This window comes from Rhodococcus sp. JG-3 (genome assembly GCF_000482405.1).
In the GTDB taxonomy this organism is placed as follows: Bacteria; Actinomycetota; Actinomycetes; order Mycobacteriales; family Mycobacteriaceae; genus Rhodococcoides; species Rhodococcoides fascians.
In genome coordinates this window covers 4,217,996-4,275,666 of the sequence record NZ_KI519398.1, presented here as the reverse complement: position 1 = coordinate 4,275,666, position 57,671 = coordinate 4,217,996, and the positions used below count along the sequence as shown (strand labels likewise).

Genomic DNA, 57,671 nt, shown 5'->3' with positions numbered 1-57,671 from the left:
CGCATTGCGGACGAGCCTGTGCCCTTACTCGAAATTCCACAGCGAGGCCATGTTGACTGCCCTAACGAGCTGACACAGTCCATGTCTCAACTCCTTGACAGGCCCTAGGTTGGTCGCGGAACCCGCCGCGGTAGTCGTCCGAAGACGCCCAACGGCCCGAGTTCATTCAGTTGAATGAACTCGGGTCTGACGGTCAGTTAGGTTCCGGAATCTCGGTATCGCCTCTTGCGGCAAGAGGCGCTGATCAGAGCTGAACTCGATGTACGAAAGGTCGGCGACGTCTCACATGAAACGATTCAACTGGTGCTTGCGGTGCATGGCTTCATGCGACATTGCGTAGCCATGATTTCGAGTTTGCCGGCGAGGGCGAGGGCATGTGTCAAGGTTCGGCCGTAGAACAGGCGGGCGGTGACGTTACTGGAGAACAGGCAACGGTAGACCAAAAAGCTCAGGCCAGGATGGTGCGCGGCAATGTGTCCGGATTGAGATCGTTTGATTCCATGAACTGCACCAGGTTTTGAGTCATGTCTCGCTCCGCGATCATAGCCGCCACCGACGGTGCTTTGGGGTCGCTGAGCGTTTCAACTATATTGATTTGTGAGGACAGCTCTGCAACCGATGCCGATGCCTTGAACCATAGATCTTCATCGAAGTCATGGGCGAGGACTTTCTGCGCGTAGGCAACAGCTACGGCGAGTAATAGTTCCGCGGAGCTCAGCCGAGTCGCTCCTCGGCGTCCGGAGACCGTTGCCGCCGTTGTGATGGCAGTACCCGTTCCAGCGATGCCTCCGATCGTGGCAAGGCCGCCCGCCATGCCGCCGGGCCCCAGCGCTGCCAGGCCGCCTGTCATAGCCGCCGCTCCCGCCGCTCCAGCCGGCGCGAGCGCAATGAGCCCGATCGGTGCGATCGCAATGACCGCCACCCCAGCACCTGCGATTGCCCATCGCTGCCAACTTGTCCCCGGTTTGCTTAGTTTGGTCATCTTGTTGTTAAAGCCTCGAATTGTCCACTCGAGGGCATCGCCGAAATCGCGCGTAAGCCCGATCTTCTCGGCAAATTTCGGTATGGCCTTAAAGCTAGTGTCCGCAATGTCAATTTCAAATGGCGCAGAGAGGTCGCTGAGCGCCAGGATGGTGAGCTGTTCGATGATGCTGGCGATGTCCCAATGGTCGGGTACTTTCGGTGTCTTTCCTTCTGCCAGCAAATGCAGTTCTCTTGGAAGTGGGATGCCCTCTTTATCTGCTTCCAATACTTGGGCAACCAGGTCGCGCCGATTGATCCGCACTGCCTCGGTAAATCTAGCCTTGGTATTCGCGTCAGTTATGGTCTCCGATACGGCGTACCGAAAGTTCAATTCCAATATCAGGGCGGCCGTATCGTCGGTCAGTGCTGTCGTCACCTTCGTGGTGCGTCTTGGTGCCGAGTTGGATTGGTGGTACGCGTTGCCTACCGCTCTGGCCACGGAAGGTTGTTTAAGGTACGCAGCCGAGCTATGACCAACCTTGCCGATGTTCACTCGAACATCCTGGACATCGGCGAACACAGTTGCCAGTCCGCGTGCGCGAGTGACCGGGTCTCGTTTACTGAAGAAATTCAGCCAGGAGTTGGTCCGTGCGTAGGGGAAGTTGCCGATCAGTTCCTGTCGCGACACCGCGAAGAGCCCGGTTTGTGCGGGGCTTCCAATTGTGACGACGCGGCGGACCGAAACGTCAGCGGGAAGCCGCGACAAGAGATCGACCGTTACGACGCTTCCCAGGCTGTGGCCAATTATGACTACCTCTCCTATTAGAGGTATCTCCGCAAGAACCCGCCTCAGAACGGCTCCGCGAAGGCCTTTCTTGTGCACGTAGGCCTGGATCTGTTTGATTTCATTTGCGTACCATTTTTCAGGCATGGCACCCAGGACCGCGCCCAACTTTGCATCCATCGCGTCCAAGTCGGGCAGGGGAAATCCGAGAGCTTGAGCCGTGGGGTCGGCACCTACCATCCGTGCGGCCTCGATCTGCCTGTCGATGAACTGAGCCCGTTCTACCGATAGATCAGACATCCTGGTGTTTACAGTTGGCTTCGGGACGCTTTCCGAGGCGTCCGGACTCGAGAGGAGGTCGCTGTAATGAGGTGCGATCACGTCCTTCGGGTCGATCACCGGCAGGTTCTCGTCAGACAAGCTTTCGTTGAGCGCGTCGAGCCACGCCCGGCTCGTGTCGCCGTCGCCGACACCGTGCAAGTAGATCAACTTCATTGATGGACTACCCTTCGAGCGGAGCGGATTGAGTCTGGTTCGAGCAAGAGGTTAATACCGGCTGTTCGGCTTGTGCCGGGCAGCCCAGGGGTCTACGCCGGACGTAAGGTGGAAACGTAGTTGGCATGCTCAGTGGCGATGTGGACTACTGCTCCGGCCGGGTTAACCGGGCGCATGTCGCGTCACACTGGCGGTAGGTCGACCCGGTAGACCATGCTCTCCGCGACGTCGAGCACGTCTTCGGGGTAGTAGATCGACACTGTCGGACTGCTCAGAGCTTTCGTCACCACCGCGAGCTCCCAGCCCGAGTCTTCTCTTGCAGAACGCAGTTCGTTCCGCGTCAGTAGAATTGACGGCTTGCCACCGGCAACACCCTTGACTTCCACCCTGTATAACGTGCCGTCCGGTGCCACACATGAAAGATCCCATCCCAGCTTCTGGGAACCTACATCGGTTACCTCGCAATGGAATTGATCGCGATAGTAATCAGTTACGGCATCGACTGCGGCATTCTCAATAAGCTTGTTCGTGACTGGATCGCCGAAGCCCGCTCCGCGCTCACTCACGGTGATCGGCGTTCCAGCCGGTCTACCGAGTGCGGGCCACGGCGGCAACAGATCTTCGATAGCCGCGAGCTCAGACTGGCTGACCCAGGACGGATTGCTACCGTACGGCTGCCGAAGCACCTCGAGGTCAGTGAGTGTCTCGATCTTCTTCAACTCTGCGCTCGTCACGGGAGCATCGAGCAAGTCCAGGTCGGTGCCCACGTACCATTGAGAGTCGATCCGCTTTTCGTCGTCTTCCCAATAACCTTCGTATGGCCGTGCGATGAATCTGCGACGACCAGTCGTCCACCCATAACCCCAGATTCCCCGTGGCATTGCACCGTCTTCGGCACCGCTCACCCAGAAAAGTGCTCGCTGTCCGTGCTGAATAAGCTCGGATCGGTAGTTGTTCGCGACGGACCAATCTTCGATATGGGTGTGACCGTCAGCTAGGAAGGACTCTAGATCCCACGTTTTCGGATTGCACTTGAAGACCCATGCACCCAGATTAGAGTCAGTTATGGAATTGTTCTGCGCTGTAGAAACTTCCGATAGCCCGATGACATCCCAACGTCCACGCCAGTCGATCACTTGGGCATCGGTGATCCTATGATGAGTGTCGGTATCGGCGTCGCGCGATGGGTCCCGTGAGAGCCACACGTCGACGTCGTCAGCGATTGTTTGTCGCATCCAGTCGTGTTCGACGATGCTGATGTTCGACGCGTCGAGTCGCACGTCAACGAACGCCCATGCGTCGATGCGTCTGTGTGGTGGGCGAACCAGTCGTGACTTCTTGGTGTCTTGCCAGTCTCCCGACTTCTTCGTCTTGAGTCTGACTCGGTGTACGTGGGCATCGCGATCCCGCACCTCGACGACAGCTTCCAGGCCCGGCATCCGTTGTGCGGTTCCGCCGCGCCGACGTACTTCTGCCTCGAACAAGGCGAACCCGTCCTTTGTCGTAGTCACTACTTGCCTCCGGCTGTCAGATTGTCTTGTCCACGAATCGGTTTGGCCCAGTTGAGCTGCCCGAATGTCATCGCGTCGCCAGTCATCGAGATATCAGACCTGCTGCTGATGGCTGGCGACGTACTCGTCTCGAAGATCCTTCAATTTCCGGCCGTCCGGAAGAAGCCAGAAATACCACCCATTTGTGGCACCTTTCCTCAGGTGATGGCCTGCACCCGACGGCGTGGTGAACCGTTGGCCGTCCAAAGACAGGCTGGAATCTTCGTTGACTATGGCGCGAAGGTCTTTCCAGGTCCCCGAGCGTGCGTGAAGTTCAGTGCCTGGCTCGAGGAGCCCAGCTGAAACAAGTTGCATGAGAGTGACTGATGCTGCTTGCTCTGCGGACTTGTCCTTGACCTCCCCGATATGGCCTTCAGGAACCGGCCACGTCGCGAGCAAGGATTGGATGAGTGCGGTGGTTCGTTCGTCGATCTCCTTCTCTGACCAGCCGTCGGCGGCGATATTCTTCCGTCGATTCATTAAAAAGGTGTCGTGGGTGTCCAAACTCGCGCGTTTGCCGTTTTCGCCCAACCACGGACCGTTGGACACTTTCCCGTTGAGAGCTTGCGTCAGCAGTGTGAGGTTGCCGAGACGATGAATGTGTTCTCTCCGTTGATCTTGCTCCGCAGGGCTCTCCACTGGCCAGTGGGTTTCCCATTTCTGGGGCATCAAGTGTTCGATGGGATAGGCAGCTCGCGGTACGCGGGAGTTACTCATCGGCTTCGCACTTGTGAAGCCGCGTAAGTGATCTTCGACCGCTTCGAGGAACACACGGAGCCGGCCTCGTTTGAACCGACGGTAGACAGCTTGCGTCTTGACGTCCTCGAGCACCTGCTTGTCGCCCGGCCAGTACGTACCAGCCGCGTTCAGGCGGGTGAGGTAGAGCTGGACCGCGTTGATCAGATTCTCGGGCGGGGTCTGGCGGTTGCTCTTGATGAGGTCTGCGACCACACGCCCGAGATCGCTGGTCCCCAACCGAGTGAGCACTCGCCGCATCACCCAGCTTTCGCAAGCGTTGACAACTCCGTCGATTGTCGTCTGGTCGTAATTCGAGTCCGGCTCGTGGAGCCAGATGAGTACCGGTTTGAGTAGTTCGAGTTCGCTCGCATGCAGTCGGTAGACGTTGAGTTCCACTGCGGTCAATGGTGCATGAGGCTCAGCGGCGCGCTCGGTCCAACTCCTGTACTGATCGGCCTGCATCTTGATGATCGGCAGAAGCGTTGTCATCGACTGTGTCGCTTCGTGTTCGGCAAAGTGTTTGAACCGCGTGAACGTATGGCGGGGGCTGATCTCCTCACCCACGCGTGCCACCAGCCACTGGTTGAGGAACAGCGAGCTCCGAGAGACGAGGTACCGACCGACGCTGACCTCGCGCTCCCAGAATGTGGAGTCGAACGGCCAGTCGTCCTTGTAAGACTTCGCAGTGTCAGTGCCCTCCGAATCGAGTCTCTGAAATACGAAGTTCTTGATCAGATCGGCCGCGGTCAGCGGTGTGCCACGAGCGTTGAGCGTCTCGAAGATCTCCTGCGAGTTCTCGTCGGCTTGAAGGTCGATGACAACTAGCTGCAGCCCTCTGGTCAACACTCCTGTCAGTGACTCCGCACGGGAATGTGCGGCTGGCTCGGTCACCGGTCCGAGCCACTCCTCCACGGCGGCGCTGAAGTATTGATGCCCTTGCGAAAGCAGACTCTGTGCGTGCGTGAGTCCCGCGTAGTCGATTGGCGGGTCGGCCTGCATGACCTCGTCGAAGGCCATCCGGTCCCGGTTGGTATGTCGGAGCTTGAGGCGATCTTCTTCCTGGTCGACGTAGTGGGCGGGGTTGTGGGTCAACTCCTCCAATCGTCTGGCCAGATTGTCTTCGGCTCGTGCCTCGAGTACCGACGCAGTTGCGTCCATGACGAGCTGCAGTGTGGTGAGGCGCTGTTGGCCGTCGATGATCAGGCGCGGCTGAAATGTGCCCGTCTGATTTTCCTGCGCTTGCAGAACAACAGCGCCGAAGAAGTGGGTGGCGGTACTCGACGGGTCTTTCAAGCGGAGCTCGGACAGCCTGCGAATGTCGTCCCACAGGGGTGCCCACTGGTTTTCGAGACTCCACACGTAGGGCCGTTGGAACAACGGAATGACCAGGTGCTGAGGGAGATTGAATATATCCAGGGGGGAACGAACTTCGGTCTTCACACGACTCCTCGGTTGCCTGCTCGATGAGTCACACGGTACATACCACCCACGACATCCACGCTGAGTTGCGCGGGACCAGGGCGTGATCTCCGACCTGACCCGCGAGGCCTCAGCCCTGCACTCAGCCGCCAAGCTCATGCCACCCAACCGACCGCCCGTCACGTTTGTCCGACTCTGGCGATAGATTGTCGGGACAACATTGGAGTGAGGAGTGCGGTGACCGTTCACAGCGATGAGGTCGGCGGGCGAGTCCGTCGATTGCTCGAGTTCTTGCGCGAGACGGTCTCGGCTCAGTCCAAACCAGTTCGCGCCTACGGGCCGACGACTCGGCTCGAGTGGCTGTATCGACGGGACCGCGATGTCCAGGTCGATCACAACGCAACAGCGGGCGACGTGGCCGTCAGGGTTATCCGAGTTAGTGTCGATCCGCCCCCGCAACTACCCGAACAGCTCGTCGATTCGGTGCAAGGTCCGATCGACCGTGCCGCCGAACCACCGACTCTCGCACGCGGAGCCGACGTAACCGAGTCCGAGCTGTTTCGATCGTGGCTCACTGAATGGCAGGTGTGGGCAGCCGACGACGCGAAAAAACGTCCGCTGGCCGAGCTGTACTTGTCGGTCGACCGAATGCGAGAAGAGTCGCATACACAGCCTGAGACGGTCGAAGTCGTTCTGGCGTCAGGACTCCTATCGGCCACAGTGTCCGGAGTGTCCATCGATTCCCATCTGGTGACTCAACCGGTGGAGGTCATTCGGGACGAGGACACCGGGGATCTGCTGGTCAAGTTGACGGCTGGAAGTAGCCCTCGGCTCGAAGACCGACAACTGTTGCTCGGGCTGAAAGGACTACACACGGCGTCAGCAGCATCCCTTGCGCAGAAACTCGGAGATGTCGCGGGCTCACCGATCGCTGTTTCTGCATCCACGATTCTGAAGGAGTGGTCGAATTCGGCCGTCTCCAGCATCACGTACGTCGCCGATCGACATGTTCCACCTGCCGCGCGTCGCGGGACGGTCCGTGAGTCGCCTGCATTGCTGCTTCGTCGTCGAACCGGCTTTGCGCTCGTCTCCTACTACGACGCCATGATTGCTGCGTTGAACGACGGTGCTGATGTTCCGTTAGGACTCCAACAGCTCGTCGAAAGTATCGAGTCGACAGACCGGCTTGACTGGTTGGCGCGTCCCAGCTCAGAGCCGACGCCCGAGATCCTGTTTCCACTTGCCGCTAACCGTGCGCAGTCCAGCATCATGGAAAAGCTCTCACACGACACGGGCGTGGTTGTCGAGGGCCCGCCTGGTACAGGTAAAACCCACACCATCGCAAACCTGATGTCCGCGTTGCTTGCTCAGGGCCAGCGAGTTCTCGTTACCAGTGAGAAGTCGCAGGCATTGCGAGTGCTACGAGACAAGTTGCCGGCGGAACTACAAGATCTGTGTGTGTCGATCACCGACCTTGCGAAGGGTGGGTCGGAAGAACTCGACCACAGCGTCTCGGTGATCGCCGGACGTCTTGCGGATTTCGAGATCGCTCAGGCGGACCGGAAAATCGAGAGAATCGCCGGGGATCGTTACCGAGCGATCAACAAGAAGTACACCCTGGAAGAAGTGCTGACGTCGACGAGGTCCGAAGAGTCCGAGGTCCAGAATTTCGGCTCGCACTACGACGGAACGATGTCGGGAGTGGCCTTGCAGCTTGCTGCGTCAGCCGCAGAGCTGTCCTGGGTGCCGGGTCCGCTCTACGCAGAGTCGCCACCCCTCACCTCAGCGCAATTTGCTGAGCTTGCGGGTCTGCTGGTCGAGAGCGAGCTTCATTCGGCGGACCGCCGCGAACAGTCTTTTCCGGACCTGTCCACAGTGCTACCGAGCAAGACCGTAGTCACTCGACTGTGCGACGGTGCAAGCAGTAGGGCTTCGGTATCTGCACTCGCTGATGTCCCGACGGCGGAACTGCGCCGACTGGCAGCACTGTCCCGTCAGGTTCTTGCGCGCTGCACGCAGCTGGATGGGGACCTCCGCGCCGTGCTGGACGGTGTGTTGTCCGGTTCGCTCGGTTACCTGTGGACGAGGGCAATTGGGGCGTCAGTCCTGCTCGACGACGCGAAATCTGCCGACGCATTGGTCGGTATTGCGAATGTGGTCGTCGACAGGGCCGATCTCGTAGCTCTGGAGACGTACGACGCGGCCGCGCGTCTCTACACAGAAGGACGGTTCGACACCCTCCGATGGTTGCGGACGCCGAAGGAGCAGACCGCGGTCGACGAACTGGCCGTAACGGCCACAGTCGATGGCGTTCCGGCGCAAGGAGGCCACGCGTACCGCCTTGTTGCAGAACATATTCGTGCGCTTCGTTCGGTAGACGAGGCCGCATCGTTGTTGGCGGACATCGGTATTCGCGTTCCGCACCGAGAGAGTCGCGCGGCGCGTATCAACGAGGTGGACGCTGCCGTGCGCAACGTGGCACTGGTGCAGGACATCGTCGAGCGGATTGCAACAATCTCGGATGAGCTCGAACACCGGGTGGCACTACGAACGCTCGACGCCGTGGAAGGGCTGCTGTCGGATATCGAGAAGGCGATGGCGGGCGCGAATGCACGCGACGCGCTGGAGCGGCTTGTGGTGATCGCCGATAGCTTCGAAGCTGCCACCGGTGGGGCGAACAGCGCAGAAGCGCTCGCACTCTCGGACGCGCTCCGCACCGCCGACCGCGAGGCATTCGACGCTGCGGTCCGTGGATACGCACGCGCGAGTGTCGAACAGCAGCAACAGTTGTTGATGGACGCACTGCTGGAGGATCTCGATGCAGCAGCACCGACACTTGGTCACCTGGTCACCAGCGACCGCGTCACCGACTGGGTGATTGTTTCCCGCGATTTCGAGGACGCATGGGCGTGGAGGTGGGCGAACCAGCATGTCGAGCAGGGGCTCGTCCGTCCCGAGGCATCGAATCTGGACGATCTCTACGACGACGTAGATGGGGAGATTTCGCAGCTCACAGCGACACTGGCGGCCGAGAAAGCATGGCGAGAGTGTCTGCAGCGCATGACGTCACGGGAGATGCAAGCGCTCCACACCTACCAGGAGAGCATCAGCAACATCGGTGTTGGCAGTACCAAAATTGCGCAACGTTACCGAGCCTCAGCACGGGCAGCCATGCAGGAAGCGCAGAGTGCTGTTCCGGCGTGGATCATGCCGATCGGGCAAGTTCTGTCGTCGATTCCCCCGCAGCAGAACGTCTTCGACGTCGTGATTGTCGACGAAGCGAGTCAGGCGGACATCAGCAGTCTGTTTCTGATGTGGCTCGCACCGCGGGTGATCGTGGTGGGCGACGACAAGCAGTGCGCACCGGATCGAATACAGCAGGTCTCCGACGACACTGTCTTCGAGCGTCTGGACTCTCACCTCGGCGATCTACCGATGCACATCCGGAACAATTTCAGCCCTCGCTCGAGCCTGTTCTCGCTTCTCCGGAGCCGGTACAACCAGCGTGTACGGCTACGTGAGCATTTCCGGTCCATGCCGGAGATCATCGAATGGTCGTCAAAGCAGTTCTATCGAGACACTCCGCTGATTCCGGTGCGACAGTTCGGAGCGGAACGCCTGCAACCGCTCGTGTCTACGTACGTCGACGGTGCAGAAACGGCGGGGTCGAGCGCGACCTTGATCAACGAGGTCGAAGCGCTTCGCCTTGTCGAAAGACTGTGCGAGTGCATCTCCGATCCTGACTACGACGGGATGACTTTCGGAGTCGTCGTTTTGCAGAGCCGTGCGCAGGTCGAGTTGATTCGCTCACTGATCACAGAGGCGGTTCCTGCCGAACAACGGGACAGTTTGCGTCTTCGAGTGGGAACACCTCCCGATTTTCAGGGAGATGAGCGAGACGTCATGTTCGTGTCGATGGTCGTCGGCGCGGGATCGTCGAGCAATGCGTTGACCAACGAGATGTGGCAGCGGCGTTTCAATGTCGCTGCAAGTCGCGCGCGCGATCAGTTGTGGTTGTTCCATTCTGTTCGAGCAGAGTATCTCTCGCCGTCGGATCTGCGAACGTCGTTGATCTCTTACGTTCAAGCTGCCCCGACCGTTCCGGTTCCGGAGATGCCACAGGTTGTCGACGAGGAAGCCCTCCACAGTGATTTCGTATCGATGACGGCTCAAAGGGTATTCGTCGCCCTGCGCGATCGCGGATACCACGTCAATTCTGCGATCGAGATCAACGAACTCGTCCTGGATCTGGTGGTCACCGGTGTCGCATCGAAGGTCGCGATCGAATGCGATGACGACCGTACGCGTTCGAGAGACGTTGTTGTCGAACGCCTTCGCCGAGAAATGGATTTGAAGCGGGGTGGGTGGACGTTCGCAAGAGTGCGTGCGTCCCAGGTCGTCGTCGACGTGGACACGGCACTCGCCCCGATCATCGAGATTCTGGACGCGGTCGGAATTCTTCCCGGCGAAGTAGAGATTGAAGACGCTAACCGGGATGCGAATTGGAAACCGGTTGTACTAAGTGCGAATTCCAGCGAGGACGCCCTTCCTGACGAGGAGCCGGTGACTCCTGCTCCTGTTGTGGATACCGTGGTCGCGCCGTTGCCCACCATAATCGAGGAAAAATACCCAGTCCGATCGACTTCCGTTCAGGTCGTCGAGCTCGAGCCGGGAGAGACACGACCGCCGAAGTTCGATGGGTCGCGAGAGATTCGGGTCGACTCTCGATACTCGACCCCGCGACGGTCCACCCCGGTCAAGCGCGTGCCGGTGACGACGCGTCCTTCGCCGTCAGTCATGCCGAAGCGGGCACCGTCGAAAAAGACCGTCGTTTCGACAGAACCTGTCGCCGCGGCTACAGCGGGGGTCGGTATCGAAACGCTCCCTGCCGCGGTGCAAGCGGCATTGGCATCGCTACCCGCGGCTTCCCTTTCGACGGGGCGCGTCATCGCAGTGGCTGCAGCGCGTCGAGACGCGCCGCTTACGTTGCGGCGTTGCTCGTTGATCACAGGCATGAACCCGATCGCTGCTCAGCAACTGCTCGCAGACTTGGAGCTCACAAAGAAGCTCGTGCGCAGACAGCGGCCCAACGGCGTTGCCGAGTGGGTACGACCCGAGGACTCGTCATCATGACGGAACTGAGGGCTTGGCAGAAGGAAGCATTCGAGGCCTGGCGAGGGGCTGGCAATCGCGCCATCGTCGAAGCAGTCACAGGCACTGGTAAAACACGTGTCGGTGTGGCTGCGATCGTGTCGGCGCGGAGCCTGAACCAACAGGTCCTCGTTGTGGTTCCGACCATCGACCTCCTCGAACAGTGGCACACGGAGGTCAAACAGCAACTTCCCTCGGTATCGGTTGGCAGGCGGGGGAACGGGCATCGGGACGACTTCCGGCACAGCAGCGTTCTGATCACCACCATTCAATCGGCCATCATGAAGGGTGCCCCTCAGCCGCGTCCCGGTGCGTTGATGATCGCGGACGAAGTCCACCGCTATGGCACCGATGGGTTCGCGCGGGTCTTCACCGATAGGTTCGATCATCGCCTCGGATTGACGGCCACGCTGGAGCGCCAGGACGAAGGTGTGGACACGCACATCCTCCCGTACTTCCGCACGAAGATCGCAGGCTGCGACTTCGCCCGTGGTCGACGAGACAACGTCCTTGCTCCCGTCCGCGTGATGACGGTTGCCATCGAGTTCACCCCAGAAGAACGTACCAAGTTCGAGGAACACGATGCGATCGCACGAGATGCGCGCAAGAACCTGATCGCCAAATACGATTGTGTTGCATCGCCTTTCGGTGAGTTCATGAAGACCGTGACGAAGCTCGCCGAACAACGAGATCTTGCAGAAGGACGACTCGCCAGCCGGTACTTGTCGGCATTCAGCAAGCGACGGTCGTTGCTGGCAGACTGCCAGGGCAAGATCGATGCGCTCGGGACGTTGGCACCGGCATTGGCGAAGTCGGATCGGTCGATCGTGTTCTCCGAGACCAAAGCGTCGGCCGAAGCAGGCTCGGCCGTTCTGCGTGAGCGTGGCGTGCAGTCCAGTGCTTACTCCAGCGGACTGGATCGACTGGCCAGAACCCGCGTGCTACAACAGTTCCGCAGCGGCGCGCTGACCAACCTTGTCGCGCCCAGGGTATTGGACGAGGGAATCGACGTTCCTGCCGTCGATGTCGGCGTCATCATCGCGAGTAGCAGTTCGCGCAGGCAGATGATTCAGCGTATGGGTCGGGTGCTGCGGCTCAAGCCCGGAGACCGGGCAGCGGCATTCGTGATCATGTACGTACCGGGGACGATGGAAGACCCGTCGCTCGGCGCGCACGAGGCGTTCTTGGAGCAGCTTCTCGAGATCGCTGAAGAGCAGGTCGATGTCCCCATCGCACAAGCACCGACGCTACTAACGGACTGGTTGACGCGACCCGTCGAACCCAAACCGGAACCGGTATGTGTCCCCTCCAAGCCGCCGACGTTTATCGAGCCTATTGCCGCTGGTGAACTGTCCCGGCCACAAGGTGGTAACCCTGCTGCTGTCTCGGCTGCTGCTGTGTCGAGTCCGTCTGCAGTGCAACTGGATTCAGTATTAGATTTGATTGGCACGCCCAGCAATCTCGATGTGATGTTGCGGTATGCCGCGACCTTAACCGCGAAGGAGGCTCGGATTCTCGTCGATGTCTTCGGTTTGGGCGGGCGACAGCCTCGATCGGCGATGACGGTCGCGAAATCAGAAGCCGTTCCCGTAGAGATCGTGGTCAAACTACGAGAAAGAGGGATCGACGCTGTGCGGGTCTTGGCCCCCTGAAGTCATACGGCGTGACGAGTTTTCACAGCCCCAGCAAAGAGAATGTCTTGTGACTTAAGAGCCCCGCCGGTAGTCGATTTCTTCGACCTCGGGCGCGCGTGATTTGAAAGTGCCAATTTTCGCCGGTAATGGCAAGAAATTGGTGGTGGTCATGCTGTTTCTTGATCCGATATTCTCTGCGTGATAGACCGCGCCGCTACGAGCCGCTTTACATCCCTCGCCCTGGCACGCGAATAAATCGCACGTTGATATTACGCGTCAGACCCTGATCAACTGGCGCGCCCAGTAGAAACATTGTGGGACCGATGGAATCGCGGCGGTCCGACTACCGGGGACCTGCCAATTTCACCAAAATCGCAATATCGGGCTGCTAAAGCCGACAGGTCGACCCGAGAATGATCGAGGCTAGCTTACGGCTCAATTCTGCTTCACGCCGAATTAACCTTTTCGATCCTCCGATTTATTTCCTCCGCCAGCCAGATCATCGAGCTACAGTCCGCTCCCTGTAGCGTTTGGGGGAGTCTCTCCAGGGCAGCTTCTTTCCACTCCTTCGAGAATTTGTAATGCCTGTTGTCGGTCCCACACTTGATCGTTTGATCGTGGGCGTCATCGCCGAGGGCTTTGCCTGCTAAAAGAGCGGCCGCGGTCGGTAGAAGATCTTCAATCTCGACGTCATGGTTTCGCTTACACCGGTCAGGCCATGCATTCAGCGACAGAATCTGGACGGTCTTCTTCCACCCGAAGTCTTCGAGTCGATCGGCAGCCTTCTTGCCCATTTCGTCAAAGTCGACAATTGCGATTACTGGAACATCTGTAGCAGACTCGGCGAGCACCGCCTGAAAGACAACTTTTTTTGAACCGTTTGCTGGCAAGAAGTGCAGGCCGTCAATAAGGTCTGACTTCCCGGCCGCTTCAAGTGCATAGCGGAGAAACCTGTCGTCCGTGTAACCTTCAGTGATTACTACCCCGCGAGAACCCTCCGGGATTTTTGTAGCTCGATCCAAAACACGCGCTAGCCCAGCATCGGTATAGAGCGAACCGAGGAGCTCAGCTCGGTCATCGTCCCCGTTTGCTGATCGTGCAAGGCGGGTGTGTCCCTCCTGGTTCTTCGTGAGCTCAAAAATTCGGTCTTTCTTGTCGCGGGAAATGATGTGTGGCGAATGGGTTGTGACAAGCAAAGTGACTTCTGAGCGATGCGCCAGCTGCTGCAGCTGGGCTCCCAATAGTTCTTGAGCACCCGGGTGAAGGAATGCTTCTGGTTCCTCCACTGCCAAGACAAGCGACCGTCTGCTTTGATCGGCCAGGTACTGCAGCATCGATACTAGTACCGCGCCTCTTAGTCCAGTGCCTTTGCCCGTGAGCTCGGTGGTGGCTCCGTCACCGAGCTCCACGCCAACTTCCGAGAGTGTCTGCCCGAGGGTTGGAACGGAAGGTACAAGGTTGACTAAGTTGACTTCGGGGAACATCCCGCCGACGTTCGTTTGCACTTGTTCACGCAGGGGTTTCAACAACTTCCGCTCTAGCCCGTCTAGATAGGTTTGCCGCAGTTTATCAATCTCCACCATTTCAGCCGATAGATGATCGTTGATAACAAGCTGCAAAATCTCTCGGAATTTCCCGCTGAGTACTGATCGTAGATCTTGGCCGCTGTGAACGACGCCGAACCTCAGCACTCTCAGGAATTGAGCCTCCAGCTTCGTATGTTCCTCGCTATCGACCGGCATTGACACGGCGCCGAGGCCCTTCGCTTGGTACGACACCTGCCGAGCGCCTGCAGCACCGAAGGCAACCACGCGGCAAACACAGTCATTCTCGGCGTGAGTGCGGCCCTGTTGACTCGTTGTCTTTCCCTGTTTGGCGCGCAATGCAGTTTCGTACTCCAAAGCGCGAGCAATTAGAGTTTTCTCTGGGCTGGATCCATTGGTTTTTTGAAATACCATGACGATTCTAGACTTGGCCCATCCGCCCACGCCCTGAGACGAAGCCGGTCGATCTCGCTCGGGGTCGAAGACCGCGTCCGGGTCCATCGCCATCTCGATCGCCGTCAGAAGGTTCGATTTTCCGCAGTTGTTCGGGCCTACAACGAAATTCGTTCCGTCTGTGAGATCAAATTCGTGGTCACCCACGAGGCTGCGGAAGTTACTGATCTTGACATGAGTCAGGCGCACAAAAAACCTTTCACTGAGCGTGGCTTCGTTCGGCACCACCAGTCCGGACTTGACTTAGTATCGCTGAGCGGCTGGCCGTTTCGTAAACCTCGTGTGGTAGAAACAATGGTGACATTGGAGCTTAGCAAGCTGCCAACGACTACGGAGAGAAAGATGTGATCCGGCTAATTGAGGCCGCGCCGCATAGGCGTATCTGCGTGTACTTCAATTCACCACCTGCAGTTGACCGTTGCTGCGCAGCTGATCAACGTGCTCCCTGATCTTTACCGGGGCGGAACCACCGCGAACGAGAAGCCCGCACTCAAGGTTCTTGCCGAGTGCAGCGCCAGTCATATTCGCGCTTCCGACTAGCGCTGCGGAATCGTCTACGACGAGCAACTTCGCGTGTAGCGACGCGCCCGCGGGCCTCACGTTTGCAGGCCAATACAACCGTGTAGCTGACAACCCAGGGAAGGGATGACTGCCCCCTGAAAAGTTGGCGTTGTCGATAGAGCGCTCCACAACCAAGGTAATCGCGACACCCCGACTGGCTGCCTGGTGAAGCGCCGACGTAACACTCGGTTCATTGTGGACTGCGTAGCCGACTATGAGGACATTCTTTGCTGCATTGGCGACTAAATCAATCACCACTGCGGACGTGAGACGGTTCGACACAGCTTGAGTGGGTCCAGTCCAAACCGGGGTAACACTGCTTCGCCTGGAATCGTGCTCGACACTTCCAAGGAGAACGCCGGCCGCAAGTGATCGAGTAGCGCTGTCCCGCGGTAGCGTATGCAGTTCGTCGCAAGCTTCACGAATGCGCTGTCCCGCTGTTGCCCGGAGTGTGTTCAATCCGTGAGGTATCAGGAGCGCGGAAGCGATCCGTCGGATGTCTGCGGGAGGCAGACGTCGGCTCAAGCTGACCGAAAGTGATACAACCTCTGACACTTCTGTCATCGCAAGAACGCGAGATTGTCGCCAGTTAGGTCGACGACTACCGCTCGGTCCAGCCATCGATTGCCTGTCTCGCAGCTTGTCTCGGACGCGAACAGACACGCGTGGCATGCTGCTGCATGCAGAGTGTCGGATGGATCTTCTGGAACATGTTCCGCGCAAATTGGATCCGAGGAGCATCTCTGGGCATCCACTAAGGCATTGTCCAACAACCGCTTCAGGTGCTGCGGTTGACCTAACGCAACCAGCCCGCCAAGAGTGCCTTCGCTGTCGCTGGCGGCGGTCGACAACAGGATCCCGGTGGCCGGCTCAGCCGTCGTTCCGACGTAGATCCGTTCCCGGATGCTTGACGAGCCGTATCCGCATTCGAGAGCGACCTGACGAATCAACAAATGGCTGAGCGTGTGCAGTAGCAAGAATCGCGGTATAGGTAAGGTGGTGTCGACGGGGCGATCTCGATTCCCAGACCAACGTGCGAACGCATCCTGCATTGCTACGATCCTGGGATGCTCGGACACTTCCCGCTCCCATTGGCGTACTTGAGGTTCGGGTAGTTCGAGGAATATTCCCTCACCACGCTGCTCGAATGCGGGCACCCACTTCGGGCTGTTGGTCCGACTGAGGCTTAACCGATTTCTAGGATCCAATTCACGGCGGTCCGGTGCAGTGAGCCGGGTGAATCCGACGAGGGCTTGGACCTCTCTGAGGCGACTTACCAAAACGACTTGCTGAAGTAGATGGTTGTACCCATCGGGACCACTTATGGGTATCGCTCGAAAATCGTCGTCTTGTTGCTGGGTTGTGGGGTGTGAAAGCAAGTCCCATTCGGCACGGAGCAAGTCGGTCTGAGGAGGAGCGTCAACAGGCCCTCCGGACGCTTTGAGGGCTTCGATTGCCGACCACACTTCCGAAGTCTTCGAGTCTCGAAGCGCGCGCAGTGAATCCAATTGTCCGACCAGGAGTCCGACCACAGCCTCGTTCGGCTGCGGACCCAGAATTTCCCAGTTCGCACTGACGATGTCGGCGACTGTTTGGCTCTGCGGTAGATGTAACGCACTTGCTGTGATGCTGAACCATAGATTGGATGCGCCGAGCACCATAAGTCGGAGATTTCGGCCACACGGCTCGAATTCTTGTAGATGTGGATGACGGCCTCTGCAAGTTGGAAGCGCTTCCCACCCGTCCCGGCCGCTGGCTTGCGAGACGTTGCGCGATGACGAGCATTCGACACAGGTGATCGTGACTCGCGGGCCCAGGGTGCTGGAACTGTCTCGGAGCACCAACTTTGGCCCACCGCACGGCTCGGACCTGCCGCTATGTACGAAATCCACGTATGGGAAGTCGTCGAGATGCCCCCCATCGCAAGCGACAAGGAAGCGTGCTGGTAGACACGCCCGCTTGTTTCGTGCGGCCTTTTGCGTCTGCTTTTGGCATGTGGTGTGTACGAACTTTGCGAGGTCGGGTCTCCGGCCGTAACGGTGGACCAAGTCGAACTGGCCAGGCGGGTCCAGCGGTCCGAGCCGGTGACACGCTGGGCAACGAAGCCAGCGCGGGAAAGGTGAGACCGGAACGCCGGTCCGTGTCCACGGGTCGTCGCTGTCCTGAGGATCCCACGGCGCGGTGTGGAGCGCGTTGACCTGCGGGCCCAGGGTGGCGCGGATCTTCTCCAGCAATCGCGGTTCGACGATGGTCTCAGCTCGTTCGAGAGGCCAGCTCTCTGTTCCTTTGACGATCACACTCATGCCCGGAAGGTCGACGATCGCCCCGCTGCCTCCGGTAGTCACCAGATGGCTGGGTCTGGCTCCGCCAATGCGACTCGGCTGACCTTTGGGTCCCGTGACCTTCGAAGATAGAGCAGCTGTGGTCATTGCGAATCCTTCATTGTTCGGTCGTAGGTCCACGCGGGGGCGTCGTCCAGACTGTTGTCACGCCCATCGAGCTGAAGCAGAACCTCGGGTTCCACTTCACGCAAGCTCATTGGCGCCGTCCAGGTGTCCCAAGCAGACTCGTCAGGTTTGTGGAGCAGCCCGGTGACATCCGCTGCTTGCTGATAACCGAGGGTGCCAGTCGGGAGATGTGTTCGTTGGTGGTGCCACTTGTCGAGCCGGCTCTGCACCAGGTCGCTTACCAGCGCCGCTTGTGCCGAGTCGTGGGTGACGCGCTCTGCGCGCGCGGTGAACATGTCGACCACTCGTTTTGCCATGGGCCCCGTGACGGGGACAGAGGCCGCGGCTGTGTTTGCAAGCCATGCTGTACCCGAATGGCGCAGTGCAGCAGTTAAAACAGCGGTCAGGCCCCGGTCCAAAGCCCGATCGCTGTAAGGAGTTGTGGTCAGGCCTTCAACGCGCATACCGAACGTCGCATGGTCGTATCCGAAGGTCTCGTAGTGAGCCAGGTCGCGAGGGCGGCTCCACTGGTAGAGCGTCACCACTAGGCCCGGTCGACCCGTGTTGCGGCCGACGCGAGAGGTTGCCTGAATGTACTCAGCGGTGCTTTTGGGTTGCCCCGTGACCAGCATGAGTCCCAATCGCTGGACGTCTACACCGACCTGCAGCATCGATGTAGCGAGCAGGACGTCGATTGCCGGGACCCCTCTGTTTCGAATTGCCTCGCTGAGTTGCTCTTTCTCCGCGCCAGGTCCGCCGCGGAGGACATCCATCGCGGCGTTCGTGTCGAAACGAGTACTGAATGGTCGCTCTAGGTCGGCTAGAGTGGTCGCAATACGACTGCTCGGCATGCGGCTGGTCAATTCGGTAACCAGCGGGCGCCTGCGACGCGTTCCAACGGACTGGGAAGTCAATCTGTCCGCAATGTCGTCCTCCACCAAACGGCGCATGCCCGCCAACTCTCGCGTCGACGTGAAGTAGTCAACAAGAGTCATGTACGGGTCGGCTGCGTCGCCGTACTTGTCGAACAATCGTTGACTGTGTTCCAAGAGCGCCGCTGCCACCCGAATTTCTATGGCTTTGAATCGTTCACCGGTCGCGCAGATCCCGCGGTAGCGCCGACTTGGGGTAGCAGGACTTGGCGACACAACAGTAGAGAAGAAGGTCTCACCTGCGTCGAGTACCTGTGGCGGAAATATCGACAGGTCGCGCGCGAAGACTTGTTCAACTTGGTCGCGGGCCCGTCGCACGGTTGCGGTCGATGCCACCAGCACCGGCCTAATTGGCTTCCCATTCTCAGTTCTGGTGCACAGCGCATCGATGACAGTCTCGTATAGTCCGACCATCGAACCTAGAGCGTCGGCTATCAGGTGCAACTCATCCTGAATGATGAGGTCCGGTGGGCGCAGCGCCATCACTGGCTGCGCGGTGGTCGACGGCAGCGGTCCGGCTTTCGGATGTCGTCCTGTGCATTTGTCGTTGTCGGGGCTGATGTAACCGTGTCGTGGGCAGCGTTGATTCACCGTGCCGAAAAGTGATGCGGTTGATGCACGCCAGGGGAGCTGTGCGAACTTGTCTACGGTGCCAATCACCAGACTGGGAGTCAGTCGGTAGATCTCTTCGTCGGTGACAAGGACCGGCAAGCCCTCGTCCGGTGAGTTGCGTGGGCTGTAGGCGCAATCACCCTCTGGATCACTGCAGAAAAGCAACACTCGCCTGCGCTTCTCGTGCGCGAGTAGGTCGCGGCCCGCAGACAGGCGAGATCCACACCAGGGACACGAGGCAAGTTGAAGGGGGCCACCCACCGCGTCGTCCTGGCCCTTCGTGTCTTCGATTGCGCGACGAGCCTCGCTGAAGGAGTTCGGTGTAACCGCGCTACCCACCCATAGCCCGATCCGGAACGGGGTCGATCCCCACCGTGAGTCCCCGGCGGAAACACGTTCGCGGCGTAGTATCTCGCAGGCGCAGATGAGGGCCGTGGCACGCTGAAACTGTTGTGCAGTAAGCAATCTCAGTGTGTAGCGCATCAGGACGGATACCCCGTCGGTGCCGTCCCTCGCGTCCAAGCCCTTGCCGACTACACCTTGGAGCCGGCGGAGCCCCAGCGTGTATGCGGTCAGTCCGAGGTAGGCCTCGGTCTTGCCGCCGCCAGTGGGAAAGAACAGTAGTTGCGCCTCACCGACCTCGTCTCGATGTGCATCGGGGTGGGAAGGATCGGTGAGGCCAGGCAAGCACAGCAGCACGAACGCCAATTGGAAGGGCCGCCAGCTTCGTTGGCGAGTTACATCGAAACGACGGAGTAACTCGCTCACAGTTGCAGTGGGGTCGGCGGTGCGTTCGCGGACCATCTCGCTGCGCACGCGCTGGAGGGCCATTGCCTGATTGGCGAAACGGAACGCCTCCCTGGCGTGGGGATCATCCCGCAGCAAGGTTATGGCCCTATCGAGACGGTCAGCCATGGTGTCTGCGGTGTCCAGTGCAATAGCCCCCGCCGGTCGGTAGCGGCGAATTTCGCTGTCGTCGAGTCTCTCTCGCTGGTCGGCCAGCCAACGACGGTAACCAGTGGCAAGCGGGCGGAGGGCTCTCTCGAGGTCGTCGCGTGCCAATTCAGGACTGCCGAGACGGGCCATGTCGGTGACCAGGCCGGGCATACTCGCAGGATCCCCTGGGACGGTTAGGGCGACGTCGGCAGCCGGAAAGCTCGTTGTGCTGAGTCGCCAGGCGCGCACCTCGCCGTCGCGTACATCAGGGTCGACGGCGCACTGGCGACCGTGCGAGTATTCACGGCGGCCCCGATACAGAAGAGCCAAGTGGAGCCGCTCAGCTTCCTGCTTGGCGGGAGGCTCGCTCGCGTCAGGGTCGTTGTGGGCGAGAAACACTGGTGCAGCGCCGTCGAGAGCCGTGACCACCAAGCCAACCTGATAGATCCGTGCCGTATCGGGACTAGAGTCGGGGATTCCCTGATCGTTCACCAGGGCCAGGTCGACTAGCCGTACCGCGCCGCGGTCCCTCACGGTCACCCGCAGAACCACTCGTTCCTGGTCTGAATCGATGGGCGTCGGCATTTGCTCGGCCAAGGTCAGGTCGACCTCGACGGTGCCGCCGCGTGGGGTGCGACGCCATACACGTCTTGGCTTTCCCTGCGCCGTGACATGCACCTCGGACGCGGTCGGAGCGTAAGAACCCCACGAAGCAGTGACAACGATCTTTTCGACATCAAGGGGGACCTGAAACGACAACCCGATCGCAGATGCAGCCATGGTTCCGGTTCGAGCGCTTTGAGTGACGGGGACGTCGTCGCCCGGAGATCCCGTCGCGTCCGTGACTTCGTTGTCGACGAGATCGGGGTCAGCGTCGACTGCAGGACCGTCGGACGCAGCGTCTTCGTCGGTGGATATGACGACGGGGGCAGGCTCCGATGGTCGGGTGCGAGGAACCAGGCGACCGATGAGATAACGCTCCGCTGGCGGCACTCCCGGTGGGAGTTCTTCCTCGTCGCCGTCTCTTGGCCCAAGCAGGTCCCGTTCGAGTAATTGTTCCAGCTCGGCGCGGACGTCATACGAGGATGTGGGGCCCGCAGTTGCATCGTTAGTGCTCATCTGTGATGACGCTACTAGCTGACACCGACAGGAACTGCTCGAATCGCTGCGGAATTCGAACCGCTAAGCTCACCCAGTCGTTCGCCTGCAAACCCGGACGGGCCCGCGCTAGTAGTGCGCGGTTCCGTTGGTTCGCAGAGATGTTGGATGCCCTCAAGGTTGATTAGATGCTGTTGCACTTGGGCTCACGCGTGGGTTTGAGCCATCGCGACAAGACCAGCCCGGCGATGGTTTTCCTCAAGGAGAAGGTCGAGCAGTTCAAATCGCGCCCGAGGCGACACGGTCCAACGGACACCGATCTTCGTGGGGTGATGCCCGATCTCCAGATCAAGGTCCCACCCGTATGCGGCTACGACCGCACGATCGATTGCCGAGTGAATTTCGCGAAGCTGAATCACTGCTGGATCGCGGTCCGAAGGGTCGTGCACGTGGTTGTAGGTGGTTGTCAGGCCCCATGCTCGGTCAAGCATCAGCGTACGTCGCTCAGCGTCGAGTCGATTCCCCAGACGGAATAGATCAGGCGTTGAATTCGGGCGTGGCCAAGTGAGAAATACGTCGGATGGCGAGTAGTTGACTCGAGTTTCCAACGTCGAGCTATACCGCACGACCCACGTCGTATGAGCAGTGGACGATAAAGCGGCGAGGCTGGCGAAGTCATCAAGAGCAAAAACTGCGCACTTGTGCGCGAAAACCGGTCCAGTTTCGACCAGCAACGGCATTACGACATTGCTGACCAACGACAACGCGAGAACTTGGTCAAGGTCAGCGATCGTTCGATACAACTGGGGGGCTCGTTCGGCGTAGATCCACCATTTGTCGCGCCGCTGGCTGCGATTGTTCTTATCACGCTCGGGTTTGACCAGACGGCGCACGATCTCGATCACTTCGGGATAGGTCTCGGCCCGCTCGAGGTGCCAGTCCTTGAAGTTGATGATCCAGCGGCTAGCCGAGCTATCGGGCCGCTGGTTTAGGTCTTGCCCAATAATATAGGGCGCGAGTACATCTGCGTTTCGGGGGTCCCGCGCGATCAGGTTACGGGCCTGCTCTTCTGGCATCGTGAATCCGAGCCCGAGGACATTGGAGCCCTGGAAAGCCAAGTCGTCGTTCTCTGGAAGCCGTTGAGGGCGACCCGCGATCCTCCCGACGGGTTCCAGATCGGTACCGATTGCGGGTACCTGCTCGCCTGCGAGAATTCTGAGGCCGTGCTCGGCCACGGGAGCGCGGCTTGCCCACACGTCGACGATCTCGAGATTCGCGCTGCTACTCGGCCATGGATGGCTCGGCGTCGCACGTCGAATGGTCATTCCGCGTTCTGCGATTTGTGCCAGACCAACTTGAAGCGTGTCGCCTTGCACGAGCGTGTTAGTTGTTATGTACCCGAGCTGGCCTTGGTCGTTCAGTAGACGCTCGGCGCGAAGAACAAATCTGGCGGCGAGGTCGGCGCTTCCTTTAACGCTATTCCCGTCCCAACGCTGTAGGGCGGCAGCGTAGTTGGTTCCCAGCGCGCCCGTGACCCTTTGTCCGCCAAGAAACGGCGGATTACCGATGATGGCATCGAAGCCAGGTGACCTCGTGTCCGCGAAGACTTCCGGAAAGGCAATGGGCCAATGCAAGGGATCGCGAGGCTCGACTCCGTCAGGCCTGCCGATCTGAATAGCCGCAGTCTGCTCTCTTAACCCATCGACCCAGTTGGGCGCTGTGGTCTCGACTCGCATGGCCAATGTGGCGAATGCGACATCGATTTTACTGGCGGACCGCAACTCTCCCGCCCTCAGTCCGACACCCACCAGCGCGTCAGCTACCGCCTCGATCTGACTGGTGGAGCGACGGGCTTTGGCCAATAAGCCAAGTTTTGTCGTAACGTCGCGGCCCGTGGTGACTGTGTGCGCCACAATTCGTCGTCTCAGGTCTGCGGCTTGTCGAAGTTCGTCTTCACGCAGGACGGTGTCGAAGGTTGCGGCGGCGGTCGGTGCGAGGTGGAGATGCTCGAGTTGGGCTAGATTCGTGACGCCGAGAAGGCTGTCGCCGGTGACAAAGCGATCATCGAGAAATCCGAACGGCCGTTCGCGATCCATCGTCACCAGCCACAGGGATAGCTTTGCCATTTCGACTGCAAGAGGATTGATGTCGACGCCGTACAAGCAGCGGTCGGCGACCCTACGCCGGGCATCGAGGGACAACTGCTCTACCTCCGCATCAGCTGATCGTCCCTGTCTCGAATGACGAGCTGTCAAGACGGCGTCTGGTCGACCTTCTTCCTGCCAGGCGTCGATGAGTCGGTCCGCAAGGTAGCGGCATGCTGCGACGAGAAAGGCACCCGACCCCATTGCTATGTCCGCGACCCGAAGGTCAAGAATCTCCGTGGACGGGCGAATCTTCCACGAGTTGCGGTCTGCCGTCTCAAGGGGCCCGGGTCGGTAGACTAAGGGCTCGAGAGCATTGTCGGCGACTTCCTCTGCCAATACTCGAGGCGTGTAGTGAGCCCCGGTCGACGCGCGTCGAGTAGACGGCGCGATGAATCGACGTCCCTTGGTGATGACCGCCGGCCTTCCGAGGGAGTCCCAACGCAATACCGGGGCGACCGGAAGTACCTTGTCCGCAAGGTCGCCACCGACATGGCGTCGGAGGGCGTCCAATTCGTGTTGAGCGAGCGCAGAAGCAAGGTCGTTCTCTAGGCGGCTCTCGCTCCGGCCGGTCCTGGCTTTCAGTTCTGCAGCCAATTTCGGCGGAGTCTGTAAAAGCCATTTCTGCAATTCGGACAGCCGAAGCTCGCTGGGTTCCTTACCCTTCGGCCAGTCTTTAGACCGGATCAGCTGAAGTATCGGTTCGGGGGCGGTCCTCACCTCGAGCTCCAGGAGTCCTTCGTAGACGTATCCAATCTGCTCGACGTCCAGCGCGCGGAAAGTCAGTCTACGTCGCTCGCCGCCCACCTCGACGTACTGGACGGCACGAAGCAGCCGCAGCACTGTGGCGTCGTCGACCGCTGGCGGGAGGCTCTCTGCACCTTCGATTCCTGTGCGTCCCTCCAACCAGGGGAAGCGGGAGGGGTCGAACAAGGCACCGCCATACGCCGGGAGTTTGAGATCTTCGTGCGCGACCCCGGCGTGGAGGGCTCGGCTAGTGGCGAGCAATCTGTGCCATGCACCGGTGCGGTGCTCCAATGTCTGCGCACCGGAGAGGGATTCAACAGCCTCAAGTTGTTCTACGAGGCGGCTCGCGCTGTACGCGGCTACATAAATGTCGTCATCACTAGGCAGTAGTCGTCGCTCCTCCGCGAAAAGGAGGAACACGACCCGCATCATGACCGTGACTACACCGTCATATAGGTCATCATCATCGACTCCCTGAAGGACCCCCGATTCCGAATCGAGACGGTCCAGCGTCTCGAGCAGCAGCTCGACGGCGTCCCGAACTTGTAGGCCAAGAGTCTCGGTGACCTGTTCCTGCGCCTCGAGGCTCTCCGCGAACAGCTCGGGCAAGGTGTCGTCATCAGCGACGGCGAGAAATCTGGACCGTTGCAGTAGCGCCACGAAGGCAGCGAACGATTCCGGTTCCTCGCCCCACACACTCGAATCCCATACGGACGCGCCCACGGTGCCACCGATCGGTGCCCATACCACCGCCCACCAACGCCCGTCGGTCACCAGTCCTATTGGGACATCTCGTGCGCGAAGAACTACCGCCAACCGCTCGACAGGACTAGCCGACCATCCGTCGGAGTTTGTCCGCTGCAGAGGGTGGGTCCCCCATGGGGTAATCGAACCAAGCAGTCGCCACGGTCCGGCAGCGGGCTCGGGCGTGAGCTCTTCTTCGTCGCTCTGAAGCGAAATCGTCTCGCCCTCAAAGGTTTCAGCGGGAAGTGGGTCTGCGTAAAAGCCGAAGTCCGGTGCGAGTAGCACACCGTGTTCGCCTACTGGCTCGGCCATCGATGAGGGCACCTGGTCTTCCCAGCGCAGACGAGTCCCCCAGTCCAGACCCTCGACGAGCACCGTCTGGATCGCAATGCGGCGGCTCGAACCACCGTCGGTCAACGCCTGGGCAGCTGCGGCGCGCACCACCCGGCGTGATGTTTGTGCAACAGAGGGAATACCTGTCGGCCAGACACGGTCGACGACGGGCAAGGTCAGGGATGGCCCCGACGTCTGTAGAAGTTCAAGCCATGAATGACGATGTCGTGCCGCTTCTCCAGCGGCGTAGGTGCGGCGACGTCGTCGGCTCATTAGTTGTTTCCTTCCGGGACAGCGAGAACCACGGCGAACGGGAATACCAGTTCCTTCACGTCCCCGTAGCGTTGATTGAGCAAGTCCACTTCGCGATCGCGATCCTCTTCGAGGGCGTCAAGCCGCTGCTGCCATGCTTGGCGATCACGCTCGAATTGTTGCTGCTCGGTCTTGTGTAGGTCATCGAATGCCAGTTGGACTGCGCCGTCATTCGCGAGTGCCGTCTGCAGGGTTGCGCGGAGCTGATCGTAAACCGCACGAGTGTGTTGATTAGCTCTGCTGAGCTGACCAGCCAGATCGCTCGAACGGGCATCTTTCTGGGCTGTAGCGCGCTGGCGTAAATCCTCGACCAGGCGTGGGGTGAGTTCGTCCCACCGCTGCGCAAGCCGGTAGCGGGCGTCTAACGGCGCAGGCGTGCAGGCATCAGGTTCGAGAGCCGCCTCTACTGACGTCCGGAGTTCGCTGTAGCTAGCCTTTTGGAGGTCCATCCGTTTGGTCGGTCCCTTGTCCGGCAGCTCTCGGCCGGCCAGCACAATCTCTTCGTGTAAGCGGCCTCCGTCGGCACCCACCACCACCAGACGGGCAAGCACCATCACGACGGGTCCGCGTAGAGACAGACTGTCGGGTGGTGAAAAGCGGACCGCTGTGACGCGATACAAATCAGTGCGACCGCCCCAGACTGCGCTCCGAAGCAGTCGAGTCGATTGAGCGACGAGGGGGTGTCCCAGGTGGGCGAGAACGACGTCGTCGCGTCCACGGGCGACGTCAGCATCGAAGGTCAATGGCCGCAGCTCACCAGACAACGGATCTGGCAGACCGGCAAGTGTGCGTTCCCATCCACTACGCAGCTCCGGCGGTTCTACCTCGCCCACCCGGCGATCGGCGAGCGGCGGCTGCTGTGCAAGTGATAGAGCGGTGTCGACGACACGTCGAACATTGTCGGGAGCTACATGAAGTCGTGCCACCGACTGATCGAGCTGAGCCCGCAAGCGTTCGGCTTGGGCCCGAAGTCCTTGCTCAGCCTTGAGGACGGTGGCGGCTGGGCTTGCCTTCACCGTCATCGGGTCAATGAGCAAGGGGCGGCCCAGCATCTGAGCCTCCACTGCCCCGGCAAGCACTGGATTGACGCTACCGAGGTCGCGGCGCTCGGTGGCAACCTTGGCAGCCACACGTGAGAGGAATTCGAGATCGCCGTCGTAAGACCCTGCGACGGCCGACCGCCAAGCAGCGCCGACAAAGTGGACGACGTCGACCTCGGAGCTCTGACCATAACGATCGACTCGACCAATTCGTTGTTCGAGTCGGTTCGGGTTGAACGGGATGTCGTAATGAATCACGGTATGGCAGTGCCGTTGCAGGTCGATTCCCTCACTGGCCGCATCTGTGGCAAGCAGAAAGCGGAGCGGATCGCGGTCGGGCGAGGCTTGGAACGCATCTTTCAGGTGTTCACGCTGCTTATCGTCCATGCCGCCATGCAGCAGACCCAGCCGCTCCCCGCCAAGACCTCGAGCGGAGAGAATGCCTGCCAACCAAACCTGAGTGTCCCGGTATTCAGTGAACACGATCACCCGAGTCTGACTTTCCGGAGGGCACAGGCGTCGCAGCTCGTCGACCAGTACGTCGGCCTTACTATCAGCCGGCTCCGCTCGGCGTTGCGCCCATTGGTGGAGTTCGTCGAGTACTTTCGCCTGTGCTGCGTTCAACTCGCCCGTGGTGGCCGCGGCACGTGCCAATACGTCGGCTTCGGCTTCATCGGGATCGGGCTCGTCCTCCCAACTCAACGCATCGGTTAACCACTCAGGAACATTGTCCTCGATAACCGGAGCGCCAGCTCGCGCCACGGTAGCGCGATGTGCATCCAACGTCCGAGCGAATGCCGCCGGGGATGAGAACATCCGTTTCTTCAGCAGGAGACTGATCAGGTCGCCGGCACGGACTGCGGAGCCTCCTGGGACATTTCGCCTCGACTCGGTGTACGTCGACAGCAATTCATGGCCTGTCTGTTCGTCGGCGGTGTACGCAACTTCGAGCGCCCGAGCATGGCGACCAGGAAAACGAGGCGAGCCGTCGGGAAGCGTTAAATCGTCCTTGAGCCGACGAACCATGACCTGCTGGACAACTTCCGGTCTCGGCTCCACACCGCGGGCGAACCGCCGAGGGTCCAGCAGCTCCAGCAACGCTTGCCAAGACTCGGAGTATCCATTGTGGGGGGTTGCCGATAAGAACATTCGATGTTGCGCGAAGTCACCCATGCGCCGGACCGCGCGTGTCTGCAAGCTGTCCAGCGCGTACTTCCTACCTCTTCCGGGGGCCGGAGGCGCGCAATGGTGCGCCTCGTCGACTACAAGGATGTCAAAGAACCCAGGGTGGCGAGCGCTGTCGACCAAGACCTCGTCCAGCAACCGCTGTACGCGAGGCGTACGCAGCCACGGCAGGCTCACGATGGTGCGAGGGAAGACGGAAAACGGGTTGGCCTCCAAGCCATGAGTTCGTCGAAGCAACTTCAAGGCTTCCGCATTCAGAACGGTGAAGTCTAGGCCAAACTTGTCTTTGAGCTCGTGCCGCCATTTTTCGGTAAGGGGAGCCGGGCACACGACGATCACACGGCGAGCTCTGTTGCGCAGCAACATTTCTTGCATAACCAAGCCGGCCTCGATGGTTTTGCCGAGTCCCACGTCGTCGGCGATAAGGAGTGCCACGCGCGGCATGCCGAGAGCCTTCGCCACCGGCTCAAGTTGGTAATCCTCGATGGTGATACCCGACCGGAACGGGGCCTGCAGGGTGTCATCGTCAGCGCTGGCCACGGTTCCCCAGCGCACTGCGTCGAGGAATGCGCCAAGTGTCTGGGGATCATCCCATCCGGATTCTGTAACAGCAGGAAGCCGCGTTTCAGGGAGCACTTCGCGGCCAGGCTCGATCTCCCACGCGACGGTCAGCTCGTCTCCCAAGTCGTCGTCGCTGACCGAACTAAGTGTGACGAGCGTTCGTCCGGGCGGTTCCGTCGCGAGCTCGTCACGCGGCTGCGTGCTCACACTGCGGCGATTGACGACCCACTGTTGGCCGCGGACCCGCACCAGCTGGCCGACGTCTGGTGCGGTGTCTCCTGCGGCTATCGCTGTCATTGCCTGACTGTAGCCAATCGGTACCGGAGTCCGAGGCGGGACCGAACGGCTTCTGGTCGGAATCGGTTTTGAGCGTCTCGCGAGTCAGTCGGTTTCGTCGGGGAGTTCCTCGATCTCGCCAATTTCGAAGCGATCGGAGGTTTCCTCGGCGTCACCACCCACATCACGAGGGACGTCCTTGCCCATCGCTTTCTCCACTAAATCGCAGATTCGAGATCTTCTTTATATGAAGAAGGATTCGAAGTCATCGGTTCGCAACGCGGCGGAAGGGACAAGGTGCGCCTCAAGGATACTGTCCAATTGTTCGGTCCCGATTTGCGATTTTTTTCGATTTGCAGTAAGTAGCTCGATGGTGCAGCGCCGCCGATCGTCCTGTTCGTCACCGCTGAAACGCCAGTTTGATTGACGATGCTCTCACGTCTTTCATCATCGATTTGATGACTGGCGCACCACTTCTTGGTCGCGTCCCGAAATGTCGAACACTTGAGTCTGGGCATTATGTAAACGCGTTGATGGACAGATTTTTTGAAGAAGCACAGGAGGTCCGTGACGCACCGCCGGAGAACAGGTACGAAGTGCTGGCCGACCTGCTTGAGGTCGTCCAAGCCCTGGCCTCACATCTGGGGCTTACTGACGCGACTCTGAGCGCTGTAGCTGTTGACAAGTGGTCACAGCGCGGTGGCGTCGAGAAGCGGAACTGGCTCGAGTAGTCGCCGTTCACGGTGCTGCGTTGATCAAGCTGCGGACGCGGAGGGTGACTGTCGGACATCACGCACGGTGGGGCATGAACTGTATGTCCGCCGACGCCGTCACCCAAGCGAAAGTGGGAAGCCCGCTGTAACTTGTCACGGTGATCGTGCCGAGTCGTGGTGCGATTCGAGACGTTCTGCAGTACCTCGCCCCACATGGCGGGGTTGCCAACGTTTGAGTCCGGACACTCGATCTGGCCCTCGACACTTCGGCTGCCCGTGCACTGGTTCACCTGGCGTGCCGCTGCCGTTCAGCATCTCGCCGCATCCGTGCAGAAGGTGCTCGCTTAAAGAGCCGAGAGTTTTCGTCGGCGCTGCAGATGATTCTATAACCGCCGAAGCGCTGCCACAGCTTCGCGCACGCTTGGTGCGGTAGCTGAGCCATCACCCGTAGACGTGACTCCTCCGATGCGAGACATCCTGTTTGACGCAGATATGCCATCGACCCGCGCCCAAGTACGCACGACTTTCCGCGTCGCGGCGACCAGATTCGAGGCGAAGGCCACACAGTTAGGTACAAGCGCCGAATCGGCTCAGGGCCAGGGTGGAACGGTCAAATTTGAAGAGCAGCGGGGTTCGTGGGTCGTATCGACGAATCATCCGGTCAAAATTGCGGAAGTTCCCTCAGCAGTGGGGTCCTACGTCGGCAGCGACGCAACTGAAGTGCCCGACACCGCGAAGTGTGACATCCGTCTGAATGAGCGTTGGCACGTTGCTCCAAATGGCTGCTTGGAGAGCATGGACGCGGTAGTGTTCGGAGCAAAATCCACTAATTGACGAAATGAGCGAGAGTGCCAGATTCCGTGCTCCCCTTCTCTTACGAAGAATTCCTCCCCTGGTACGTAGAGGAGACCTCCCGACGGCTTAGGCCAGCTTTAGTTACTGTAAACCGCGTCTTAAACGAATTGATGACAGACCATCTTGTTGAGTTTGACCGAGCACGTATTCGACTCTCAGCAGGTCGAGTTAAAAACAGTGCGAGAGTGTGGGCAAAATTATCACAAGAAAAATATGCCAGTCGGGTGTTGTCGCTTTCGGACGTTCCCGCGACAATTGACGACCTAGTGGGCGTTCGAATCGTCTGCAATAATGTCTCCGATATTCTCGTTATACAGGATATGCTGAGTAACTTGCCTGACAACGTAGAGCAGGCCGATGCAACCTTATCTGTCGTTTCAGCGAGTGAGAACAAGTACAACGATACTCCTAAAGAATCCGGATATCGGGCATATCATATCAACTTGGGTGTGCGGATAGGCGGCCACAGTCAGTGGCACAATGTTTCGGTTGAGCTTCAGGTGAGGACGCTACTTCAAGACAGTTGGGGCGAGTTAACGCATGAGGATACATACAAACCAGGCGTCGAGCTTCCGGCTCTCGTGAAGACGCTTGCCAAAAGAATGTCAAATTTGCTAAGTTGTGTTGATGAGTTGGCGCAGGATATTCGGGATGAGCTAGATCAGCTGGCCAGAACACCTGAAGAACCTAAGAATGAGTCATCTGAAGATAGATTGAATTCCGTCTCGGGTAAGTCGGAAGTAGGGGGTCCTGCGTCCGATTTGAAGGGTTCGACACCGTCGGAAGAGTCCATTCCGGAGGATGCATTGATGAGTGAAACGCGGAGCATGGTTCGCGATCTGTCAAAACCCGAATCAATGGCCACGATCGCTCATCGGCTGCAAGTATTGTTTGGTCAGGATATAGCGCGTTCGTCTTGGGGTCGATTTGGAAGCTTCAAATCTCTATTAATGGAGTCCGTGCCGGATGTGGAAATCGTTAATGTAGGTCCCGGAATGGTAGTCCCAAACGGATTTGACTCCGAAGTACTTCTGAGGAATGTTGATGCTCAAAGTAATTATGGTGGGGACTTGGCTGGAGTTCCAGCAGTGCTGTTGACCCTCAAGAAGTACGATCAGCATGTTCCCGCGCTGCCGCCAGAGGGTATTGCGGATATCTTTCGAGGAATGGAGTTGTGCATTCGTGAATCGGCCTGGCTAGAACTGGGTATTCCGCGGTCGACTCTGGGGTTAAAGGAGGTTACGCAACTAAGTAAGTATGGCCGCGACCAATTGCACGCGAAGGGTATCCATGTTCAGCGGGCAAAACTGGGATATCTTCTTACTGCGATGCTATTCTCTGGTAATCTACGACCAGGCGTCTCGATCGAGACTATAGTAGAAATTCTGCGTGCCCACTTCAGGACCAGAATTGGCCGAAATCTAATTTCGGTAACCGAGGACCAATGGCTTGAGCTAGATTGCTGGCTTGATGATTCTCATGAGCAGTATGTGGAGTCCTAAATTGGACCTTTCCGGATAGTGCTAACACCAGAATGGCTTAAGCCGCGTAGGACATGACGCGACAGGAGAGTTGGGGTCAATGCCTGTACGAACCGGCCGCTTATACGCCGCCTTTCATGATGTCGTCAATGAGGCGGATAGTGCGGCAAGTCGGATATCGATTTCGTCCAGGCCACTCTGACTTACAGTGAGGGTGTCTCGAGAATCCTCCAACGCTGACACGAAGACCACCACCACTACTGGCGCGTACTTTGCCGCAAGTTTCGTTCGCTTCGCCTCGTCTTCGAGATATTTCACGCTCCCTGCGTTGTCGACGAAGTCAGCGAACTTGACCAGAAAGACCTTGGGGTCCTTGATGACGTCGGCAACGTGCGCGGCGTAGGCGGCGTTCTTCTCTGCCTTCGATAGCACCGCATCAGTAGACGGATTAGTCACTGCGGCAACTAGTCTGGAAGTCTCTGGGCTGAAGTGTTCGGCGATGAGATTCAGTGCCGCCTGCTGATTCGGTTCGTCCGACAGCTGTGACTCATCCAGAACCGACACGACCTCCCGCGGTTGATCCTCGACTGTGTCGTGCAGAGCTGTCGCTGCGAGAACATCGGTGTCGGTGCAACCGAGCCTGATCAAGCGCAAGACGTTCCTGAGTGGATGCACGATGTACGGGTCGACAGGGTATGCGGCACGCCCAATCCGCTTTTGGGACAGATGGGCTGCCGTCGCTAACTCAAGGGCATTGGCAAGCTGCGTTCGGTCGATACGGTCGGCGTCGATCTCGTGCATGATCGCGAACACCAATGCAGCCGAGTCCATGTCCTTCAGCTTGGTTGCGCGGTAGATCGATCCAAGATCTTTCATTTCTATCTCCTGTCGGTTGGGGCGAAAGTAGCTACTCGGTGGTGCGTCACGAGGATCGGGGGAGCTCGTCGGCGAATCGGTAGGAACAACCGATGTTGCCTGTCGTGTTCACGCCGGCATTGACTCGGATCCACGCGATGCACGACCGCGCGACCAGACGAATGTCCTTTGTGAACAGATATCCGTCGGTGCAGTCCTCGAAATGGCTGTCGTTCTGCCACTCGTCGAGAGGCAGGCCCGCGGACGAATAGTCCGCAAGAAGTAGATGGCCGAGTTCGGTCCGCGATCGTCTGAGCATCAACACACCGCCGCTCAGGACGATCACCTGCGAGCACACTACCGGGGCGTCATCGATGGAGTCGGCAACATAGTCGCTGGGACCCACCTCGACGATGAATCCGACCGGCTTGTCGAACAGCGACTCGATCATCCATGAGGCCAGCGAGTCCCATTGATCGACCTCCAACCGTCGACCATCGACGATGAACGCACGGACTAGTGAACCTGGTTCGACCGGCGCTTCCCACACGTCCTTCGCCCAGCCGTCGTCGGTGCTGTTCACGCGTCCACTTTGATCGGCCCAGATGGCACCGAAGGTGAAGTCACTTCGCGTAACGGTCTCGTCGGCATCCACACTTTCGACACTCCAGCCCGCCAGCCGGACGCGCAGGTCGGTCACCACGACGTATCGATAGCCCTCGTCGTCGAGGTTGTAATGCCAGTCCGGGATCTGCGGCATCGCTGCGAGACTGTTGGCCGTCGCGCGATGTGAAACCTCGGCGCGATAGATGTCGGATCGCACGGATCGAATGCGGGTGATCGATCGATGCATGCCGATTGAAATTGCGGGTTTGGCCGTCGACATCGCGGCGCTGGCGGCATGGAAGTGCTGCTCGACGATCATCTGTGGTCGGCCGATGGAGGAGCGACTCGTTCGTGCATCCCGTGGCGTATACATGACGCTCACCAGGTCTGAGTCTCGCAGGCGTGAAGGTATTTTGGCTTCGGGTTCGACCTCCACGATTACTGTCGAATGGCGTCGTGGATCGCTCCGATGGCACCAGTCGGGTAGCGCGCCGAGACCGTGGGGCTCGTGATCGAAGAACGGTTCATCGCTCCACACGTCGGCGCGGCAGATTTCGATTCCGACGGTAGGGCACGTCAGCCGGACGTTTTCTTCTGTCCGGAGCGCTAGGCGTCCTGCGTCCCACCATCCACAGTGGGCGGTGTGGAAGACAACCCGGGCGTTCCCGAACGCGGACTCCTCCAATTGTGCTGACTGCATGTCGACGCGGCGAAGCAGTTCGGTACGCCGTTGGGGCGTGAGGTCCGAAAATGGTTGGTCGACCTCGACAACAACCATGAATCCGGGATCTCCAGCGGGTATGTCGTTGGGCCCGAGGCGTGTTTGTTCCATAGTTCTCCTCTGTGTAGAGCGAAGGTGTTGCCGAGAAAGTCGGCGAAAGCGGAGCCCGGACTACCGGACTGCCTGCAACTTCATGTGTACACGAGGGTGCCGACAGGTTTGTCGATGACGCACGAGCGGAAACGGTTCCGGCAGAGCGGGCGATAGGTAGACGAATGTGCCGATGGTCGAGAACGGGCTGGGTGCGCACCCGTTTCCAGGCTCGGAGGCTCTAGTGCTCAAGAGATCGCACATCATCATCGCGGTTATGGCCATGGCGTGCTTCGGCTGTTCCTCTGCCGATCCTGTGGTCACCACGCCGGCAGAGGTCGGTTCGGTCACGACAACGTCGGCTACACCGGCCGTAACGACTACGACGGAGCCGACGCCGGAACCCGCCGTGCAGCCAGCACCCCCAGCGCAGCCGATCACGTTCGAGTGCGGCGACCTCTCGCTTTACCAGTCCGGGACGGCACTCTATTCCGATGGAACCACCGGGTACGAAGCCGACTGCGACACGTACGTTGCTCCTGCTGCCCCGGAGTTCAGCTATTGCGATTACGGCGGCACTTCTGTCAACACCGATGGTTCCTACACGGTGAACGACCCCCGGTGTGCGGCCCCAGAACCTCCAGCTGACTCGGGGTATCCGTACAACGAATCGGAAGATCGCAATGGGGACGGCGTCGTCAACGGGTACGAGCGCTGCGGTGTTCTGTGTGGAGACGAGCCCACTAGCGGGGACATCCAGACGCAGTACGGCTGCGAGCAGGGGTATATCACCGGGCCGCAATGTGACGAATGAATCCTGTTCGAGGCGAATATGGTCTCGAGAAGTTTTCGCCTGCCGAAACGCGAGAGCCCGGATCTTCTGACGTCGTCAGCATCCGCGAATTGCGAGCCTTCGCAGTCGAGAGACCTAACGGCTGCCTGGATCCTGAGCAGCGCACGATTGTCCGGTCGGTGGCCGCTATGAATCATCGAACTTGTCCTGTTCTGCAATTGCGCTGACATTAGGCGGTGCTCGAACGTGCTGTTGGAGACGCTGAGATCGCCGGCAGACTGCGTCTGCCGACCTATGGAGGGGATGTTTGCACTTGGTCGTACCAGCAGCGCTACAAAAGTTTCGGAGAGCGGTCAGCGCATGAAACAGGTTGTATAGCAGTCAATGTCATCAAACTAATGAGCGGTGAAATCGCTGAACAGCAAACTTGTTCGGAAGTGGTTCCGGCTTGAGCCGCAGAATTAAAAGATCGGGGCAGTAACGCTAGAAGTGGTTTCACGATTGACAGTTATGCGAAGTCTGACGCTGTTGTCGACCGTCGGTGTGCTTGCGTGCCTCGTCGCGTGTGGCGGATCGCCAGATGAATCCGAACCAGGCACTGCTTCGAGCTCCGTCAGCCCATCGACCACGTCCCAAACGCCGACTCCAATTTCGGCCCCACCCTCGCCAGTCGTTCCAGCAGCACCGCCGGTAGCCGAACCGATCTACACGGAACCTCCGGCACCCGAACCTGTGATCGTCGATTGTCAGCCGGGATTGGGCCCAATCACGACGTACTGGTCGGACGGCACCGTCACCGGATACACCGCCTATTGCCAGTCCGTACACGACGAAGCACTCCAAGGTGAGATCGACGCAAACACCTCAGTGTGCGATGGAACCGTATGCACGTATCCGAACGGCGCGACCATTCCGGATCCGAACGCAGTGCCGGACGATCGATGCACGAACCAAATCGACTATGCCGGTGATCCCCGGTCCAACGCCGAGATCAATTCGATCGGCGCATCGACCGGACATTGCCCAGCGCCCATTGGATGACGACCGGTGCCTTTCCTCAGTGTGCTTCGAGCCGCTGCGGAAGCGAACCTGATTGGCAGTCAATGGTTCCGGCCTGGCCCGCTCACGTGACCATGCCCGCGCGAAAGGCAGCCAGTGCCGCTTCGACTCGATTGCGCACACCGAGTTTCACGAAGATACCGGAGATATGGGTCTTCACCGTCGTCTCGCTGAGGAATAGCTCCGAGGAGATGTCCGCATTGGTCGAGCCAGTAGCCAAGATGCGCAAAACATCTCGCTCCCGCGGGCTCAGCACGTCCATCGACACCGATGCCGGAAGCGCCGGCAACATCGACGTCGCCACAATTTTCCGCAGCGAATCCTCACTGAACAACGTGTTGCCCGATGCCACAGCTCGAACCGACTGATGAAACGTCTCGGGCGCTTCGCTTTTGCTCAAGAAGCTGTGTGCACCGGCCTCGATGGCTCGCACCACCAGATCGTCGACATCCATGGCGGTCATCGCAATGACCTTCGGGGGATGCGCCAGCGTCATCAGATCGCGGGTTGCGTCCAATCCGCCGATCCGTCGCATCTGAAGATCCATCAACACCACATGCGGCCGGAACGCCGCCACCGCAGCAGGCACCTGGTCGCCGTCCTCCACATCCGCCACTACCAAAATGTCCGGCGTCTTCGCGAAGATTTCGGTCACTCCACGGCGAACGAAAGGGTCGTCGTCGACGATCAGAACGGTGATCATGTCTGGCGTTGTCATGGTTCGCTGAGCTTAGAACGCGCTTCCGACACCGTCCGTCAGGAGTACCACGGCAACCAACACGAGACCACGAATTCACCCGGCTGCGGGCCGGCCGCGAATGTGCCGCCCACCCCGCGGACCTGTTCGGCCAACCCTGCCAACCCCGTGCCCGACCCGTGCTCGAACGCCGGTTGACCCATCAGCTGATTGCGCACATCGACGCGCACGCCCGTCTGATCGGACCCGTACACGGCCACCCGAATGGTGGAACCGCCAGCGTGCTTTTGCGCATTGGTGAGCGATTCCTGCACCACCCGATACGCCACATGACTGCTCGCAGCCCCAATATCACCGGGCGTCACGTCGAGCATCATCGTCGTGTGCAAGCCTGCGTCTCGCGCAGAGTGCACCAGATCGGAGATGCCCTCGACGCTTTGCCGGCCACCGCTCGAAGCATCGGCCGATCCCCGCAGCACGCCGATGATGCGCTTGAGCTCGTCCAATGCATCGTGGGCGGTCTGCCGAATCATCGACGCCGTCTGGGCGACCTTCTCGGGCCCGTCAGCGCTGTTGACTTGCATTCCGCCTGCAAACAGTGAGATGCGGCTGAGGCTGGCTGCGAGGGTGTCGTGCATGTCGCGGGCAATGCGGGCACGTTCCGCATTCAGCAGCATCTCCTCACGAAGAGCGTTGGACTCCACCGTCACCTTGTCTCGCGTGACCACAGCCTCCGTCAGGTCGGATCGCGTGCGGTGCAGCATTGCTCCACCCACGACCAACCCGACAAGCACTGCCGCGACGACCCACGGAATCCACGCCGGGACGTCCCATTCCACCGGCATGGACCCGTCCTCGGCCTTCGTCGAACCGATGGTCAGGACGGAGTAGTACCGGCTGCGATGGGCGTCGTACGTCAACGACACCCCGCACGCGACGTACACAGCGACTGCGGCAATCACGAGCGGCTTGGTTCGCGCGAACGCACCGACAGCAAACAGAGCAATCAACGCTGCCGTCGCATCGGTGGCGAAGAACAGCGGCCCGGCCAACGCCAGTCCCAGAACGACCCATGGCCGTTCGTGTCGCCAGATCAAGGCGACGCCTGCGATCAGGTTGAGCGCGACGCCGATGCCCAGGTTCCACCCCGGCGTCCCGGACGCACCCGCCAACCCGGCGGTCATCATCGAGCAGAACAGGCTGAAGGCCACCGCCGCCGTCGTCCAGGCTTTGCGGCGCAGGGTGCCTGTCCGGTGGGTACTCACGAACGCAAGCGTACGGCCGAGCACCGACACGGCGAATCGTCCGAACGGCCCGCATGACCCATCGGATGCGACCGAAAGGAGGAGGCACACCGACCGGTCAGCCGAGGCGCGGACAGGCACGACTGCGGTGTGGTTGATGCATCGCCGAACGAGAGGAATTTCGACATGACCAACCACAACCCGAACCCCCAGCAGCAGTACGCTCCGCCCGCTCCCGAGCAGAAGAAGAGTTGGTTTGCCCGACACAAGATCCTGACCGTCATCCTGGCGATCGTCGTGGTGGGTGTCCTCATTCGGCTCATCGGTGGTGGTTCGTCGGAGAGCCCGACAGCTCCCGCGCCGGCCGGATCCCCGTCGTCGGAAGAAGCGGCTCCTGCAGCCCCGGCCGAGCCGGCTCAGCCGGGAATCGGCGTACCAGTGCGTGACGGCAAGTTCGAGTTCATCGTCACGGCCGTCGCGCCACCCGTCGCGACCGTCGGCTCCGAGTATCTGACGCAGACTGCGCAGGGCGAGTACGTCCAGGTGACGATGACCGTGCGCAACATCGGCGACCGAGCACAGAGCTTGGACGCGTCCTCGCAGAAGTTACTTGACGCCGACGGCAAGCAGTACTCGGTCGACAGCCTCGCAACTGCCTACCTCGACGAGGGCATCGGCTACGAGCAGATCAACCCGGGCAACGCGCTGGATACAACCGTCGTGTTCGACGTCCCCGTCGGGACTGTGCCTGCCGAGATCGAGCTGCACGATTCGGCGTTCTCGGGCGGTACGACGGTAGCGCTGCGGTAGCCGTCGTTATTCGCTCTTCCGTTATCCCGCAATTCAATTCACTCGACGCAGTTCCGGCTGCGTCTCAAGGAAGGAAACTATGACAAACCCGAAACTCTCTCTTGTTGCTGCTTTGCTCGACAGGTCCGGTTCGATGCATTCCATCGCCGACGACACCCGCGGCGGATTCGACTCGTTCATCACCAAGGAGCGTGAGGCAGAGGGTCGCACCGTGGTCACGCTGGCACAGTTCGACAACCGGTACGAGCTTGTCTACGACAGCGTCCCCATCGAGGAGGTTGCACCACTCGTTCTCCAGCCGCGGGGTGGCACCGCGTTGTACGACGCGATCGGCCGGCTCGTCAGCGAGGTCGGCGCGGGTCTGGCTGCGACACGGGAGGACGAGCGTCCCGGCTCGGTGACCGTTCTCGTGATGACCGACGGCCACGAGAATTCGAGCCAAGAGTGGACGAATGCGACTGTGCGAGAGCTGATTCAGCGGCAGGAAGCCGAGTACAGCTGGGACTTCGTATTCCTGGGATCGAACATCGACGCCGTCGAGGTGGGTGCCGGTCTGGGTTTTCAGCGGGACAAGTCGATGACATACATCTCGACGTCGGTGGGTGTGACGGCAGCTTTCGATTCGGTGGCGGATTACCAGAATCGAAAGAGATCGGCCGGTGTCGATGCGCGCTCGGCATCGGCCTTCACCCCGGAAGATCGCAGACGGGCGCGAGGGGAGTAGGAGAGTGTCGCAACGGCCTGGTCGGAAAGAGGCTACATCGGATTTCTCACTCCGACTGTCCGGCGATGTCGGAGGTTCGCTGTACTCTTCCGCCCGAAGTGCCTTGACGCTATCCGCTCGGCTTTAGTCGGACGGCAACACGAAGCCCGGAGTCGAACAAGCATGAACACTGTTGGCAATGACCGAAACTCCGAGCCCGCCCTGGTCCGGCGGTGGGAGCTGTGAAGCCGTCGTCGCACGCTGCGGTTTCGCGATGGGCCGACCGCAATCGGTTCGGGCCGGAAATTCAGTTCGTTGACGTCAGATCGTTGGCTCTCCCGTCCAGCCGCCCAAGGCGAAGCGGGCTGTATCTCCTCGCGTTCGATAACGACTCGTACTACATAGGCGAGTCCGTCGACCTTCGATCTAGGATGGGTGGGCACAATGCGAAGTGGGGCGACGAAATCTCGACCGTGCGCTTGCTGGCCTTTGCGGCGTCGAAACAGGAGTTGAAGCGACTCGAACGCTCGCTCACCCGTGACGCTGAGGGTGCGGGGGTGGTTCTGCGAAACGTACTGAATGCAGGTGTCGCCTTCGGCATAGACGCACTCGATGAACTCCTCGACGGCGAAGCGCAAGAACGCTGGCTAAGTGACCCCGGCCGGTTCAATGCAGAGGACGCGACACCGTTGAAGGAGCTCGCTGCGCAATCGGTTCGATACTCAACGGCTGCCCGCAGATACACCCAGCATGACCGCGAGCCAGAAGTGACCGCTCTACTCAAGACTTTCGTCGAAGGCTGTATACCGGCACCGCGAGCGACTGAATTCCAGTACTGGTCCGTCAGCACCGGGACGTACGCCGGTTCCGCATTTCCGCGTCGCTTTTGCGTCAGCGTCGGAAAGATGGAGGTTTTCGTCGTGTCCGCGAGTAAGCAGCTGGGCGGCTCACTCCTGGGTTTCGTAAATGTCCGGGCAAGTGTCCTCGACGATGCCCTGACACCCCGGGAATTCAGCAAGAAGCATCCTGCAGTTTGTCGGACCGAGCGGTTCTACGAAGACGGCGGTGGTGACACAATCACATTGCATTGCAGTGACTTTGCGCAGTTGGAGTCGCTCATGGCCGATCCTGACGTAAGACGGGCAGCTGGTGCGCTGGTCCTCGATGTGATGCGGAAGCATTTCTGTGTCTACACGCGCTATCACTGCCCTCAGCTCGTTGAGCGGCTGTACCCGGACCTCACCAGAACCGACGAACTTCCAGAAAACGCCGCGCACATCGACCCCGACCTTGAGGTAGCCGAGTCTCCGCCCGTGCTGTCGTTCGGCAACGCGGAGGTAGACGTGACGCCCTCCGCCGAGGGCATAGAGGACTTTGGCGATGTCGACTTGTTCTGGGTGGTAGGCACAGGGTCTCGTACATCGAAGAAGAACCAGGTGGCCGACTTCGTGGCGTCCGGTGAATGGCGAATGGACCTACATCCTGCTTACGAGCTCAAGGTCGCGGACATGCGGGTAGGCGAACGAATCGCAGTACGGACGCGCCGAAACATCACCGATAGTGTGCCGTTCGACAACCGTGGTCTCTCCGTTTCGGTCATGGACTTCCACCTGCGTGGCGTGATTACTCACAACCCGGGCGATGGGTGTTCGGTCAGGGTCAAGTGGGAAGCGCCCAGTACTGTGCCAGCCAGGTTCTTTCTCTACACCAGCCAGGATGCTGTGTGGCCCATGGCAAAAGGACTGAAGTCCGGTTGGAACCAGGTCATCGACTTCGCGTTCTTCGACAAGCCTCAGGACATTGACTTGTTCAGGAACGCGCCCTTCTGGTCTAAGCGGTTCGGTGATTCAGGCCGGGGTTGATCCGCCGGCGCATTTCCAAATGTCTACGATCGGGGCGGTCCCTACCGGGAGAGGGAGGTCTCACCGGCCGCCGTATTTCGAGGTGATGCGAGTTTCCAACCACTGCAGCGCAATCGTGGGCGGCAATGCCATCACGAGGATCAAGACAACAGTGCCCATGATGTTTTCCATCCGGACCAGGCTGACGTTGCGCAGAAGCTCGTATCCGATGCCACTGGACGACGAGAACATCTCGGCGAGAAGCAGTCCCAGGAACGCCAGGCCGAAGGTCATCCGCATTCCGGTGGCCAATGCCGGCAGCACTGCGGGAATGACGATCTGACGGATCAACCTGGGCCAGCTCACCTGTAGTGACGCGGCCATCTTGAGATGGATTCTTTGGACCGATGCCGTGGCCTCGACGGCGACGAGGAACATCGGGATGAAGGCGGCGTAGAAGGAGAATCCGAATCGGCTCAGTGCGCCGATGCCGAGGAACGACAGGAAGATCGGGTACAGCACGATCTTCGGAATGCTGTTGATCGCGTACACGATCGGGGCGATGGTTCGGGTCCAGAACGGACTCAGGCCCAGCGTCAGGCCCAGCAGTGAACCCACGACCGTACTGGCAAGAAACGCGAGCACGAGGATGCGGAGTGAGTCGTAGACGTTGGCTCGGAAGTCTGCGGTACCAAGGTCCGCAGCAAGCGAACGCATGGCCTCGGCGGGGGTCGGGAAGATGAGACTGTCGACCAAAACCGCCGCGACCCACCAGATCACAACCGCGACGACGGCGACGACCACGGGTGGCAGGAACCGTCGGGCGTTGGTGCGGCTAGCAGACGAGGCGGCTTTCGGGGGAGTGGTCGGGGCGGTGGCTACTCTGTCCAAGGTGCTGCTCATCAGCGGCGCCTCCAATCGAATCGGTTGAGCGCGAGCGAGATCAGCGAGGTCGAGAGCAAAGCGATCAGCGCCACGATGAGGATCCCGGCGTACATGTCGGCGATGTCGAACCCGTCGTAGGCAATGGAGATGAAGTGGCCGAGGCCTTGCGTCGACAAGATGAACTCACTGGCCAACACCGAGATGACGGCGTACGAGAGTCCCAGCTTGAGACCGGTCACGATGCTCGGCAACGCATACGGAAGCAGAACCGATCGGAAGTACTGCCACCGCGTCAACATCAGCGTGGTGCCGAGCTTGGTGACGATCGGCGACACCGCATTGAAGCCGGTACGTGCGTTCAACGCGACCACACCGAAGGCGAAGATGGTGGACAGAATTGCGATCGGAGCCACACCGGCACCGAACAGCACCACCATGATGGGGTAGAGCGCAAACGTCGGGACGGCGTAGTAGACGTTCAGATAAGGCTGAAACGCCCTGTCCCACAATTCGTACCGCCACAGAACGTAGGCGGCGGCGACGCCGAGTACGGAACTGAGCACAAACGCCAGAACGATGATCCCCAGCGTTCGGCCCAACTCGTCGACGAGGAAGTCCGGGTCGGTCAGCAGGTTCAGTGACGTCGTAAACATGTCGGTCACCGGAACGATGTCGAGCGGTGAGGCAAAGAACCGTGCCGAGATGTCGATGGCCACCAGCGCCGCGACGAGGATGAGGACGGTCCATCCCCATGCAGGGAGACCGAGTTGGGTGGAGGGGGCAGACCGGATGTATCCGGGGACCACGGAGGCGCGGTTACTCTCGCGCGTCGGCGCACTCATGGTTCGATGCTCATCGTCTTCTTGGCCTCGTCCCGCAGACTCGACCAAATGCGTTCATGCAGAGCAGTAGCCGCCGGGCTTGCGAGGACGTCCTCGGAGCGCGGACGAGGCAGGTCGATGTCCATCTCGTCGATGAATCGACCGGGCCGCGCGCTCATCACCAGTACGCGATCGGACAGCAGAACAGCTTCCTGGATGCTGTGGGTGATGAACAGGACTCCACACGTGAGCTTTTCGACGATCTTGAGCAGCTCGTACGACATCACCAGTCGTGTCTGCTCGTCGAGAGCACCGAACGGTTCATCCGCCAGGATGAGGTCCGGTTCCATGGACAGGCAGCGCGCGATGGCCACACGCTGGCGCATACCGCCGGACAACTGGGTGGGGTAGTGGTCTCCGAACTTGCTCAGTCCCACTGTGTTCAGCAGCTCGTCGGCGCGGGCTCGTCTTTCTTTCTTGCCGACACCTCGGACTTCGAGAGCGAACGCGACGTTGTCGCGGACGGTTCGCCAGGGCAGCGTCGCCGATTCCTGGAAGATGACCGCAGTCTTGGATCGAGGACCGGTGAGCGGTTGCCCGTCGACCTGCACGGTGCCGCCATCGTGATCCTGGAGTCCGGCGAACACCTCAAGCAGGGTGGACTTGCCGCAGCCACTGGGACCGACGACGGAGACGAATTCTCCTCGGCCGATGGACAAGTCGATCTCGTGCAGGGCGGTCACATCACCGAAGTGCCGCGACACCGACGAGGCGACGGCGATGGGGGAGGTGGTGTCGGGGCGGGGTCGAGTCGCTGCGTGAGTCACGTCGCTACCTTCTGGTGGTGGGAAGTTGCGGTCAGGAGTCGCAGTCGCCGGGAACATCGTTCTCGACTCCCGCGGCGAGGAAGTCCGGGTCGAACAGGGTGCAGAAATTGGGTACTCGATCGCTCCCCGATGCTTCGACGCCGTCCTGGGCGGATTCGACCGACGCGGTATCGAAGCCGCCGCCCCAGGTGTCGACCGAGGATGCACGCTCGACCACCGCGGTCGCCGACTCCACGTCGAACCCGGTGTAGTCCGCGTAGATCTGAGCGGCCGCAACAGGATCGGCCTTGATGGACGCCACCGCCTCGGTGTAACCGGCATTGATGGCCCGTACGACACCGGGATTACTCGCGGCGTAATCCTTCGTTGTGGTGATCGTCGACTGCAGGAACCGCGACATGTAGTCGGGGCTGCTGACGATCAGCTTGAAATCCTCCGGCCGCTGTTCGGCGACAATGGAGGGGACGAGTGCGATATCGACGTTGCCGGCTTCGAGTAGTGCGAAGCCCTCGCCGATACCGCCGGAGGTAACCCGCTCGATCCGGCTCGGGTCGACGCCTGCAACGGAGGGAAGCAGACGCGTCAGAGCATCGGACGCCGAGTTGGGCCGGGTGTAGGCCCACCGGCGGACGTCCTGGATGGAGTTGATGTCGGGGTTGGAGGCGAGCGCGTAGAAGTTCATCGGGTACGGCCCCTGCGTGCCGCCCCCGACGATGCGCAGTTCGGAGCCGGCCGCGTCCGCCTGCACGATCGACGGGTAGCTGACCTCACCGATGGGGATGTTGCCGTCGAGCAGCGTGCGCATGGTCGCGCTGCCGCCCTTGCCCGGCACGATGTTCTCGACGATTACGCCATGCTTCTCGAACAGTCCCTGCTTTTGCGCGACAAGCCAAGGGATGCTGTAGATCTCGGCCGCTGCCGAGACGGTGACATCGATCGTGACCGGATTGGCGGGGTCCGCGTCGGGGCCGGGATCCGATCCGCACGCCACCAGCGCGCCGGACAGCGCCACAGCTGTCATGATCGAGGTGATTCGGCGTAAATGCATCTGCGTCCTCGCTTGCTGATCGGCGTGACGGTGCCGGAGTGGGAGTGTCGGCTGTCGCAGGCCCACCCGTAGTGAGACGTACGTAACAGCTGCTAACCACTTAAACATAAGATGTTTTAGGCGTCAAGGTGAGGTAAATACGGACAATGCCCGCCGATCGACCGCACGGTGCGAGTTAAAGATCAGATGTATTCGGTGGTGTCGCCCGGTGCCAGTCGGTCACCGACTGATAGCATTCGCCCACGCCGAACAACGCGCCCTCACGGTGCGCCGCAGCGGTGAGTTGCGCTCCCACCGGCATGCCCGAGGACGGGTGGAACCCGACCGGCAGAGCCAGCGTCGGGCCGTCGTGCAACGACCACGGGTACGTGAATTGTCCCATCCGGCGCGAGAGCGCAACAACGTCGTCACCCCCGTCCCTCGGCGGGACATCGACGGGCATGGCCGGGGTCAGCACCGCGTCGACACTCTCGAACGTGGCGGCCATGGCCTGACGGAACCGATCGCGGCCGGTGAGTGCACGGGCACGGTCGGAGTCGGAGATGCTCAGGCCCAACCTTATTCGCTCGTACGTCGCGGCTTGGAAGCGAGAAGGCTCGGTGTCGAGCCGGTGTCGATGGCGGCGAGCGAGGTCGCTGTAGACAATCGTGTAGACGATGTCCTGGGCATCGTCGGCATGCCCCAGTTCGATGGGGACGATCTCGTACCCCAGTTCGGCGAACGTGCGCACCGCGGCCGCGACGGCCTGCGCGACGCCCAGATCTACGTCCACGGTGAGGAAGACGCTGGGGACACCGATGCGCGTGACGTCCGAGGGCTCGGAGGGGCTTAGGGACAGGACGTCGAACAGAGCCTTCACCTCGGTGACCGACCGCGCCATCGGGCCGACGGTGTCGAATTGCTCGCTCACCGGGAAAACTCCGTCATTGCTGATCGAGCCCCAGCTCGGGCGTAGACCGGTGATCCCGCATGCTGCGGCGGGGAGGCGCACCGACCCGCCGGTGTCGGTGCCCAGGGACGCGTCGACCACCCCGGTGGCGACGGCGATCCCCGAACCGCCGCTCGATCCGCCGGGCACCCGAGCGGTATTCCACGGGTTGTACGACGGGCCTGCAGCCGAGTTCTGCGAGGTGACGCCGACGGCGAACTCGGCCATGTTCAGTTTCGCGACCACCGACCCGCCTGCGCGTCGCAGGCGGGTGACGACCTCGGCGTCAGCGTCGGCGACGTTGTGCTCGAAGAACTCCGACGCGCAGGTGGTCTCGACGCCGGCCACGTCGATGTTGTCCTTGACTCCGATGCGCAGGCCGGACAGGGGCCCCGGGGTGTCGTTCCGGTCGTCGATCCACCGGACGACACCGCCGAAGGTCCCGTCCTCGATCAGGCCGCGCTCCGGGCGCGCAGCTCGGCCGTCGCGTCCTCGTCTACTGTCCACGAATCGGTGTTCACGACCACACCGTAGTCGCGTCGAGCATCGTCCTCGGTGAGGTACTCGTCCCAGACGTCGCTGAGCACCTGGAACGGATCACGCTCGAACGGGTTACCAAAGCCGCCGCCCGAGGGGAGCTTGATCTCCAGTGTCTCACCGGAACGAATCGTCTCCTGAGTGACCTTGGAGTACAACACTTCCTCGCGGTCGGTCCCGGCGTTCCTGGTGAACGAGCCGGACACACCGTTGTGTCCGCCGAGAGCACCGGCCGGCGGATCCGATCGGTTGTCGGCCTCGGAACCGAGGAACGTATCGGTCTCCATCAACCACTTGCGCACACTGCCGATACCGCCTCGCCACTTGCCCGGTGCGGGAGCCTCGTCGCGCAGCTCGTACCGCAACGCACGCATGGCGTGGTTGAGCTCGAGTTCCTCGATGGGGTTGTTGCGGGTGTTGGCCATCAGGGCGTCGACGGCGTCCATACCGTCCTTGCCGTTGCGGCCGCCGTACGAGCCCTCGTTGATTTCGATGTAGACCCAATAGGATTCACCGTCCGGCGCGATACCGGAATAGGCGATGGCGCACAGAGCGGCGGACGATCCTGCGATCGCGTGATCGGGAAGCACCGGGGCCAGAGCCAGGTTGATCGAGTCGAACACCCGGTTCACCTGCGAGAACCGTGCGAAGCACGACGCGGGGAAGTCCGGGTTGAAGATCGTGCCCTCGGGGGCATAGGCCTTGACGGGTCGGAAGCACCCGTCGTTCTGGGGAACGAATTCCTCGGTCAGGTCCTCGTCGAGCAGGATCGTTCGGATAGCCGAGACGGCTACCGGGAGAACCGAACCCTCGAACGGGACGTTGAACGCGGTGGGCACCTGACTGTTCGAGCCGGTGAGGTCGATGAGAATGTCCTCGCCCTCGACCTGCACCCGCACGGCCACCTTCAGTGGTTCGCCGCGGTTCTTGCCGTCGTCGTCGAGGTAGCCGATGGGTGCGGTGTAGCTGCCGTCCGGAATTTCGCGAATCTTTTTGCGCAGCATGGACTCGGAGTAGTCCATCCAGCGTTCGCCCGCGCTCATGACGGTGTCGAGGCCGTACTTCTCGAGCAGTTCGGTGAAACGCTTCTCGCCGATCCGTGAGCACGCGATCAGTGCTTCGAGGTCGCCGCGGTTCTGTTCCGGGGTACGGACGTTGTCGAGGATGTGTTGAATCAGGTAGTCGTTGCGGACCCCGGCCTCGTAGATCTTCATCGAGTCCATCAGCTTGCCTTCTGCCCACACGTCGACGACGTCCATGCACAGTCCGGGGAAGTTGCCGCCGACGTCGGACACGTGCCCGGTGCACCCGGCGAAGCCGATGTGCTTGCCCTGCCAGAAGATCGGAATGATCACGCCGTAATCGGGGGAGTGAGCCGCTCCGTGGTACGGATGATTGTGCAGCACCACGTCTCCGGGCTTGTACGTTCCGGCGAGACGACGGTTGACGCCCTTGATGTAGGCGGGAATCGAACCACAGTGCATCGGAGTCGAATCCGATTCACACAGTTCGCGTCCGTTGATGTCGAAGATGCCCGCGCCGAGGTCCTCGGACTCTCGGATGAGCGAGGAGTACGCCATGCGGTAGAGCACCTGGGCCATCTCTTTGGCCATCGACTGCAGGGCTCCGCCGATGACGCGCAGCGTGATGGGATCGACCTCGACGTCGTTCCAGGTTCGAGTGGATTCGCCCGCCAGTGATACTCCGGTGGTGGGCATCAGCGCCTTGCTCATGCGGGGTTCCTCTCGATGATGATGTGGCCGACGGCGTCGACGGTGGCGTGCTGGTTCATGCCGATGATCGTGGTGGAATCGAACTGCTCGACGATTGCCGGACCGTCGATCTCGTTGTTCGCCAACAACAACGACCGCTCGTAGACAGGGGTGTCCACCCACTGCGGCGCGGACGTCTCGTCCTGCCAGAACAGTGCCTGCGTGGTCGTCTTGATCGCGGCCGAGGAGTCGGCGGAGCCCACGGCGATGTCGGCGATCTGTACGTGCGGGACAGCACCCACGCCGGTGACGCGGACGTTGATCAGCTGGACGGGCTTGTCGTCGAACCGCTGTGAGTAGGTGCGGCCGTGCACATCGTGGAATGCCTCCGCAACGGTCTTAACCCACACGTCGTCGATCTCGCCGTCCGGCGCAGCGACACGCAATTCGTAGCCCTGGCCGACGTAACGGCAGTCGACGCTGCGCTCGAGCGAAATGTTCTCGGCCGCAACGCCGTCCTTCTCGAGCTGCGCGACGGCCAGTGCGGACAGACGCTCGACCTGCTCCTGCAGCAGTTCGATGTTCGGGTCCGCAGACGACGTCCACACCGTCGTCGGCTCCTCGTAGCGGATGTCGGTGGTGAGCAGGCCGACAGCGGAGGTGATGCCGGGGTGACCGGGCACGATCACGCGCGGGATACCGAGCTGGTCGGCGATCTGCCAGGCAAACAGCGGACCGGCACCACCTTCGGCGATCAGTGAGAAGTCGCGCGGGTCATAGCCTTTGCGCACCGAGTGCAGGCTGATCGCCTCGGTCATGGAATGGGCGAGGATCTTGAAGATGCCCATCGCGGCGTCGTCGAGTGGGGTGTCGAGCTTGTCGGCGATGTGCGTCTGAATCGCTTTACGCGCCAGCTCAGGCTTGACCTCCATGGTTCCGGACAGGAAGCTCTTCTCGCGCAGCCATCCCATCATCACCATGGCGTCGGTAGAGGTCGGTTCAGTGCCGCCGTGTCCGTAACAGGCCGGACCGGGAACGGCACCCGCACTGCGTGGTCCGACGCGGAACATGCCACCGTCGTCGACCACGGCGATGGATCCGCCTCCGGCACCGATGGTGTCGACCTCTGCCATCGGCACCATCGCGTGATAGTCACCGATTCGGGTGTCGAGCAGATGCTTCATCCGCAGGGCGCCGTCCGGGGCCACGCCGACATCCGCGGAGGTGCCACCGACATCGAGGGTGATGACACTGGGGAAGCCGGATGCCTTGCCGATGGCGCAGCCACCGAGCAGGCCGGCGACCACACCGCTGGTCAGGAGTGAGACCGGGATTTCGCTGGCGCTGCGCGAGGTGACGAGCCCGCCGGCCGAGGTCATGAGGTGTACGTCTTCGCCGACCTGCGCTGCTTTGGCCTTACCTGCGAGGTTCTCGATGTACTTCGAGGTCTTCGGTCCGATGAAAGCGTTGAGTGCTGCGGTCGAAAAGCGTTCGTACTCGCGGTATTGCGGGGCGACCTCGCTGGAGAGGGAGATGAAGACGCCGGGAAACTCTTCTTCGATGATGGCTCGCACGCGCTGCTCGTGCGTGGGGTTGCGGTACGCGTGCAGGAATGCGACGGCGATGGCCTGCACGCCTCGCTCACGCAGCAGCCGAACCTGCGCTCGCACAGCATCTTCGTCGAGCGGGGTGAGAATATTTCCTGCGGCATCGATGCGTTCCGGGACGACGCGACGGTTGCGTCGCGGCACGAGCTGCCACTTCTGCCACGGAAGATCCTGGTAGTTGGAGTAATTGAGAGGACGCTTCTTGCGCGCGATGTGCAGCAGGTCGCGGAAGCCCTCGGTGGTGATCATGCCGACGTCGCAGCCGTTGTGCTCGAGCACGATGTTGGTGGCCACGGTGGTGCCATGGAAGAACATGTCGATTTCGGACGGGTCGATCCCGGCACGTTCGGCGAGAACCTTGATGCCGTCCATCGTTCCGATCGAGGGGTCGTGATTGGTGGACGGGGTCTTGTGCACGACGACCGTGCCGTCGTCGTCCCATAGGACGAGGTCGGTGAACGTGCCGCCGACGTCGACTCCAATGCGTTTCATGCTGCGTCCGTTCTGTCGGTGCCCGAAGGGAGCGGGAAGGCGTGCTCCGCGTGTCCTACGAAGTCGTGGGGTCACTGCTGAGGTGACATGAGTCATAGTGCTGATCATCGACAGGAAAAGCAATACCTCTGATGTATTGCGTCGGCTTTGTCCAGATATCGGCCTAGATCCGGGTCGGTATGCGCGGTTCCTTGCTAAAAAGCGGATGTATCGAGGGTTGCGATCTCCGCATCTCGGGGCATCGGCCAGGCTAAGCTCGAGCCGACCGGTCAGTAGGAACAGTCGAGCGACATCAGGGGGAAGACGTGGCCCAATCGGCTCCGCTCAAGGCGACCGCCAAGAGTGTCCCCGCGTATGCGGTTCTCGCCGGCCATCTTCGGAGCCGCATTCTCTCCGGTGAGCTGCAGCCAGGAGAGCGGCTACCCGGCGAAGCCGAGCTCACCGCCGAATTCGGCGTCGGGCGTAGCACTATTCGTGAAGCCCTGCGGTCCCTGGCCAGCCAGAACCTGATCGAGACGACCCGGGGAGTCACCGGAGGTAGCTTCGTTGCCGTCCCCAGCGTGGGGCACATCAGCGAGCATCTGGAAACCGGTGTGGCACTGATGGCCGCCGCGGAGACCGTCACCGTCGACCAGCTCATGGAAGTCCGCAACCTGATGGAGGTTCCGGCCGCGGGCATCGCTGCGTTTCGCCGCACCGACGAGCATCTCGAGCAGCTCAACGCGACGATCTTCGATCCCAATCAAGTGCAGGGACCCGAGACGTTCGCCAAGAACCAGGAATTCCACCTCGTCCTGCTCCGCGCAGCCCACAACCCTCTGCTCGAGCTCATCACCGCACCCGTCTTCCGTGTCCTGTCCGGGCGATTCGGCCGCGATCATGCACCCGAGGGGTTCTGGCAGTGTGTCGACAGCGACCACCGCGGACTGCTCGACGTGGTGCAGGCCGGTGACTCGATGGCCGCCATGGATCTGATGCGTAAGCATCTCGACCACCTCGGTGACTCGTACCGACAGATGGATCGACTTCGTAATCCGTAAACATCTGCTCTTTACCGAGTCGATTCAGGTGAAGTCTGCTGATTACCGGTTTTCTTGAACCCTTGACGCCGTAAACATCTGATGTTTATGGTCTAGGTAAGGCACTCGCCAAACCGACACGAGGAGACACGGTGGCAATCCATCCGGCCGTTCTGGGGCGCTTCTTCGACGACTACACCGTGGGGGACGTCTACCAACATCCCTTCGGGCGGACGATCTCGGAGACCGACAACACGTGGATCACGCTGCTGTCGCTCAACACCAACCAGAACCACTTCAACGCGCATCTGGCGTCGCAGAATCCCATCACCGATGGGAAGGTCATCGTCAACTCCGGCTTCACAGTCTCTGTGGTGCTAGGACTTTCGGTGATCGACATGAGCCAGAACGCGATCTCCAACCTCGCCTTCACCGACATCAAGATGTCCCACCCGGTCTATGCAGGCGACACCCTGTACGCCGAAAGCATCTGCACCGGGCTTCGCAAGTCCGAGTCACGCCCCTACGCCGGCATCGTCTCGATGATCACCCGCGGCCTCAATCAGGATGGTGTCGAGGTCATTTCGTGGAAGCGCTCGGTCATGGTCGCCACCCGCGACAGTGGCATCGGGCAGAATTACTTCCCCGAAGCGCAGAACGGCCCGCTCGAACTTCCCCAGACTAAGGATTCCGACGCATGAGGCCACTCGAAGACGTCCGCATCATTTCCCTCGAGCAGTACGGCGCAGGCCCGTTCGGTAGCTTGCACCTCGCCGACCTCGGCGCGGACGTCATCAAGATCGAGGACCCCAGCGTCGGCGGTGACGTCGGCCGCTACGTCCCGCCCTACAACGAGGGTGAAGACTCGCTGTTCTTCGAGAGCTTCAATCGCAACAAACGTTCACTCTCCCTTGACCTTTCGACCCCGAGTGGCCGAGCGGTGTTCGAGGACCTCGTCCGCACCAGTGACGCCGTGTACTCCAACCTCCGCGGTGACGTTCCGGAGAAGATCGGCATCACCTACGACCAGCTCAAGCATCTCAATCCCGCGATCGTGTGCTGCAGCCTCACCGGGTTCGGCATGACCGGCCCGCGCTCGAAAGAACCTGGCTACGACTACATTCTGCAGGGTCTCGCCGGCTGGATGAGTGTGACCGGCGACCCGGACGGCCCGCCCACGAAATCCGGTCTGTCGCTGGTCGATTACTCCGGTGGATTCGTCGCCGCGATCTCGCTGCTGTCGGGACTGCACGCTGCCCGACGCGACGGCATCGGCGGTGACTGCGACGTCTCGCTGTACGACACGGCGATGTCACTGCTCACGTACCCCGCGACGTGGCATCTCAACGCCGGCTTCGAGCCGATCCGTACGAAGAACTCGGCGCACCCCTCGCTGGTTCCGTTCCAGGCCTTCGAGGCAACGGACGGTTGGCTCATCGTCGGTTGTGCCAAAGAGAAGTTCTGGGACCGGCTCGTCGTGGCCATCGACCGGCCGGACCTCGGTGCCGATCCACGGTTCACCAACTTCTCGCTGCGCGGTAAGCATCAGGACGTGCTGCTGCCGATCCTGGAAGAGGTGTTCGCCACCAATACCGTCGATCACTGGCTTTCGAAGCTCGGCCCGGCCGGGGTGCCTTCCGGTCCGATCAACGACGTCGAGCACGCACTGACCGAACCCCACACGATCGCACGCAATCTCGTGGTCGAGACCGAGCATCCGGTGTACGACACGGTGCGCCAGGTCGCCTCCCCGGTCAACTTCGGATCCGAGGCCAAGCAGTACCGCCGAGCGCCGCAGCGCAACGAGCACTTCGACGACATCGTGCGCGACCAACTGGGCTACGACGACGAGCGCGTCGCGAAACTGAAGGCGGAGGGTGCCTTCGGTACGGCGAAAGACGAGGTGCGGGCGTGACCTCGACGATCCTGGCGGAGTGGGCATCGGGTGTCACCCTTGCCGATCTGTCCGAGGACGTCCGGCACGCGGCCGCGCGGCACCTGCTCGACGGCGTCGGTAATACCGTTGCGGCCCAACGCCTCGGCTACGGCCGACCGGGCTGGACGGTGGCCGACGCCCTGGGTGGGCCGCAGGAAGCCCGTCCACTCACGGGTACCCGCGGACTGTCCGCGCCGGCAGCCGCCTTCGCGACGGGGGTGATGCTGCACTCTCTGGACTTCGACGACACGCATGCGGGCGCTCTGGTGCACGCGACGGCGGTATCGCTTCCTGCGGCATTCGCCGTCGGACAGCAAGTGTCGGCCTCGGGTGCCGATGTGCTGACCGCCGCAGCTCTCGGGCTCGAAACCGCCTGCCGCCTCGGTGAAGTCAGCCCGCACGGGTTTCATGCCCGGGGTGTGCATGCCACTGCAGCGGTGGGACCGTTGACGGCTGCGCTCGTTGCCGGGCATCTCTCGAAGTTCGACACCGAGACGTTGGTCAACGCCCTGGGGATCGCAGGGTCGTCCAGCTCGGGGCTGCTCGAGTTCCTCGATACCGACGCCGACACCAAAGCGCTGCATCCCGGATCGGCGAGTATGAACGGTGTTCTGGCCGCTCGGCTCGCGGCCGCCGGTGCGACAGGCCCGTCGTCGGTGCTGGAAGGTCGACGCGGCATCTACGCTGCGCTGACCGATCGGCCGACGAATTTTGCGGCACTGACCGAGGGACTCGGTACGCGGTGGGAGGCCACGCGGATCGGCATCAAGCCGTATCCGAGTTGCCAGCTCATGCACGTGACGCTCGATGCGGTGTCGGAAGCGATCGGCGACAACGCAGTTCAGGCCAGCGATGTGGATGACATCGAGGTGTTCGTTCACCCCGATTCGAGTCCGTTCGTCTGCGGACCCAACACGGGCGTCGCCTCACCGCGCAGTACCTACGACGGCAAGTTCGACCTGCCGTGGAGTGTGGCCGCGCTACTGCACGACGGCGCCATCACCGTCTCGACCTACACCGACGAATCCATCGCACGCGAGGACGTCCTCGTCACCGCCCGCAAGGTGCGGGTGACGAACCTGCCGTCCGAGGTTCCCGCGGCCGCCGCGTCGGGCAGGGCGGTTCTCACGCTCACCGACGGACGAGTGCTCGACGCCTCCGTCGGAGGCAGTCAGGGATCCGCCGGATTCCCGCTGAGCGACGACCGCCTGCTGGAGAAGTTTCTCGGAAACTGCGGCAACGACTCTCGTGCCACCGAGCTGGCCGACCGCATCCTCGGGTTGGTCGACGAAACCGACTTGACCGCCATCCTCGATCTCGCCGCAGCCATCGCGCCGGCACCCTGATACTTCAATCGACAGGACATCATCATGGACTTCACGTACGACGAGCAGCAGTCGGCCTTCCGTAAAGCATTGCGCACCTTCGTCGACAAGGAAATCATCCCAGTTGCGAACGAGTGGGAGAAGACGGGTCGATACCCCACCGAGATCGTTGAGCACATGAAGGCCATGGGCCTGTTCGGGATCACGACGCCGGAGGAGTACGGCGGCCTCGACCTCGACAAGGTCTCGTTCACCCTGGTGTACGAGGAGCTGGCCCGCGGCTGGATGGGCGTTGCCGGAATTCTCGGCAGCCACAACCTCTCGTGCTGGATGATCGGCAAGCACGGCACCGAGGAGCAGAAGAAGACTCTGCTGCCCAAGCTCGCGTCGGGTGAATGGCGTACGGGTGTCGGTCTGACCGAGCCCGGTGCCGGCACCGACCTGCAGGGCATCAAGACCACCGCCAAGCGCGACCGCGACCACTACGTCGTCAACGGTGCCAAGACGTGGATCACCAACGCACGGCACGCGAATGTGCTTCCGGTACTGGTGAAGACCGACACCACGACTACACCGGCACACAAGGGCATGTCGCTGTTGCTGATCGACACCACGACCGACGGGTTCGAGGTCCAGCGCGACATGGGCAAGCTCGGCTACAAGGGAACCGAATCGTGTGAGATCACGTTCACCGACGTACGGGTCCCCGTCGACGCAGTGCTCGGTGGCGTCGAGGGTCGCGGTCTGCAGCAGGCACTGTCGGGTCTCGAGATCGGCCGTCTCAACATCGCCGGCCGCAGCGTCGGCATCGCGCAGGCTGCCTACGACGCTGCGCTCGAATACGCCAAGCAGCGCACCGCATTCGGTCAGCCCATCGCCGAGTTCCAGGCGATCCAGCTCAAGATCGCCGACATCGCGACCCAGCTGCAGGCCGCACGTCTGATGACGTACTGGGCTGCATCGCAGGCGGATTCAGGTAAGCGGGTGGACATGGAAGCCGGCATGGCAAAGTACTTCGCCTCCGAAGCCGCCATCACCGCCAGCCTCGAAGCCATGCGCATCCACGGTGGGTACGGCTACTCCACGGAATTCGTCGTCGAGCGCCTCTACCGCGACGCGCCGCTGATGGCCATCGGTGAGGGCACCAACGACATCATGCGTACCGTCATTGCCAAGTCCCTCGTCGCGGGCACGGGCGTCATCGGATGAGGTCGGCTCTGACGTACCTCTACGTACCCGGGGACGTGCCGGAGCGGTTCGACAAAGCACTGGCATCGGGCACCGACGCGGTGGTGCTGGATCTCGAGGACGCCGTCACCGCGGCGAACAAGGATCACGCCCGCGCGACGGTGGCCGAGTGGGTTGCTGCCTGCGATCCGGGTGACGTGCAGATTTGGGTGCGGGTCAACCCAGGGCCGTTGCAGGAGGACGATATTCGTGCGGTGCTACACCCGCACCTGACCGGTATCTGGTTGCCGAAGGTCTCGTCTGCCCGTGAGATCGAACAGGCCGACGCTCTACTGAGTGGCAGTGACGCGGTGGTCTCGCCTCTCATCGAGACGGCCGCCGGAGTGTTCGCCGCTCTCGAGATCGCCCGTGCTCCTCGGGTCAAGTTTCTCCAAATCGGGGAAGTGGACCTCGCCGCGGATCTGGGCGTCGACGGTTCCGCGGAATCACTGTCGTTCGTGCGGGCTCAGGTGGTCGCAGCCAGCGTGGCGGCGAGGATCGATCCACCGCCTGCTGCGGTGTCGCGAAACTTCCGCGATGCCGAGGCGTTCGAGGCCGATACTTGCACTCTGGCCGGTCTCGGTTTCGTCGGGCGTGCGTGTATTCATCCGGCTCAACTCGGTCCTGTGCGAACGGTGTTCGTGCCGTCGGAGTCGGAAGTTCTCGAGGCAGAGCAACTGTTGGCCGGCTTGGAACGTGCCACCTCGGGTGTGGCTGTGGACAGCAAGGGATTCCTGATCGACGAGGCAGTGGCCCGAACCGCCCGACGGGTCGTGGAACGGGCCGCGTCGCGATAGCCGATTCGGTGGATTCGAGACTGCGGCAACAGGTTACCCGGCCAACGCTCCGAGGGCCTGGTAGACGAGAAACGCCGGCCAGACGAACGACTTGAGCACGGCGACAAGGTGTTCGCCGAAACCTGACGCGGCCTGCCACCAGAAGATCAGACTGCCGATGCCGCCGAAGAAGTACACCGCCTCACCTCCGGTTCCCGGTGTGGAACGTGTCGACGTGCGGTGGGTGTGCTCTCGATCGGTAGCGGACATCGCATTCGCCTTCCCTCTGCTGCTGCGTAGAGGTTCATCGTCCATCGATGCCAACGGGCGACCGTAGGGCCAAGAGTCACATGGAAGCGGCCCGATCGGCCCGAAAACCCGAGCACCCGACGCTCGCCGTGGCCCCACCGGCACTGAGGATGAAGGTGTGCCGTCCTTCGGCGAAGAACAATCCGGTGATGATCATCGGCCGGTGTCGTTCCTTTCGTAGTACGAAAGTGACTTCATCGCATCCAGGATGGCTGGGCGAAATGGCTGCGGCACTACGTAATTGCCGTCGCAGACCAGCCACCCGTCGGTGATGAACTGATCCACTAGGCCGAGGAGGATCGATGCATTGATGTGCTCGTACAGGTCCCCGGAACCGAGCGGGCCGACTTCCGGAAGCCGCTTGCGCGGAGCGCTCGTCATAGCGGCGAGAACGATCTGTCCGGCTACCACATCCGCGGTTTCCGACGGTCTGAGGGGGTTCAGGCTGACGAAGTAGCGGCGGACGGCGTGCGAGAGAGCCGTCCGGTGGGCGGCCAAGGAGCCGGGCAGTGAGTGGGCGAACTCGTGGGCGCTCGGACCGCGGGACGCTGTGGTGGATGTGAGCTCGATCAATCCGGCTGCCGTGGCCGCATCCCACAGTGTCATCAAGTTGGGGATGTCGCGCATGGAACGGGAGTTCAGTGCACGAGGGTCCAGATCCACACCGACGGCCTTCGCCAGCTCGCTGACCGACCCAGGTCGCGGAACACCTGTGCCGGTGATCGGTCGTGACGTCCCGAGCCAGCCGAGGAGCGAACGAAGCTGCGCTATCGGCTGCGATGCGGTCAGCGCTGCGAACTCGTCCTCGGCGGTCGGTGGTGCGAGCTCGATGTCGTGGGGCGTCATCCGGTCGATCGCCGGCTCGACGTCGGCGTTGTAGCTGGTAGTGCTGCCCGACTGTCCGAGTTCGGTGGATTCACGAGATGCTTTGCGGCCGAACAAAGGGATCACGCGAGCGAGGTTGTTCTCTGTTCGGTCGGAGGGCACGAACACAGCACAGGAAAAATGAGTTGCCACGGACAGCAACGGAACTTGCGGCGAGCTCGATGTTGCAGGCCCCGACGCGGAGTGTCAGCGCAGCACGCTGCGACCCAG

The 57,671-nt window shown here is 60.9% G+C and carries 36 protein-coding genes (2 of these 36 running past the window's edge); 15 read left to right on the top strand and 21 right to left on the bottom strand.

What is annotated here, in order from left to right; translation table 11 throughout:
* Positions 1-73: the 3' end of a hypothetical protein gene (locus K414_RS0121445; RefSeq protein WP_027497798.1), read on the top strand. Its footprint begins 1,562 nt before the window's first position; only the last 73 of its 1,635 coding nucleotides appear in the window; the start codon falls outside the window, past its left edge; its stop codon occupies positions 71-73.
* 375 nt (positions 74-448) lie between these two features.
* Here the strand turns inward: K414_RS0121445 and K414_RS0121440 are convergent, their stop codons facing one another.
* From K414_RS0121440 to K414_RS27635, 3 genes are all read right to left on the bottom strand, one after another.
* Positions 449-2,242 carry a hypothetical protein gene (locus tag K414_RS0121440; protein WP_027497797.1) on the bottom strand — a complete coding sequence of 598 codons (1,794 nt, stop codon included), beginning with the start codon at positions 2,240-2,242 and terminating at the stop codon, positions 449-451.
* Positions 2,243-2,424: 182 nt separating this feature from the next.
* On the bottom strand, positions 2,425-3,753 hold the full coding sequence (locus tag K414_RS28345; RefSeq protein ID WP_051365222.1) for a DUF3883 domain-containing protein: 1,329 nt from the start codon (positions 3,751-3,753) through the stop codon (positions 2,425-2,427).
* A 93-nt stretch (positions 3,754-3,846) separates the two neighbouring features.
* A complete protein-coding gene (locus tag K414_RS27635; protein WP_037219465.1) occupies positions 3,847-5,970 on the bottom strand; it encodes a DUF262 domain-containing protein in 2,124 nt (707 codons plus the stop codon).
* 216 nt (positions 5,971-6,186) lie between these two features.
* On the opposite strand from K414_RS27635, the gene K414_RS27630 reads away from it, so the two are divergent.
* Together K414_RS27630 and K414_RS27625 are read left to right on the top strand one after the other, a co-directional pair.
* Positions 6,187-11,082: an AAA domain-containing protein gene (locus tag K414_RS27630; RefSeq protein WP_051365221.1), complete on the top strand. Its 4,896-nt coding sequence runs from the start codon at positions 6,187-6,189 to the stop codon at positions 11,080-11,082.
* Between the two features lie 545 nt (positions 11,083-11,627).
* The gene (locus K414_RS27625) at positions 11,628-12,752 is read left to right on the top strand and encodes a helicase-related protein (RefSeq protein ID WP_237606268.1); all 1,125 of its coding nucleotides are present in this window, start codon (positions 11,628-11,630) and stop codon (positions 12,750-12,752) included.
* Positions 12,753-13,180: 428 nt separating this feature from the next.
* Here the strand turns inward: K414_RS27625 and K414_RS27620 are convergent, their stop codons facing one another.
* The 4 genes from K414_RS27620 to drmD all read right to left on the bottom strand — a co-directional run bounded on the left by K414_RS27620 (position 13,181) and on the right by drmD (position 28,680).
* Complete coding sequence (locus K414_RS27620; RefSeq protein WP_237606266.1) at positions 13,181-14,956, bottom strand: AAA family ATPase; 1,776 nt, start codon at positions 14,954-14,956, stop codon at positions 13,181-13,183.
* A gap of 2,761 nt (positions 14,957-17,717) precedes the next feature.
* On the bottom strand, positions 17,718-21,338 hold the full coding sequence (gene drmA, locus K414_RS27610; RefSeq protein WP_081701641.1) for a DISARM system helicase DrmA: 3,621 nt from the start codon (positions 21,336-21,338) through the stop codon (positions 17,718-17,720).
* Between the two features lie 185 nt (positions 21,339-21,523).
* Positions 21,524-25,558: a DNA methyltransferase gene (locus K414_RS27605; protein WP_152530461.1), complete on the bottom strand. Its 4,035-nt coding sequence runs from the start codon at positions 25,556-25,558 to the stop codon at positions 21,524-21,526.
* Positions 25,558-28,680 carry a DISARM system SNF2-like helicase DrmD gene (drmD, locus tag K414_RS0121395; protein WP_027497796.1) on the bottom strand — a complete coding sequence of 1,041 codons (3,123 nt, stop codon included), beginning with the start codon at positions 28,678-28,680 and terminating at the stop codon, positions 25,558-25,560. Before drmD ends, K414_RS27605 begins: the two co-directional genes overlap by 1 nt.
* 1,157 nt (positions 28,681-29,837) lie before the next feature.
* Between drmD and K414_RS28985 the strand changes: the two genes are divergently transcribed.
* Both K414_RS28985 and K414_RS28655 read left to right on the top strand, forming a co-directional pair.
* Positions 29,838-30,206, top strand: coding sequence for a hypothetical protein (locus tag K414_RS28985; protein ID WP_152530460.1), 369 nt, complete (start codon positions 29,838-29,840; stop codon positions 30,204-30,206).
* A gap of 14 nt (positions 30,207-30,220) precedes the next feature.
* Positions 30,221-31,729, top strand: coding sequence for a hypothetical protein (locus K414_RS28655; RefSeq protein ID WP_152530459.1), 1,509 nt, complete (start codon positions 30,221-30,223; stop codon positions 31,727-31,729).
* 114 nt (positions 31,730-31,843) lie between these two features.
* On the opposite strand, the gene K414_RS27600 is transcribed toward K414_RS28655, so the two are convergent.
* Positions 31,844-32,584, bottom strand: a complete 741-nt coding sequence (locus K414_RS27600) for an HD domain-containing protein (protein ID WP_051365215.1) — start codon at positions 32,582-32,584, stop codon at positions 31,844-31,846.
* A 46-nt stretch (positions 32,585-32,630) separates the two neighbouring features.
* Positions 32,631-33,551, bottom strand: coding sequence for a hypothetical protein (locus K414_RS29650; RefSeq protein ID WP_237606264.1), 921 nt, complete (start codon positions 33,549-33,551; stop codon positions 32,631-32,633).
* Positions 33,552-34,173: 622 nt separating this feature from the next.
* Here K414_RS29650 and K414_RS0121360 point away from each other — a divergent pair.
* Entirely contained in the window at positions 34,174-34,794 is a 621-nt protein-coding gene (locus K414_RS0121360; RefSeq protein WP_237606262.1) for a hypothetical protein, read from the top strand.
* A gap of 1,102 nt (positions 34,795-35,896) precedes the next feature.
* On the opposite strand, the gene K414_RS0121350 is transcribed toward K414_RS0121360, so the two are convergent.
* Together K414_RS0121350 and K414_RS0121345 are read right to left on the bottom strand one after the other, a co-directional pair.
* Positions 35,897-36,550, bottom strand: coding sequence for a response regulator transcription factor (locus K414_RS0121350; RefSeq protein ID WP_027497791.1), 654 nt, complete (start codon positions 36,548-36,550; stop codon positions 35,897-35,899).
* A 38-nt stretch (positions 36,551-36,588) separates the two neighbouring features.
* Entirely contained in the window at positions 36,589-37,794 is a 1,206-nt protein-coding gene (locus K414_RS0121345) for a histidine kinase (protein WP_343294190.1), read from the bottom strand.
* Between the two features lie 165 nt (positions 37,795-37,959).
* Between K414_RS0121345 and K414_RS0121340 the strand changes: the two genes are divergently transcribed.
* From K414_RS0121340 to K414_RS0121330, 3 genes are all read left to right on the top strand, one after another.
* Complete coding sequence (locus K414_RS0121340; RefSeq protein WP_027497789.1) at positions 37,960-38,583, top strand: DUF4352 domain-containing protein; 624 nt, start codon at positions 37,960-37,962, stop codon at positions 38,581-38,583.
* A 79-nt stretch (positions 38,584-38,662) separates the two neighbouring features.
* Positions 38,663-39,307, top strand: coding sequence for a vWA domain-containing protein (locus K414_RS0121335; protein WP_027497788.1), 645 nt, complete (start codon positions 38,663-38,665; stop codon positions 39,305-39,307).
* A gap of 221 nt (positions 39,308-39,528) precedes the next feature.
* The gene (locus K414_RS0121330) at positions 39,529-41,148 is read left to right on the top strand and encodes a GIY-YIG nuclease family protein (RefSeq protein ID WP_027497787.1); all 1,620 of its coding nucleotides are present in this window, start codon (positions 39,529-39,531) and stop codon (positions 41,146-41,148) included.
* A 60-nt stretch (positions 41,149-41,208) separates the two neighbouring features.
* On the opposite strand, the gene K414_RS0121325 is transcribed toward K414_RS0121330, so the two are convergent.
* The 7 genes from K414_RS0121325 to K414_RS0121295 all read right to left on the bottom strand — a co-directional run bounded on the left by K414_RS0121325 (position 41,209) and on the right by K414_RS0121295 (position 49,984).
* Positions 41,209-42,030 (bottom strand): ABC transporter permease subunit, encoded by an 822-nt coding sequence (locus tag K414_RS0121325; RefSeq protein WP_027497786.1) that lies wholly within the window; start codon positions 42,028-42,030, stop codon positions 41,209-41,211.
* Positions 42,030-42,854: an ABC transporter permease gene (locus tag K414_RS0121320; RefSeq protein ID WP_027497785.1), complete on the bottom strand. Its 825-nt coding sequence runs from the start codon at positions 42,852-42,854 to the stop codon at positions 42,030-42,032. Before K414_RS0121320 ends, K414_RS0121325 begins: the two co-directional genes overlap by 1 nt.
* The gene (locus K414_RS0121315; RefSeq protein ID WP_027497784.1) at positions 42,851-43,660 is read right to left on the bottom strand and encodes an ABC transporter ATP-binding protein; all 810 of its coding nucleotides are present in this window, start codon (positions 43,658-43,660) and stop codon (positions 42,851-42,853) included. Before K414_RS0121315 ends, K414_RS0121320 begins: the two co-directional genes overlap by 4 nt.
* Positions 43,661-43,691: 31 nt before the next feature.
* Positions 43,692-44,708 (bottom strand): ABC transporter substrate-binding protein, encoded by a 1,017-nt coding sequence (locus K414_RS0121310; RefSeq protein ID WP_027497783.1) that lies wholly within the window; start codon positions 44,706-44,708, stop codon positions 43,692-43,694.
* Positions 44,709-44,883: 175 nt separating this feature from the next.
* Entirely contained in the window at positions 44,884-46,143 is a 1,260-nt protein-coding gene (locus tag K414_RS0121305; protein WP_237606260.1) for an amidase, read from the bottom strand.
* A complete protein-coding gene (locus K414_RS0121300) occupies positions 46,089-47,906 on the bottom strand; it encodes a hydantoinase B/oxoprolinase family protein (RefSeq protein WP_027497781.1) in 1,818 nt (605 codons plus the stop codon). The genes K414_RS0121305 and K414_RS0121300 overlap by 55 nt, the downstream gene beginning before the upstream one ends.
* The gene (locus tag K414_RS0121295) at positions 47,903-49,984 is read right to left on the bottom strand and encodes a hydantoinase/oxoprolinase family protein (protein WP_027497780.1); all 2,082 of its coding nucleotides are present in this window, start codon (positions 49,982-49,984) and stop codon (positions 47,903-47,905) included. The genes K414_RS0121300 and K414_RS0121295 overlap by 4 nt, the downstream gene beginning before the upstream one ends.
* A gap of 305 nt (positions 49,985-50,289) precedes the next feature.
* Between K414_RS0121295 and K414_RS0121290 the strand changes: the two genes are divergently transcribed.
* The 6 genes from K414_RS0121290 to K414_RS0121265 all read left to right on the top strand — a co-directional run bounded on the left by K414_RS0121290 (position 50,290) and on the right by K414_RS0121265 (position 56,288).
* Positions 50,290-51,024 (top strand): FadR/GntR family transcriptional regulator, encoded by a 735-nt coding sequence (locus tag K414_RS0121290; RefSeq protein WP_027497779.1) that lies wholly within the window; start codon positions 50,290-50,292, stop codon positions 51,022-51,024.
* Between the two features lie 131 nt (positions 51,025-51,155).
* Complete coding sequence (locus K414_RS0121285) at positions 51,156-51,704, top strand: MaoC family dehydratase (RefSeq protein ID WP_027497778.1); 549 nt, start codon at positions 51,156-51,158, stop codon at positions 51,702-51,704.
* On the top strand, positions 51,701-52,918 hold the full coding sequence (locus K414_RS0121280; protein WP_027497777.1) for a CoA transferase: 1,218 nt from the start codon (positions 51,701-51,703) through the stop codon (positions 52,916-52,918). Before K414_RS0121285 ends, K414_RS0121280 begins: the two co-directional genes overlap by 4 nt.
* On the top strand, positions 52,915-54,285 hold the full coding sequence (locus K414_RS0121275; RefSeq protein ID WP_051365214.1) for an MmgE/PrpD family protein: 1,371 nt from the start codon (positions 52,915-52,917) through the stop codon (positions 54,283-54,285). Before K414_RS0121280 ends, K414_RS0121275 begins: the two co-directional genes overlap by 4 nt.
* Positions 54,286-54,309: 24 nt before the next feature.
* Positions 54,310-55,473, top strand: coding sequence for an acyl-CoA dehydrogenase family protein (locus K414_RS0121270; RefSeq protein WP_027497775.1), 1,164 nt, complete (start codon positions 54,310-54,312; stop codon positions 55,471-55,473).
* Positions 55,470-56,288 carry a CoA ester lyase gene (locus K414_RS0121265; RefSeq protein WP_027497774.1) on the top strand — a complete coding sequence of 273 codons (819 nt, stop codon included), beginning with the start codon at positions 55,470-55,472 and terminating at the stop codon, positions 56,286-56,288. The genes K414_RS0121270 and K414_RS0121265 overlap by 4 nt, the downstream gene beginning before the upstream one ends.
* Before the next feature lie 33 nt (positions 56,289-56,321).
* On the opposite strand, the gene K414_RS0121260 is transcribed toward K414_RS0121265, so the two are convergent.
* The 3 genes from K414_RS0121260 to K414_RS0121245 form a co-directional block, all read right to left on the bottom strand.
* Positions 56,322-56,537, bottom strand: coding sequence for a hypothetical protein (locus tag K414_RS0121260; RefSeq protein ID WP_027497773.1), 216 nt, complete (start codon positions 56,535-56,537; stop codon positions 56,322-56,324).
* 192 nt (positions 56,538-56,729) lie between these two features.
* A complete protein-coding gene (locus K414_RS0121250; protein WP_152530458.1) occupies positions 56,730-57,527 on the bottom strand; it encodes a hypothetical protein in 798 nt (265 codons plus the stop codon).
* A gap of 120 nt (positions 57,528-57,647) precedes the next feature.
* On the bottom strand, positions 57,648-57,671 hold the end of the coding sequence (locus K414_RS0121245) for a GPR1/FUN34/YaaH family transporter (RefSeq protein WP_051365212.1). It continues 546 nt past the right edge of the window; the window shows 24 of its 570 coding nt (coding positions 547-570); the start codon falls outside the window, past its right edge; the stop codon is at positions 57,648-57,650.

Excerpts from the sequence above, each read along its gene's own strand:
- K414_RS0121440 (WP_027497797.1), bottom strand. The coding sequence starts at position 2,242 with ATGAAGTTGATCTACTTGCACGGTGTCGGCGACGGCGACACGAGCCGG.
- K414_RS27625 (WP_237606268.1), top strand. The coding sequence starts at position 11,628 with ATGACGGTTGCCATCGAGTTCACCCCAGAAGAACGTACCAAGTTCGAG.
- drmA (WP_081701641.1), bottom strand. The coding sequence starts at position 21,338 with ATGAGCACTAACGATGCAACTGCGGGCCCCACATCCTCGTATGACGTC.
- K414_RS27605 (WP_152530461.1), bottom strand. The coding sequence starts at position 25,558 with ATGAGCCGACGACGTCGCCGCACCTACGCCGCTGGAGAAGCGGCACGA.
- drmD (WP_027497796.1), bottom strand. The coding sequence starts at position 28,680 with ATGACAGCGATAGCCGCAGGAGACACCGCACCAGACGTCGGCCAGCTG.
- K414_RS28985 (WP_152530460.1), top strand. The coding sequence starts at position 29,838 with ATGCGAGACATCCTGTTTGACGCAGATATGCCATCGACCCGCGCCCAA.
- K414_RS27600 (WP_051365215.1), bottom strand. The coding sequence starts at position 32,584 with ATGAAAGATCTTGGATCGATCTACCGCGCAACCAAGCTGAAGGACATG.
- K414_RS0121360 (WP_237606262.1), top strand. The coding sequence starts at position 34,174 with ATGGTCGAGAACGGGCTGGGTGCGCACCCGTTTCCAGGCTCGGAGGCT.
- K414_RS0121350 (WP_027497791.1), bottom strand. The coding sequence starts at position 36,550 with ATGACAACGCCAGACATGATCACCGTTCTGATCGTCGACGACGACCCT.
- K414_RS0121340 (WP_027497789.1), top strand. The coding sequence starts at position 37,960 with ATGACCAACCACAACCCGAACCCCCAGCAGCAGTACGCTCCGCCCGCT.
- K414_RS0121335 (WP_027497788.1), top strand. The coding sequence starts at position 38,663 with ATGACAAACCCGAAACTCTCTCTTGTTGCTGCTTTGCTCGACAGGTCC.
- K414_RS0121325 (WP_027497786.1), bottom strand. The coding sequence starts at position 42,030 with ATGAGCAGCACCTTGGACAGAGTAGCCACCGCCCCGACCACTCCCCCG.
- K414_RS0121320 (WP_027497785.1), bottom strand. The coding sequence starts at position 42,854 with ATGAGTGCGCCGACGCGCGAGAGTAACCGCGCCTCCGTGGTCCCCGGA.
- K414_RS0121310 (WP_027497783.1), bottom strand. The coding sequence starts at position 44,708 with ATGCATTTACGCCGAATCACCTCGATCATGACAGCTGTGGCGCTGTCC.
- K414_RS0121300 (WP_027497781.1), bottom strand. The coding sequence starts at position 47,906 with ATGAGCAAGGCGCTGATGCCCACCACCGGAGTATCACTGGCGGGCGAA.
- K414_RS0121295 (WP_027497780.1), bottom strand. The coding sequence starts at position 49,984 with ATGAAACGCATTGGAGTCGACGTCGGCGGCACGTTCACCGACCTCGTC.
- K414_RS0121280 (WP_027497777.1), top strand. The coding sequence starts at position 51,701 with ATGAGGCCACTCGAAGACGTCCGCATCATTTCCCTCGAGCAGTACGGC.
- K414_RS0121270 (WP_027497775.1), top strand. The coding sequence starts at position 54,310 with ATGGACTTCACGTACGACGAGCAGCAGTCGGCCTTCCGTAAAGCATTG.
- K414_RS0121265 (WP_027497774.1), top strand. The coding sequence starts at position 55,470 with ATGAGGTCGGCTCTGACGTACCTCTACGTACCCGGGGACGTGCCGGAG.
- K414_RS0121260 (WP_027497773.1), bottom strand. The coding sequence starts at position 56,537 with ATGTCCGCTACCGATCGAGAGCACACCCACCGCACGTCGACACGTTCC.